47 protein-coding genes and 2 tRNA genes (1 of these 49 cut by a window edge) are annotated in these 57671 nt (G+C 66.8%); 32 read left to right on the top strand and 17 right to left on the bottom strand.

Features of this window, described 5'->3' with window-relative positions; all coding sequences use genetic code 11:
• Nucleotides 1-39: 39 nt before the first annotated feature.
• From hemQ to hemL, 7 genes are read left to right on the top strand one after another with little or no spacing between them, the layout of a single operon-like run.
• The gene (gene hemQ, locus ACFVVC_RS06570) at nucleotides 40-741 is read left to right on the top strand and encodes a hydrogen peroxide-dependent heme synthase (protein WP_387450372.1); all 702 of its coding nucleotides are present in this window, start codon (nucleotides 40-42) and stop codon (nucleotides 739-741) included.
• The gene (locus ACFVVC_RS06565) at nucleotides 738-1979 is read left to right on the top strand and encodes a ferrochelatase (protein ID WP_387450370.1); all 1242 of its coding nucleotides are present in this window, start codon (nucleotides 738-740) and stop codon (nucleotides 1977-1979) included. The genes hemQ and ACFVVC_RS06565 overlap by 4 nt, the downstream gene beginning before the upstream one ends.
• A complete protein-coding gene (gene hemC, locus ACFVVC_RS06560; protein ID WP_387450368.1) occupies nucleotides 1976-2974 on the top strand; it encodes a hydroxymethylbilane synthase in 999 nt (332 codons plus the stop codon). The genes ACFVVC_RS06565 and hemC overlap by 4 nt, the downstream gene beginning before the upstream one ends.
• A gap of 40 nt (nucleotides 2975-3014) precedes the next feature.
• Nucleotides 3015-3878 carry a uroporphyrinogen-III synthase gene (locus tag ACFVVC_RS06555; RefSeq protein WP_387450366.1) on the top strand — a complete coding sequence of 288 codons (864 nt, stop codon included), beginning with the start codon at nucleotides 3015-3017 and terminating at the stop codon, nucleotides 3876-3878.
• A gap of 60 nt (nucleotides 3879-3938) precedes the next feature.
• Nucleotides 3939-4922, top strand: a complete 984-nt coding sequence (gene hemB, locus ACFVVC_RS06550; protein WP_387450364.1) for a porphobilinogen synthase — start codon at nucleotides 3939-3941, stop codon at nucleotides 4920-4922.
• Nucleotides 4919-5995, top strand: coding sequence for an LLM class flavin-dependent oxidoreductase (locus tag ACFVVC_RS06545; RefSeq protein WP_387450362.1), 1077 nt, complete (start codon nucleotides 4919-4921; stop codon nucleotides 5993-5995). The genes hemB and ACFVVC_RS06545 overlap by 4 nt, the downstream gene beginning before the upstream one ends.
• Nucleotides 5996-6028: 33 nt before the next feature.
• Entirely contained in the window at nucleotides 6029-7360 is a 1332-nt protein-coding gene (hemL, locus tag ACFVVC_RS06540; protein WP_387450360.1) for a glutamate-1-semialdehyde 2,1-aminomutase, read from the top strand.
• Between the two features lie 113 nt (nucleotides 7361-7473).
• Here the strand turns inward: hemL and ACFVVC_RS06535 are convergent, their stop codons facing one another.
• The 4 genes from ACFVVC_RS06535 to ACFVVC_RS06520 form a co-directional block, all read right to left on the bottom strand.
• On the bottom strand, nucleotides 7474-8211 hold the full coding sequence (locus ACFVVC_RS06535) for an amino acid ABC transporter ATP-binding protein (RefSeq protein WP_018760271.1): 738 nt from the start codon (nucleotides 8209-8211) through the stop codon (nucleotides 7474-7476).
• Nucleotides 8208-8972: an amino acid ABC transporter permease gene (locus ACFVVC_RS06530; RefSeq protein WP_018760270.1), complete on the bottom strand. Its 765-nt coding sequence runs from the start codon at nucleotides 8970-8972 to the stop codon at nucleotides 8208-8210. Before ACFVVC_RS06530 ends, ACFVVC_RS06535 begins: the two co-directional genes overlap by 4 nt.
• Nucleotides 8973-8984: 12 nt before the next feature.
• Nucleotides 8985-9932, bottom strand: coding sequence for an ABC transporter substrate-binding protein (locus ACFVVC_RS06525; RefSeq protein ID WP_387450357.1), 948 nt, complete (start codon nucleotides 9930-9932; stop codon nucleotides 8985-8987).
• 329 nt (nucleotides 9933-10261) lie between these two features.
• Nucleotides 10262-10972: a 3'-5' exonuclease gene (locus ACFVVC_RS06520; protein ID WP_387450355.1), complete on the bottom strand. Its 711-nt coding sequence runs from the start codon at nucleotides 10970-10972 to the stop codon at nucleotides 10262-10264.
• 63 nt (nucleotides 10973-11035) lie between these two features.
• Between ACFVVC_RS06520 and ACFVVC_RS06515 the strand changes: the two genes are divergently transcribed.
• Genes ACFVVC_RS06515 through ACFVVC_RS06505 form a run of 3 tightly spaced genes read left to right on the top strand, consistent with a single transcriptional unit; the run spans nucleotide 11036 to nucleotide 18287 of the window.
• Nucleotides 11036-11452 (top strand): MGMT family protein, encoded by a 417-nt coding sequence (locus ACFVVC_RS06515; protein WP_387450353.1) that lies wholly within the window; start codon nucleotides 11036-11038, stop codon nucleotides 11450-11452.
• Complete coding sequence (locus ACFVVC_RS06510; RefSeq protein WP_387450351.1) at nucleotides 11449-14778, top strand: ATP-dependent helicase; 3330 nt, start codon at nucleotides 11449-11451, stop codon at nucleotides 14776-14778. Before ACFVVC_RS06515 ends, ACFVVC_RS06510 begins: the two co-directional genes overlap by 4 nt.
• Nucleotides 14775-18287: a UvrD-helicase domain-containing protein gene (locus tag ACFVVC_RS06505; protein ID WP_387450349.1), complete on the top strand. Its 3513-nt coding sequence runs from the start codon at nucleotides 14775-14777 to the stop codon at nucleotides 18285-18287. Before ACFVVC_RS06510 ends, ACFVVC_RS06505 begins: the two co-directional genes overlap by 4 nt.
• Before the next feature lie 46 nt (nucleotides 18288-18333).
• Here ACFVVC_RS06505 and ACFVVC_RS06500 read toward each other — a convergent pair whose 3' ends face one another.
• Nucleotides 18334-19557 (bottom strand): macrolide 2'-phosphotransferase, encoded by a 1224-nt coding sequence (locus ACFVVC_RS06500; RefSeq protein ID WP_387450347.1) that lies wholly within the window; start codon nucleotides 19555-19557, stop codon nucleotides 18334-18336.
• Between the two features lie 143 nt (nucleotides 19558-19700).
• Here ACFVVC_RS06500 and nudC point away from each other — a divergent pair, with 143 nt between their 5' ends.
• Genes nudC through ACFVVC_RS06485 form a run of 3 tightly spaced genes read left to right on the top strand, consistent with a single transcriptional unit; the run spans nucleotide 19701 to nucleotide 23561 of the window.
• Nucleotides 19701-20723, top strand: coding sequence for an NAD(+) diphosphatase (nudC, locus tag ACFVVC_RS06495; protein WP_387450345.1), 1023 nt, complete (start codon nucleotides 19701-19703; stop codon nucleotides 20721-20723).
• Between the two features lie 55 nt (nucleotides 20724-20778).
• Nucleotides 20779-22914, top strand: coding sequence for a UvrD-helicase domain-containing protein (locus ACFVVC_RS06490; RefSeq protein WP_387450343.1), 2136 nt, complete (start codon nucleotides 20779-20781; stop codon nucleotides 22912-22914).
• Nucleotides 22911-23561, top strand: coding sequence for a YgjP-like metallopeptidase domain-containing protein (locus ACFVVC_RS06485; RefSeq protein WP_387450341.1), 651 nt, complete (start codon nucleotides 22911-22913; stop codon nucleotides 23559-23561). The genes ACFVVC_RS06490 and ACFVVC_RS06485 overlap by 4 nt, the downstream gene beginning before the upstream one ends.
• A 120-nt stretch (nucleotides 23562-23681) precedes the next feature.
• Here ACFVVC_RS06485 and ACFVVC_RS06480 read toward each other — a convergent pair whose 3' ends face one another.
• The gene (locus tag ACFVVC_RS06480; RefSeq protein WP_387450339.1) at nucleotides 23682-25136 is read right to left on the bottom strand and encodes a zinc-dependent metalloprotease; all 1455 of its coding nucleotides are present in this window, start codon (nucleotides 25134-25136) and stop codon (nucleotides 23682-23684) included.
• 137 nt (nucleotides 25137-25273) lie between these two features.
• Here ACFVVC_RS06480 and ACFVVC_RS06475 point away from each other — a divergent pair, with 137 nt between their 5' ends.
• The 5 genes from ACFVVC_RS06475 (at nucleotide 25274) to ACFVVC_RS06455 (ending at nucleotide 31089) form a co-directional block, all read left to right on the top strand.
• The gene (locus tag ACFVVC_RS06475) at nucleotides 25274-26476 is read left to right on the top strand and encodes a PDZ domain-containing protein (protein WP_387450338.1); all 1203 of its coding nucleotides are present in this window, start codon (nucleotides 25274-25276) and stop codon (nucleotides 26474-26476) included.
• Between the two features lie 165 nt (nucleotides 26477-26641).
• Nucleotides 26642-29620 (top strand): UPF0182 family protein, encoded by a 2979-nt coding sequence (locus tag ACFVVC_RS06470; protein WP_387450433.1) that lies wholly within the window; start codon nucleotides 26642-26644, stop codon nucleotides 29618-29620.
• 119 nt (nucleotides 29621-29739) lie between these two features.
• Nucleotides 29740-29813: transfer RNA gene (locus tag ACFVVC_RS06465), tRNA-Met, on the top strand.
• 132 nt (nucleotides 29814-29945) lie between these two features.
• Nucleotides 29946-30019 (top strand) — tRNA-Met (locus tag ACFVVC_RS06460).
• Nucleotides 30020-30156: 137 nt separating this feature from the next.
• The gene (locus ACFVVC_RS06455; RefSeq protein ID WP_387450337.1) at nucleotides 30157-31089 is read left to right on the top strand and encodes a cytochrome b/b6 domain-containing protein; all 933 of its coding nucleotides are present in this window, start codon (nucleotides 30157-30159) and stop codon (nucleotides 31087-31089) included.
• Here ACFVVC_RS06455 and ACFVVC_RS06450 read toward each other — a convergent pair.
• The 3 genes from ACFVVC_RS06450 to ACFVVC_RS06440 all read right to left on the bottom strand — a co-directional run bounded on the left by ACFVVC_RS06450 (nucleotide 31079) and on the right by ACFVVC_RS06440 (nucleotide 35576).
• The gene (locus tag ACFVVC_RS06450; RefSeq protein WP_387450335.1) at nucleotides 31079-32518 is read right to left on the bottom strand and encodes a cryptochrome/photolyase family protein; all 1440 of its coding nucleotides are present in this window, start codon (nucleotides 32516-32518) and stop codon (nucleotides 31079-31081) included. The two genes, ACFVVC_RS06455 and ACFVVC_RS06450, sit on opposite strands and share 11 nt — an antisense overlap.
• Before the next feature lie 88 nt (nucleotides 32519-32606).
• Nucleotides 32607-33395: a PspA/IM30 family protein gene (locus ACFVVC_RS06445; RefSeq protein ID WP_387450333.1), complete on the bottom strand. Its 789-nt coding sequence runs from the start codon at nucleotides 33393-33395 to the stop codon at nucleotides 32607-32609.
• 114 nt (nucleotides 33396-33509) lie between these two features.
• Nucleotides 33510-35576 carry a TPM domain-containing protein gene (locus tag ACFVVC_RS06440; protein ID WP_387450331.1) on the bottom strand — a complete coding sequence of 689 codons (2067 nt, stop codon included), beginning with the start codon at nucleotides 35574-35576 and terminating at the stop codon, nucleotides 33510-33512.
• A 282-nt stretch (nucleotides 35577-35858) separates the two neighbouring features.
• Here ACFVVC_RS06440 and ACFVVC_RS06435 point away from each other — a divergent pair, with 282 nt between their 5' ends.
• From ACFVVC_RS06435 to ACFVVC_RS06420, 4 genes are all read left to right on the top strand, one after another.
• Nucleotides 35859-37457 carry a S1C family serine protease gene (locus tag ACFVVC_RS06435; RefSeq protein WP_387450329.1) on the top strand — a complete coding sequence of 533 codons (1599 nt, stop codon included), beginning with the start codon at nucleotides 35859-35861 and terminating at the stop codon, nucleotides 37455-37457.
• 225 nt (nucleotides 37458-37682) lie between these two features.
• Nucleotides 37683-38474 (top strand): electron transfer flavoprotein subunit beta/FixA family protein, encoded by a 792-nt coding sequence (locus tag ACFVVC_RS06430; protein ID WP_387450327.1) that lies wholly within the window; start codon nucleotides 37683-37685, stop codon nucleotides 38472-38474.
• A gap of 12 nt (nucleotides 38475-38486) precedes the next feature.
• Nucleotides 38487-39434: an electron transfer flavoprotein subunit alpha/FixB family protein gene (locus tag ACFVVC_RS06425; RefSeq protein ID WP_387450325.1), complete on the top strand. Its 948-nt coding sequence runs from the start codon at nucleotides 38487-38489 to the stop codon at nucleotides 39432-39434.
• A gap of 4 nt (nucleotides 39435-39438) precedes the next feature.
• Nucleotides 39439-40218 carry a PIG-L deacetylase family protein gene (locus ACFVVC_RS06420; RefSeq protein WP_387450323.1) on the top strand — a complete coding sequence of 260 codons (780 nt, stop codon included), beginning with the start codon at nucleotides 39439-39441 and terminating at the stop codon, nucleotides 40216-40218.
• An 80-nt stretch (nucleotides 40219-40298) separates the two neighbouring features.
• On the opposite strand, the gene ACFVVC_RS06415 is transcribed toward ACFVVC_RS06420, so the two are convergent.
• From ACFVVC_RS06415 to ACFVVC_RS06400, 4 genes are all read right to left on the bottom strand, one after another.
• Nucleotides 40299-41138: an anti-sigma factor domain-containing protein gene (locus tag ACFVVC_RS06415; RefSeq protein WP_387450321.1), complete on the bottom strand. Its 840-nt coding sequence runs from the start codon at nucleotides 41136-41138 to the stop codon at nucleotides 40299-40301.
• A gap of 10 nt (nucleotides 41139-41148) precedes the next feature.
• On the bottom strand, nucleotides 41149-41757 hold the full coding sequence (locus tag ACFVVC_RS06410) for a sigma-70 family RNA polymerase sigma factor (protein WP_109863770.1): 609 nt from the start codon (nucleotides 41755-41757) through the stop codon (nucleotides 41149-41151).
• 208 nt (nucleotides 41758-41965) lie between these two features.
• Nucleotides 41966-42433: a tRNA (cytidine(34)-2'-O)-methyltransferase gene (locus tag ACFVVC_RS06405; RefSeq protein ID WP_387450319.1), complete on the bottom strand. Its 468-nt coding sequence runs from the start codon at nucleotides 42431-42433 to the stop codon at nucleotides 41966-41968.
• A 23-nt stretch (nucleotides 42434-42456) separates the two neighbouring features.
• Nucleotides 42457-43392 (bottom strand): J domain-containing protein, encoded by a 936-nt coding sequence (locus ACFVVC_RS06400; protein WP_387450317.1) that lies wholly within the window; start codon nucleotides 43390-43392, stop codon nucleotides 42457-42459.
• Nucleotides 43393-43571: 179 nt separating this feature from the next.
• Here ACFVVC_RS06400 and ACFVVC_RS06395 point away from each other — a divergent pair, with 179 nt between their 5' ends.
• On the top strand, nucleotides 43572-44267 hold the full coding sequence (locus ACFVVC_RS06395; protein WP_387450432.1) for a hypothetical protein: 696 nt from the start codon (nucleotides 43572-43574) through the stop codon (nucleotides 44265-44267).
• Here ACFVVC_RS06395 and ACFVVC_RS06390 read toward each other — a convergent pair.
• On the bottom strand, nucleotides 44237-44680 hold the full coding sequence (locus tag ACFVVC_RS06390; RefSeq protein WP_387450315.1) for a hypothetical protein: 444 nt from the start codon (nucleotides 44678-44680) through the stop codon (nucleotides 44237-44239). The genes ACFVVC_RS06395 and ACFVVC_RS06390 overlap by 31 nt on opposite strands.
• Before the next feature lie 87 nt (nucleotides 44681-44767).
• Here ACFVVC_RS06390 and ACFVVC_RS06385 point away from each other — a divergent pair, with 87 nt between their 5' ends.
• From ACFVVC_RS06385 to ACFVVC_RS06345, 9 genes are all read left to right on the top strand, one after another.
• Nucleotides 44768-45433: a helix-turn-helix transcriptional regulator gene (locus tag ACFVVC_RS06385; RefSeq protein ID WP_387450313.1), complete on the top strand. Its 666-nt coding sequence runs from the start codon at nucleotides 44768-44770 to the stop codon at nucleotides 45431-45433.
• A gap of 63 nt (nucleotides 45434-45496) precedes the next feature.
• Nucleotides 45497-46726: a cysteine desulfurase family protein gene (locus tag ACFVVC_RS06380; protein WP_387450311.1), complete on the top strand. Its 1230-nt coding sequence runs from the start codon at nucleotides 45497-45499 to the stop codon at nucleotides 46724-46726.
• A 158-nt stretch (nucleotides 46727-46884) separates the two neighbouring features.
• Nucleotides 46885-48018 carry a tRNA 2-thiouridine(34) synthase MnmA gene (gene mnmA / locus ACFVVC_RS06375; RefSeq protein WP_387450309.1) on the top strand — a complete coding sequence of 378 codons (1134 nt, stop codon included), beginning with the start codon at nucleotides 46885-46887 and terminating at the stop codon, nucleotides 48016-48018.
• 252 nt (nucleotides 48019-48270) lie between these two features.
• Nucleotides 48271-49905, top strand: a complete 1635-nt coding sequence (locus ACFVVC_RS06370) for an ABC transporter substrate-binding protein (RefSeq protein ID WP_387450307.1) — start codon at nucleotides 48271-48273, stop codon at nucleotides 49903-49905.
• 127 nt (nucleotides 49906-50032) lie between these two features.
• Nucleotides 50033-51124 carry an ABC transporter permease gene (locus tag ACFVVC_RS06365; RefSeq protein WP_387450305.1) on the top strand — a complete coding sequence of 364 codons (1092 nt, stop codon included), beginning with the start codon at nucleotides 50033-50035 and terminating at the stop codon, nucleotides 51122-51124.
• 1 nt (nucleotide 51125) lies between these two features.
• Nucleotides 51126-52154, top strand: coding sequence for an ABC transporter permease (locus ACFVVC_RS06360; RefSeq protein WP_387450303.1), 1029 nt, complete (start codon nucleotides 51126-51128; stop codon nucleotides 52152-52154).
• Nucleotides 52151-53866, top strand: coding sequence for an ABC transporter ATP-binding protein (locus tag ACFVVC_RS06355; protein WP_387450301.1), 1716 nt, complete (start codon nucleotides 52151-52153; stop codon nucleotides 53864-53866). The genes ACFVVC_RS06360 and ACFVVC_RS06355 overlap by 4 nt, the downstream gene beginning before the upstream one ends.
• A 110-nt stretch (nucleotides 53867-53976) precedes the next feature.
• A complete protein-coding gene (locus tag ACFVVC_RS06350; protein ID WP_387450299.1) occupies nucleotides 53977-54375 on the top strand; it encodes a chorismate mutase in 399 nt (132 codons plus the stop codon).
• Nucleotides 54372-55439, top strand: coding sequence for a hypothetical protein (locus ACFVVC_RS06345; protein ID WP_387450297.1), 1068 nt, complete (start codon nucleotides 54372-54374; stop codon nucleotides 55437-55439). The genes ACFVVC_RS06350 and ACFVVC_RS06345 overlap by 4 nt, the downstream gene beginning before the upstream one ends.
• A gap of 3 nt (nucleotides 55440-55442) precedes the next feature.
• Here the strand turns inward: ACFVVC_RS06345 and ACFVVC_RS06340 are convergent, their stop codons facing one another.
• The 3 genes in view from ACFVVC_RS06340 to ACFVVC_RS06330 are tightly spaced (at most 41 nt apart) and all read right to left on the bottom strand, a layout consistent with a single transcriptional unit that may run on beyond the window.
• Nucleotides 55443-56156, bottom strand: coding sequence for a DUF4166 domain-containing protein (locus ACFVVC_RS06340; protein ID WP_387450295.1), 714 nt, complete (start codon nucleotides 56154-56156; stop codon nucleotides 55443-55445).
• 41 nt (nucleotides 56157-56197) lie between these two features.
• Nucleotides 56198-57490 carry a DUF58 domain-containing protein gene (locus ACFVVC_RS06335; protein ID WP_387450293.1) on the bottom strand — a complete coding sequence of 431 codons (1293 nt, stop codon included), beginning with the start codon at nucleotides 57488-57490 and terminating at the stop codon, nucleotides 56198-56200.
• Nucleotides 57490-57671: the 3' portion of an AAA family ATPase gene (locus tag ACFVVC_RS06330; protein ID WP_387450291.1), read on the bottom strand. The gene runs 832 nt beyond the window's last position; the window shows 182 of its 1014 coding nt (coding positions 833-1014); the start codon falls outside the window, past its right edge; it ends in the stop codon at nucleotides 57490-57492. Before ACFVVC_RS06330 ends, ACFVVC_RS06335 begins: the two co-directional genes overlap by 1 nt.

Raw genomic sequence — 57671 nt, 5'->3', positions numbered from 1 at the left:
GTTTCCACTTGGTGGCGGTGAAGGGGCAAACTGGTAACCATGAGCCACACTTCTGCCGAATCTGTCACTAAAACCGAAGAATCAGCCGAGCAGTTCTTTACCCTCTGGACGGTCTTCAAGCGGTCGGAGTCCGTGGTCCGCAGCGCAGATGCTGCCGCCGACTTCGAAGCCCTGCTGGAGCGGCTCGCCGAGGCGGGTGTGACGCACCGGGGCAGCTACGACGTCTCCGCCATGCGTGCCGACGCCGACGTGATGGTGTGGCTCCACGGGCCCAAGCCCGAGGCGCTGCAGCAGGCCATCCGCGACATCCGCCGCAGCACCCTCTTTGCCGGGACCGAAATTGTCTGGTCCGCCATGGGTGTCCACCGCGAGGCCGAGTTCGCCAAGAACCACACGCCCGCCTACTCCCGGGGCGTGGCTCCGGCCGAGTGGCTCTGCGTTTACCCGTTCGTCCGCTCCTACGAGTGGTACATCCTCCCGGAGGAAGAACGTGGCGCGATGCTCCGGGACCACGGCCTGCTGGGACGCGACTTCCCGCAGGTCATCTCCAACACTGTTTCCTCATTCGCGCTGGGCGACTGGGAATGGATCCTTGGACTGGAAGCGCCGGAGCTCGTGGACCTGGTGGACCTGATGCGCCACCTGCGCGCCACCGAGGCACGCAACCACGTCCGTGAAGAAGTGCCCTTCTACACCGGCCGCCGGATCACCGCCGACGAGGTTGCCGAGGTCCTCGCATGAGCCCGCTGGATCCGCAGGCAGCGCTCAACCCCGTCACGGAAGCCGGACGCATGGAGCCGAAGAATTACGACGCCGTCCTGCTCGCCTCGTTCGGCGGACCGGAAGGCCAGGACGACGTCATTCCGTTCCTCCGCAACGTCACCCGAGGCCGCGGAATTCCGGACGAGCGGCTTGAAGAGGTCTCCCACCACTACCGCGCCAACGGCGGCATCAGCCCCATCAACCAGCAAAACCGCGAGCTCAAGGCAGCCCTGGAGGCCGAGCTGGCGTCCCGGGGGATCGACCTTCCCGTCCTGTGGGGCAACCGCAACTGGGCGCCCTACATCCCGCAGACACTCCAGGAAGCGTACGACGCCGGCCACCGCCGGGTGCTGATGCTCACCACGAGTGCCTACTCCTGCTACTCCAGCTGCCGCCAGTACCGCGAGGATATCGGCATGGCCCTGACCGAAACCGGCCTGGACGGCCGGCTGGAAGTGGACAAAGTACGCCAGTACTTCGACCACCCCGGTTTCGTGGAGCCGTTCGTGGAGGGTACCTCCGCAGGCCTGGCGGACGTCTCGGACAAACTGGCGGCTGCGGGTACCCCGGAAGCTCCCGTCCACGTCCTGTTCGCCACCCATTCCATTCCCACCCGCGACGCCGAGGCCGCCGGCCGTTCCGCGGGCGAGCCGCGCGAGTTCGAGGAAGGCTCAGCTTACGTGGCCCAGCACCTGGCCAACGCCGCCGCGGTCATGGACCGGGTCAAGGCGGAGTCCGGCCTGGCAGCTCCGTGGTCCCTGGTGTACCAGTCCCGCTCCGGCGCCCCGCACGTTCCGTGGCTGGAACCGGACATCAATGACGCCATCGAGGAACTGGCAGGCCAAGGGGTCAAGGGAATCGTCATAGTTCCGCTGGGCTTCGTCAGCGACCACATGGAAGTCGTCTGGGACCTGGACACCGAAGCCATGGAAACCTGCGCCAACCTCGGACTGGCCGCCACCCGCGTCCCCACTCCCGGCACGCACCGCGCGTTCGTCGACGGCCTGGTGGACCTCATCTGCGAGCGGACCGTGGCAAACAACATCAGCGACCGCCCGGCCGTGACGGATCTTGGCCCCTGGTACGACGTGTGCCGGCCCGGCTGCTGCGCCAACTTCCGTGGCGAAAAGCCCACCATTTCCGGTGCCGACACCACTGTGGGAACCGGGCACGACCCCTATCCCACCGGCACGGCCGGGGAAACGGCACAGCAGTGACTGTCCGGATCGGAACCCGCGCCAGCAAACTCGCCTTGACCCAGACCCGGCAGACCGCGGACCAGCTGGCCGCCGTCGGGGGCTTTCCGGTGGAACTGGTGCATATCAGGACCGACGGCGACGTCCTCACCGGATCGTTGTCGCAGATGGGCGGCACCGGCGTCTTCGTCGCAGCATTGCGCGATGCCTTGCTGCGCGATGAGTGCGACGTCGCCGTCCACTCGCTCAAGGACCTGCCCACCGGTGCGGCCGTGGGGCTGAGCCTGGCAGCGACGCCGCGGCGGGTGGACGTGCGGGACGTCCTGTGCGCCCGCGACGGACTCAAGCTGGCCGACCTGCCGGCCGCAGCCCGGGTGGGCACAGGTTCACCCCGGCGCGCGGCGCAGTTGCGTGCTGCCCGGCCCGACCTGGACATCATCGATATCCGCGGCAACGTGGACACCCGCCTGGGCCGCGTGCCCGGACTGCCCGGCAACTCCACTGACCAGGTGGTGCCCGGAAAATCCTGCGACCTCGACGCGGTGGTCCTCGCCGCCGCCGGACTGGAACGCATCGGCAGGCTGGACAGCGTCAGCGAATACCTCGAAACGGACGTGATGCTGCCCGCCGCAGGGCAGGGATCATTGGCGATCGAGTGCCGCACGGCCGATGCCCCGCCGAAACCAGGTTCCACCGAAGGATCCCGCGAGGTACTGGCCCAGGCGCTTGCGGCCCTGGATGACCCGGACACCCGCCTGGCGGTCACCGCCGAACGGGCCCTGCTGGCCCGGCTCGAAGCGGGCTGCGCCGCACCGGTAGGGGCCTACGCCTACCGGAAAGGCAGCATGCTCCACCTGGAAGCGGTGGTGTGCGCCGTGGACGGCACCGCCACCGTGCGGGACAAGCGCGCCACGGACGGACTGACGGAAGTCGGCGCCACGTTGCTGGGCATCGAACTGGCCGAAGTCCTGCTCGCCGCCGGAGCCGCCGATATCGCAGACCTGCAGGCGTCCTGACCTGGCGATGACGCAGCCTTCGCCGAGCCCCGGACCGGACATGCCGCGCAGCGGTCAACCATCCGGCGGCGGACCCCTGGCTGGTGCCAGGGTGCTGGTCACCCGGAGCCCGGAACGCGCTGCCGCCCTGGTGGACGCCCTGGCACGGGCAGGCGCCGCGACGGTGCTGCTGCCGCTGATCGACTTCGAACGGGCTCCGGACCAGCACGCGCTGGACGTCGCCTGCGATGCCCTGGCCGCCGGCGCCTTTGACTGGCTGGTGCTCAGCAGCGCGACCACCGTGCACGTCCTGCTGGAAAAGGCCGCAGACCGGGGCTTCGGCCTGGATGGACTGATCCCCGCCGGGACGCGCATCGCGGCCATCGGGCCGGCGACGCGCAGGCTCCTGGAATCCGGTGGCCTCACGGTTTCCCTTGTTCCGGTGGGGGAGCAGTCGGCAGCGGGCTTGCTGGGCGTCTGGCCGGGAGGCGGCAGGATCCTGTTGCCGCAGGCCGACATCGCTGCTGCCACACTGGCCGATGGCCTCCGGGGGGCAGGAGGCGATGTCACGACGGTCACTGCCTACCGCACCGTGGACTTCCCGGCGGCAGCGGAGCGCCGGCTCGCCGTCCATGCGGACGACGGCGGCGCACGCCGGCAGCCGCCGTCGTACTCCCTCCTCACACCGGAAGCCGCAGCGGCGGAGATCGTCGAGGGGCGCATCGACGCGGCCATTGCCGCCTCGCCCAGCGCAGTGCGCCGGCTCTCGGCCCTCGCGGGCCGCCCGGGCTGCCGGCTGGTCGTGATCGGCCGGACGACGGCGGACCAGGCCGCGGCGCTCGGCCTGGAGGTTGCTGCGGTGGCGGACGAGCCCACCCCTGACGGGCTGGTTGCCGCGGTCGCGAAGGCCCTCAACCCGCCCTGACCGGCCCGCCCGCCTCCCCGCTCCCCAAAAGCCTGACGAACTACGCGAAGGACAGGACCCATGACATTCCCCAACCAACGCCCCCGCCGCCTGCGCACCACCCCCGCCATGCGCCGGTTGACCGCAGAAACCCGGCTCGCGCCCGCCGAACTCATCCTCCCGGCCTTCATCCGGGAAGGCCTCACCGAACCCAACCCCATCACGTCCATGCCGGGCGTGGTCCAGCACACCACCGACACGCTCAAGCGGGCCGCGGCGGAAGCGGTGGAACTCGGCCTGGGCGGCATCATGCTCTTCGGCATCCCGGAAACCCGCGACGCCGAAGGTTCGGCTTCCCTTGACCCGGACGGCGTGCTGAACAAGGCCATCCGGGACGTCCGCGCCGAAGTGGGCGACGACCTGGTGATCATGAGCGACGTCTGCCTGGACGAGTTCACCGACCACGGACACTGCGGAGTGCTCGACGCCGACGGTTACGTGGACAACGACCGCACCGTGGAAATCTACGCCCGGATGGCCGTGGCGCAAGCTGAGGCCGGCGCCCACATGCTGGGCCCCTCCGGCATGATGGATGGCCAGATTGCCGCCATCCGCTCAGCCCTCGATGAAGCCGGCCACCTCAACACGTCGGTGATCGCCTACTCCGCCAAGTACGCGTCGGCGTTCTACGGACCGTTCCGGGAAGCCGTGGACTCCCAGCTCAAGGGAGACCGGCGGACCTACCAGATGGATGCGGGCAACCGCACCGAAGCCCTCCGCGAAGTGGAGCTGGACCTGGCTGAAGGCGCGGACATCATCATGGTCAAACCGGCCATGAGCTACCTCGATATCGTGGCCGACGTCGCCGCGATGAGCCCCGTGCCCGTGTCCGCCTACCAGATCTCCGGCGAGTACGCGATGATCGAGGCCGCTGCAGCCAACGGCTGGATCGACCGCCGCGCCGCCATCACCGAGTCCGTCCTCGGCATCCGCCGGGCCGGCGCCCACATGGTCCTCACGTATTGGGCCGCCGAACTGGCCGGCTGGCTCAAGGAATCCCGGTGACGGCCGCCCAGGCCGCGGGCCCCACGGCGCCGGTGGGGGATGACCGCATCCTCCTGGGACTGAACACCTTCGGTGACGTTGGTGAGGCTCCCGACGGCAGCCCGCAGCCGCACGCCGAGGTCCTGCGCCAACTGTTGGAACAGGCTGAACTGGCGGACGCCGTCGGGCTCCACGCCTTCGGTGTGGGGGAGCACCACCGCAAGGACTACGCGGTGTCCGCGCCGGAAGTCTTCCTCGCGGCGGCGGCGGCACGCACCACCCGCATCCGCCTGGGCTCCGCCGTGACCGTCCTCAGCTCGGACGACCCCATCAGGGTGTTCCAGCGCTTTTCCACCGTGGACGCTGTCTCCAACGGCCGGGCGGAAGTCATGCTCGGGCGCGGATCCTTCATTGAATCCTTCCCGTTGTTCGGCCTGGACCTGGCCGACTACGAGGTCCTGTTCGAAGAGAAACTCGAGCTGTTCGACAAGGTCCGTTCACAGAAGCCTGTGCACTGGGAAGGCCGCACCCGCCCGGCCCTCGCCGGACTGAGCGTCTACCCGCCGCTGGAACACCACCTCCTGCCCACCTGGATCGGGGTGGGCGGCACCCCCGAATCCGTCCTGCGGTGCGCCCAGTACGGCTATCCCATCATCTTCGCCATCATCGGCGGCCAGCCGCGCGGTTTCCGGCCCCTCGCAGACCTCTACCGGGAGGCGATGGCCAAGTACGGACACCCGATGCAGCAGATGGCCACGCACTCGCCCGGCCATGTGGCCGATACCGACGAGCAGGCCCGCGAAGAGCTGTTCCCGCACTGGTTGAAGCTGCGCAACAAGCTCGGTGCCGAGCGCGGGTGGGGACCGGCCGGCCGCGGCGAGTTCGATGCCCTCTGCTCGGCCGAGGGCGCCCTCTACGTCGGCTCGCCGGAGACGGTGGCCCAAAAGATCGTGCGGCTCAAGCGCAACCTGGGCGTTGACCGCTTCGACCTGAAATACAGCAACGGACCTTTGCCGCATGCGGCCATGATGCGCTCCATCGAACTGATGGGCACGGCGGTGGCGCCCCGGGTGGCCGAGCTGCTCGCCGGCTAACTGAGCTTACGGCTAACTGAGAGAATAGGAACCATGACTTCCAGCAATCCTCGCAACGAGGCACTCTTTGACCGTGCCCGCCAGCTGATGCCGGGCGGCGTCAACTCGCCGGTCCGCGCCTTCGGCTCGGTCGGCGGCACGCCGCGGTTCATGGTCTCCGCCAAGGGCCCCTACCTGACCGATGCCGACGGCAAGGAATACGTGGACCTGGTCTGCTCCTGGGGACCGGCCCTGCTGGGCCACGCCCACCCGGCTGTGCTGGATGCCGTCCACGCCGCCGTCGACCGTGGCCTTTCCTTCGGCGCGTCCACCCCTGACGAGGCAAACCTGGCGGCCATCGTCCAGGAGCGCGTGCCCGCCGTCGAACGCCTGCGGATGGTGTCCACCGGCACCGAGGCCACCATGACGGCGGTCCGGCTGGCCCGCGGCTTCACCGGCCGCAACCTGATCATCAAGTTTGCCGGATGCTACCACGGCCACCTCGACGGGCTGCTGGCTGCCGCGGGCTCCGGCGTGGCAACCCTCGCCCTGCCGGGGTCCGCCGGCGTCACGGAAGCGACCGCCGCCGAAACCCTGGTGCTGCCCTACAACGACCTCCAGGCCGTCGAGGAAGCATTCGCCGCGCACGGACAGCACATCGCGGCCGTCATCACCGAGGCGGCGCCGGCCAACATGGGCGTCGTCACCCCCGGCGAGGGCTTCAACCTGGGCCTCTCGCGGATCACCCGCGAGCACGGCGCGCTCCTCATCGTCGATGAGGTCCTGACCGGCTTCCGCACCGGATACTCCGGCTACTGGGGCCTCACCGGCGGCGCCCCCGACGCCGAACAACCCTGGACCCCGGACCTGCTCACCTTCGGCAAGGTCATCGGCGGCGGAATGCCGACGGCGGCCCTGGGCGGCCGTGCCGACGTCATGGACTACCTCGCGCCCACCGGACCCGTGTACCAGGCCGGGACGCTGTCCGGAAACCCGGTGGCGATGGCCGCCGGCGTAGCCACCCTGACCCACGCCACGCGGGATGTCTACTCCTTCATTGACGTCCGCTCGCTGGAACTGTCGTCCGCCGTCTCCACCGCCCTGGATGCCGCCGGGGTGGACCACTCCATCCAGTTCGCCGGGAACCTCTTCTCGGTGGCCTTCGGAACCTCCGCCCACGGCGTCCACAACTATGCCGATGCCCAGGCGCAGGAAACGTTCCGCTACGCGCCGTTCTTCCATTCCATGCTGGAATCCGGGGTCTACCTGCCGCCCTCGGTGTTCGAGGCCTGGTTCCTCTCGGCCGCGCACGACGACGACGCCATGAACCGGATCTACGACGCCCTCCCGGCCGCAGCCAGGGCCGCCGCAGCCGCCCAGGCCTAGGACCGCCGTCGGCAGTTAAACAGACAATCCCCGTCTCCCGGACAAATCCCCCCTGCGTGCAAGGGGGGAAAGTCCGGGAGGCGGGGATTTTCGGTTCGCGCCTGCCTGGCTGCCTACAAGACGTCGGCGAGGAAGCCCTTCAGCCGGTCCGTCCGTGGCTCGGTGAAGACCTGCTCAGGAGGGCCGGACTCCACCACCACGCCGGCGTCCATGAACGTCACCGCGTCCGAGACATTGCGGGAGAAACCCATCTCGTGGGTGACAACCACCATCGTCATGCCGCCCTTGGCGAGGTCCGCCATGAGTGCCAGCACGCCCTTGACCAGCTCAGGGTCCAGCGCGGACGTCGCCTCGTCAAAGAACATCACCTCCGGCTTCATGGCCAGCGCGCGGGCAATGGCGACGCGCTGCTGCTGCCCGCCGGACAGGTTGGCCGGCCGGGAATCAGCCTTGTGCTTCAACCCGACAAGGTCCAACTGCTCCAGGGCCTCGGCCCGCGCTTCCTCCTTGGAGAGCTTGCGCAGTTTCCGCAAGGCAAGGGAGACGTTCTCCACCACCGTCTTGTGCGGGAACAGGTTGAACTGCTGGAACACCATCCCGATTCGGCGCCGGAGTTCATCCGGGTTGTCCTTCAGGACCGAACGGCCATCCAGCAGGATGTCCCCCTGATCCGGCTCGATCAGCCGGTTCATGACCCGCAACAGGGTGGACTTGCCCGACCCCGACGGGCCAATGACCGAAGCCGTAGTGCCCTGCGGCACATGCAGGTCGATGCCCCGCAGCACGTGGTTGCTGCCGAAGGAAAGGTGGATATTCTTTGCGCTCAGTGTTCCGGACGTGAACTCGCTCATGCCTGGGCACCCTTCCCGACGACCGCTGCAGCTTCGTCCGGCTCTTTCTTTTCCGGCCGTCCGGTGCGGAGGCGCCTGTCGATCCAGTTCACGAAGTGCGTCAACGGAACGGTGAGCACCAGGTAGAAAACAGCCGCAGCGACGTACGGCGACAGGTTGCCGCTGGTGGACGCCGCGTCCTTGCCGATCTGGAAAATCTCCCGCTCGCTGGCCAGCAGCCCGAGCATGAAGACCAGGGATGACTCCTTGATCAAGGCGATGAACTGGTTCACCAGGGCCGGAAGCACGCGCCGGACACCCTGGGGCACGACCACCAGGCGCATGGCCGGGCCGTAGCCGAACCCCAGGGCCCGGGTGGCTTCGAGCTGTCCCTTGTCCACGCTCTGGATGCCGGAACGGAAGATCTCGCCGATGTAGGCGGCCGACATCAGGGACAGCGCGGCGATTGCCATCGGGTAGGGGCTGGTGGATCCGGTCCACTGCCGGACGATCGGCCCGAAGCCCAGCCCGATCACCAGGATGGTGAGGATGGGCGGCAGCCCGCGGAGCACGTCCGTGTAGATGCGCGCGACCCAGCGGGCCCCGGCGTTCCGGGAGATCCCCATCAGCGCAAGGAGCATGCCGAGCACTGTTCCGATGACGCCGGAGGAGACGGCCAAAACGAGCGTATTCGGAAGCCCGACGGCGAACATTTTGGGCAGGACGGCGCCGATGGCATTCCAGTCAAGGAAGGTATCGGAGAGTAGTTTGAGGATGTCCATGGAACGCCCGGGTTACTTCGCGGGAACCTGGACGGCTTTGCTGCCCGGCTTCCAGCCTTGCGGGGTCTGCTCGGCAGCCGTGGGACGGTCCGTGTACCACTGCGCCGTGAGCTTGGTCCACGTGCCGTCAGCGATAACGGCGTCGAGGCCCGCGTTCAGGGCGTCAATCAGTGGCTTGTTGTCCTTGTTCACTGCGTACGCTGTGAAGTTCTGGGTGTTGACCACCTTCTCGGCAATCTTGGTGTTGTCGCCGTCCTTGACCTGCCCGGTGGCCTGCTGCGAGGGTGCCACCCAGGCGTCAACCTGGCCGGACTTCACATTGGCGTAGACAGTGTTGTAGTCCGGGAACCGGACCGGCTCGAGACCCAGGGTGTTCGTGACGTAGTCGTCCTGCACCGTGCCCTGGACCACGCCGATGCGCACGCCGTCCTTGAGGTCGGCGAAGCCCTTGACCTTGGAATCGTTCTTGGTAACGACGGCCATGTAGCCGAAGTCGTAGCCGTTGGTGAAACCGACCGTCTCACGGCGCTTGTCCGTGGTGGAGATCGAGGACGATCCGACGTCGAACTGCTTGTTCGCCACCTGGGACAACAGGGCCGAGAAATCGGTGGAGGCGAACTCGACCTTCAGGCCCAGCTTGTCACCGATGGCGCGCAGGAGTTCGTTGTCGTAGCCGGTGAACTTGCCGGAAGGGTCAATGAAGATGTTCGGCGGGGCATCGGAGAGGGTGCCAACGCGCAGGGTGCCCGCGGTGATGAGGCCGAGCTTGGTCTTGTCGATCTTGTCGATCGGCGTGACGTCCGCGGTGGTGTACTTGTCCAGCGTCTGCTGGTCGCTGCCCTTCAGGGCGTCGGTGGGGGTGCCGCTCGGCTGGGAGGAGCCGCCGCAGGCCGCGAGCGAAACCGCAAGGGCGAGGGCAACGGGAGCGGTTGTGAGCCACTTCATCGCTTTGATTTTCATCAGGTTGTCACTTTCATTGAGTCCTAAGTCGACCGGGCCGCGGGGCTGCGCTGTGGCGCCTGGCACCTGCTCCCGGCGCTGGTCCAGCCGGGCTGGGCAGGCGGTGACCGCAAAACTTTATTGTCTCACCAGCGCAATTAGGGGCTGTGAGCTGAAGAAAGTGCCGTTTTTGAGTAATTCAGCCGAATACTGATTAGTTATCTGGCCCAGTCCGAGACGATCCGAAGCGCTTTTCGGCCGCTGCATCGAATGATCCGCCGACCTGAGGGGGGACTTTCATTAAGTAACGTGACTGTGACATGCCTCCCAATCCGGCACGCCGCAGGCGCTTAGAAGCCGACGGCAGTGGCGTCCTGTGGCGGCAGTACCGGCCAGTCGCCCTCGATCACGGCCGCGTGCTTGGTCTTACGGAGGTAGCTCTGGAAGTCGGCGGCCTGGGTCGTGGCCCATTCGATCTGCAGCTGGTGCAGGTTGCCTGCCGGCATCTGCAGTTTGGGGAACTTCCCGGCCATCGCATCGAGGACGCGGAGGGTGGCTAGAGCATCGGCGGCGGAGGTGTGCGCATTGTCCAGGTTCACGCCGTATTCCTCGCAGAGAGCTGTAAGCGTGCGTTTGCCCTTGCGGTACCGGTCCACCTGTTTGTTCATGATGTACGGGTCCAGGACCGGGAACCGGTGGAGTTGCGGCACCCCGTACCGCGCCGACTCTGCGGCGAGGACGGTGAAGTCGTAGCTGGCGTTGAAGGCGATGACCGGGATTTCCGAGTCGAACAGCTCCTGCAGGACGGCGGCGACCTCCCGCGTCACCTCGTGGGCCGGCCGTCCGTCCCGCCTTGCCTGCTCCGTGGTGATGCCGTGGACATCACTGGCCTCCGTGGGGATTTCCACACCCGGGTCCGCGAGCCACTCGTGCTCCTTGATGACCCCGCCTTCATGGTCTACCACGGTGATCGAGGCCGTGACAATCCTGGCCGCCCGCGAATTGCGGCCAGTGGTTTCAAGGTCAAATGCTGCGCGGGGGAGGGTATGCCAGGAGCTCATGGTTCAACGCTAAGGGGACCCGCCGACAATTTCGTGGAACGCCACTGCGGCTACATTGGATCAATGCGGAATGAGTATGTCCAGGCGGTCCTTGCCGTTGTCAGGCTGGTTTCGCCAGGATCCGCAGTATCGTACGGTGATGTCGCCGAGCTCCTGGGCTCCGGTGGGCCCCGGCAGGTGGGCTCGGTGATGAGCCACTACGGAAGCGGTGTGCCCTGGTGGCGTGTCCTGAAAGCGAGCGGGCATGCCCCCGAAGGCCACGAAGCCCAGGCCCTGTACCGCTACCTCGAGGAGGGAACCCCGCTGAAGGGAGACCATGCCGCGTACCTCCGGACAGGGGAGGGACGTTGGCGCGTGGATTTGGCTGCGGCCCGCTGGGCCCCAACCGACGAAGATTTTGAGCGGATCGACGCCGCCGCCGGGGAGTTGGAGAGTCGGCTCCGGAGTTTGTCAGTGGCTGATGATGGAATGAGTTTGTGACAGTAACAATCCCCTTGAACGGCCCGTTGGCCCCGCGGCAGGAGCCGAAGGAAGACCCGGAGGCCGCATTCCCCGGTGCCTCTGCCCTTCGGCTGCTCCCGCCCCGCCGGGTACATGCGGAAGCAATCCAGCTGACGCAGGACCAGCAGGCAGCGGTGGATGTTCCGCAGGGCTCAGGGCCAGTCCTGGTGCCGGGTGCGCCGGGGACAGGAAAGACCACCGTCCTGGTCGAGGCCGCCGTCCAGCGCGTCTTCCGTGACGGGGTGGACCCGGAGCGCATGCTGATCCTGGCACCCACCCGCCTTGCCGCAGACTTCCTGAGGGACCGCTTCACAGCCCGGCTGGACCGGAGCCTCAGCACCACTCCCGCCAGGACGTGGGCGTCCTATGCATTCGACCTCATCCGGCGGGCCAAGGCCGAGGGCGTCATCCAGCTCTCGAGGCCACCCCGCCTGCTGTCCGGTCCGGAGCAGGACCTCATCATCAAAGAACTCCTGGAGGGACACAGGATCCCCGGCCTGGAGCTGCCGTGGCCGGCCGATCTCGACGGTGCACTGGAGACCCGCGGTTTCCGCCAGGAGGTGCGGCAGCTCTTTGACCGCGTCATTGAATCCGGCCGCACGGCCGAGGACCTGTTTCAGTTGGCGGACCAGTGCGGACGCCCGGACTGGAAAGCGGCGGCAGCGCTCTACGCCGAGTACCGGGACGTCCTGGACCTGCGGATGCCCGAAGCCTTCGACCCCGCCGGAATCATCACAGCCGCCCGCCAGATCTTCCAGGATGCCCCCGATTTCCTTGCCGCCGAGCGCGAGCGCCTGCAGGTGGTCCTGGTGGACGATATCCAGGAGGCCAACCCCGCCATCTTCGAACTGCTGGCCGATATTGCGGCCGGCAGCGACTCCTATGTGACGTCGTCTCCGGACACCGTTGTCCAGGGATTCCGTGGAGCCAGGCCGGACCTCGTGGCTGAACTGCCCCTGCTTCTGGCAGCGCAGGAGCCCGTCCTTGAACGTCCGCTCCGCTACGCGCACGGCATGGCCCCCGCGGTAGCCGAGTCGTGGCTGAGTGTTGCCGGCCGCATTTCCCAGCGCGCCGGCGGCCGGTTGGCGCGTCGACTGGAACCAATCGGCCGGCCGGCCAGGGAGGATGGCCCGGCGCCGGACGGGAACGAGGCCCGGCCCGGCCGCGTTGAGGCCCACCTGGTCCCCACGCCTGTCCATGAACTGCGTTATGTTGCACAGCGGATCCTGGACCAGCACATCAACCACAACCGCGGACTTGGCGACATGGCGGTGATCGTCCGCAATGGCGGCCAGGTCAGCGAGCTGCAGCGGTATCTGTCCGGGCAGGGCATCCCGGTCCGGGTGCCCGTGGCGGAATCCGCGGTCCGGGACGAGGTAGCGGTCCGGCCGCTCCTGGATGCCTTCGCCGTTGCCTTGGATCCGTCCCTGCTGACGCCGGAAGCCGCCGTGGCCCTCCTGACGTCCCGCATCGGGGGAGCCACGTCCATCGAGCTCCGCCGGCTCCGGCAATCGCTGCGCCGGGAGGAGCTCCTGGGCGGAGGCGGGCGAGCCAGCGACGTGCTCTTGGTCGAGGCGCTGCTCGAGCCCGGAGCGCTCGGTGCCCTGGGCATTGAAGGCCGGGCAGCGCGGCGGACCGCCCGGATGGTCCAGGCCGGCAGGGCGGCAGCCGCATTGCCCGGTTCCAACGCCGAATCAGTGTTGTGGGCTCTGTGGAACTCCACCGGCCTTGCCTCGGCATGGACTGCAACTGCGTTGTCGGGCGGTCCGCACGGGGCCCGGGCCGACCGCGACCTTGACGCGATGATGGCCCTCTTCCACACCGCTGAACGCTATGTGGACCAGATGCCCGGTGCGGGTCCTGAGCAGTTCCTGGAATACCTGCTGAACCAGGAGCTTCCGATGGACACCCTCGCTGCCCGCGCCCAGCTGGATGACGCCGTTGAATTGATGACGCCGGCCAGCGCCGCTGGCCGCGAATGGCCGGTTGTCATCATCGCTGGCCTGCAGGAGGGTGTGTGGCCCAACACCAGGCTCCGCGGCGAGCTGCTCGGCAGCACCCTGTACGCGGACGCCGTGGAACACGGGCCGGAGTATGCGCTCCAGCGCGATCCGTTGAGCCGGTTGAGGGACATCCGCTATGACGAATTGCGCAGTTTCTCCACGGCAGTATCGCGCGCACGCGAACTCCTGGTGTGCACCGCCGTCTCATCGGAAGACGACCAACCGTCATCCTTCCTGGATTTCGTCGCACCCCTGGAACCGGGGCAGGAGGGTCGGGTTTTCACCCAGGTCGAGCGGCCCATGACCCTGCGCGCCTTGGTGGCCGAACTCCGGCAACATGCCCAGTCCGATGCTGCGGATCCCGCGCACAGGGAGGAGGCTGCCAAGGTGCTGGCACACCTTGCCGCTGTGGAACCTGCGGTCGCGGGTGCCCACCCGGACAGCTGGTGGGGGCTGGCCCCGCTGACGTCCTCCGAGGCCGTGGTCCCTCCGGGGTCAACCGTGTTCGTGTCCCCGTCCAAGGTGGAGACCGTTCAGAAGTCGCCCTTGGACTGGTTTGTCCAAGCGGCGGGCGGGGAGGCAGCCACCGACTTCGCCCGCAGCCTTGGCACCCTTGTGCACGCCATTGCCCAGGACATGCCGGAAGCGTCCGGCTCCGAGTACGTTGCAGAGCTGGTGCGGCGTTGGCCGGCGCTGGGGATGAAGGATAACTGGGAAGGCCGGCTGGATTTCCAGCGCGCCGAGTCCATGGTGCGGAAGTTGGCGCAGTATGTGGTGGCCATGAGGGCTGAAGGCCGCAGCCTGCTGGGCGTGGAAATGGACTTCGACGTCGCCCTTGGGGACGTGGTGGTGGATGCCGCCGCGCCGCGCGAATCAGTGCTCCGCGGGCAGGTTGACCGGCTGGAGGTCGACGGCGAGGGCCGCCTGGTGGTGGTGGACCTTAAGACCGGCAAACGGCAGCCCGGCAAGGGGGAACTCTCCCGCCATCCACAACTTGGGGCCTACCAGGCGGCAGTGGTCGCCGGTGGTTTCGAGGCCGGCCCGAACCAGAGCGGCCTGTCCGGAGGCGCCGTGTTGGCGCAGCTCGGCACAGGGGCCAAGAACCCGTCCATCCAGCAGCAGGAACCCCTGGACCCGCAGGAGAACTGGGCGTTGGACATGGTTAGGGAAGCGGCCGCCGTGATGGGGGGCAGCGAATTTATCGCACGGCATGATCCGGCCAAGGGCAGCCACGGCGGCCATGGCTGCCGGCTTCCAGAGATATGTCCGCTGTGTGCGCGTGGAAGGCAGGTAACTGAATGAGCCAGCTGATGAAGGTCCTGCCTGCGGGGGAGGAAACGGCCACACCCAGGTTCAGTCCGGAAGAACTGTCCGTGCTGCTCGGCGAAAAGAACATCCCGACGCCGGAACAGTCCGCCATCATCTCTTCCCCCCTGGCGCCAAGGCTGGTGATCGCGGGGGCGGGCTCGGGAAAGACCGCAACGATGGCGGACCGGGTGGTATGGCTCGTGGCTAACGGCTGGGTCACGCCGGAGGAAGTCCTTGGGGTGACGTTCACCCGGAAGGCCGCCGGCGAGCTCGCCAGCCGGATCCGGTCGAAGCTGCTGGCACTGCAGCGCCTTGTCGCGAAGGACACCGGCGGTGGGACGTTTCCGGAGGGCCTGCGGAGCAGCGACGCACTGGAACCCAAGGTGTCCACGTACCATTCCTTCGCCAGCGGCATCGTCTCCGATTACGGCCTCCGGCTGGGCGTGGAACGCGATGTGGTGCTGCTGGGCGGGGCGCAGGCATGGCAGCTTGCCAGTGAGGTTGTTGAGGCCTACGACGGCGACTACGCCCACTTCCGTGCCGCGAAATCCACCCTGGTGAAGGCCGTCATCCAACTGGCGGGGGAGTGCGCCGAGCACCTCCAGGAACCCGAAGACGTCGAAGCCTGGTTGATGGCGCGCCTCTCGGAGTTCGAGTCCCTGCCGTATCTGGCGGATAAGAAGAAGAACCCGCCGCAGGCGGCCGCGGAGCTTGCCGGAATGCTGCGGACCAGGGCAAGCGTCGCTGACATGGTGGGCCGCTACTCTGCGGCGAAACGAGCCCGCGGCGCCCTCGATTTCGGTGACCTCGTGGCCCTCGCCGCGAAAGTGGCACAGGAGGTTCCCCTGGCGGCCACGATGGAGAGTCAGCGGTACAAGGTTGTCCTGCTCGACGAGTTCCAGGACACGTCGTACGCGCAACTGGTACTTTTTTCCCGCCTTTTCGGCGGCGGCCATGCGGTCACGGCAGTCGGCGACCCCAACCAGTCGATTTATGGGTTCCGCGGCGCTTCCGCCGGGCAGTTGTTCCACTTCGTCCGTGAATTTCCCGTCCGGACCGGCAAAACGGAGGAGGATCCGGGTTGGGCGCCCGCCCCGACCTCCTACTTGACCACAGCCTGGCGGAACGGCCGCTCCATCCTTGCTGCCGCCAATGTCATGTCCCAGGCCCTCGGCCTAGCGGCGGCCAGGCGCGGCCCTGCCGGAGGCAAGGCGGCCGCTGCCGAAGTGCCCCCGCTGCAACCCAGCCCTCATGCCGTGGATGGAGCAGTGGTCCTGGGACGTTTCGCCAGTGACGTCGACGAAGCCTCAGCGCTCGCCGAGGACGTCCTGCGGTATAAGGTGACGGACTTCGAAGCCAATGCAGACGGAACTTCTGTTCCCCCTGCCCTGGCCGTCCTGTGCCGCAGGCGCGCCCAGATGGAGACCGTCCGCCGGCAATTCGAGGCCCGGGGCATCGCCTACGAAATCGTGGGCCTCGGCGGCCTGCTGGATACCCCCGAGATCGTCGACCTCGTCGCCACCCTGCGCGTCCTTGCGGACCCGGGCCGATCCGATGCCCTCATGCGGCTCCTGGCCGGTGCGCGGTGGCGCATAGGTCCCGCGGACCTGATGGCCTTGCGGGACTGGTCCAGCCACCTTGCGCGAAGCCGCGGCAAAGCCTCGGCCGGGCTTGACGCCGACGGCCCCGAGGCCGAACTCGACGCCGGTGACGGGCCCGTCCTGGAAAGTGACCTGACGGACGCGGCCAGCCTCGTGGAAGCCCTGGACTTCCTGCCGCGCGACGGGTGGACGTCGTCAAACGGACGTACCCTTGGTGCGCCGGCCCGTGCCCGTCTTGCCCGGTTGTCCGCGGAACTGCGGCAACTGCGCGGTTACCTTGGAGATGACCTCACCACGCTCCTGGGTGAAGTGGAACGGGCGATGCTCCTGGATATCGAGGTGGCGGCACGGCCGGGGATCAGCATCCACCAGGCGCGGCGCAACCTCGACGCCTTCCAGGACGCGGCCGCAGGATTCCTCCGAACCTCCCAGCGGGTGGATATCCTCGCCTTTCTGTCATGGCTTGAAGCTGCCTCCGCCGAGGAGAACGGCCTGGAAGCGCCTGCGAGCGACGTGAACCGGGAAGCAGTCCAGTTGTTGACCGTCCATGCGTCCAAGGGCCTCGAATGGGACGTGGTCTTCGTGCCCGGTCTGAACGCGGGTGCCTTCCCGAGCGATAGGGATTCCCGCTGGAGCAGCGGGACGGCAGCCCTTCCCTGGCCCCTGCGCGGGGACCGGGCCGACCTTCCCCAGTGGGATATGGAACAACCGGACCAGAAGGGATGGCTGGACGCCGAGAAGGATTTCAAGGCGGCGGCGCAGGCACACGGGGAAGAAGAGGAACGGCGGCTCGCCTACGTTGCCTACACCAGGGCCAAACATGTGCTGTGGGTATCCAGCGCCGGCTGGGTGGGTTCACGCGCCGGACGGGCAGAGATGTCCCCCTTCCTGGCGGAGCTTGAAACGCTGGCCCAACCGGCCGGCGACGAACATCAGGCTGCTGCCCTCGTCCATCCGTTGTCCCTGGAAGAGGCTGCCCTTCCGGACGAAAGTCCTTTGACGCTGGAGACGGAAGAAGCGGTGTGGCCCTATGACCCGCTGGAGGGTCCGACGGATGCGAGGACCGGGGAGCGGCTCCGCATGTCCCGTGGGCGCAGGGCAGCTATGGAGGGCGCGGCTGAGCGCGTGGTTGGCATGCTGAAGGCCGGCGTGGTCCTGCCGGATGCGTCCGGGCAAGCCGGCGGAGCAGGCATGTCCCGGCACGACGGGAAGCCTCAGCTCACGGGAGCGGCCGCCGGCTGGGCGAGGGAAGCTGCACTGCTGCTGGAACGCAGGGCCAGAAGGTCAGGTGGCCAGGAGGTGCACCTGCCTACCCATATCTCCGCCTCCACCCTCGTGGACCTCGGGGAGGACCCTGAAGCGGTGGTGGGTCGGCTGCGCAGGCCAGTTCCCCGCGAACCGGGCATGTCCGCGCGAAAGGGCACGGCCTTCCACGCCTGGGTGGAAGAGTACTTCGGAACCGCCGGGATGCTTGACCTCGGCGAAGCGCCGGGGTCGGACGACCACATCGACGCTGCCTACGACCTCGACGACATGGTGGCCACGTTCAAGGCATCCCCATGGGCCGACAGGTCCCCGGCCTTCGTTGAGGTGCCGGTTGAGACGCGGGTGGGTGACGTTGTTGTCCGGGGACGGGTCGACGCCGTCTTCCAGGACGCCGACGGCCGCTGGGACCTGGTGGATTGGAAGACCGGCCGGCGCCCGTCAGCCGGCCAGCTGAAGACCCGTTCGATCCAGCTGGCGGTGTACCGGCTTGCCTGGGCACGCCTGAAAGGCGTTCCGCTGGAGGACGTGCGGGCTGCGTTCTTCTATGTGGCGGACAACGCCGTGGTTCGGCCGCACGACCTCGGGACGGCCGCCGAGCTGGAAGGAATCGTGGCGCGCGCCCTCGCACGGACGTGAGGCTCCGGTTCACCGCGCCCGGCGCAGCGGGGTGGCCCGGTGCGGATCAGCCCTGTTTGACGTTTATGACCGAGATGGCGGCGGTGGAGGTGTCATCCGGGCCTTTGATCGTCGGCGTACCATCCTCGGTGTCGGGTGCCTCCTCCACCGGGATGGGCGTCACATGCACTGCGGGCTGTGCGGGCGCTGCCGGTTCTGCCGGGACCGGGACAACCGTGACGGCGGGGGAGGACCCCGAATGTGCGGGGGTGGGCGAGGCTGCCGACGCTGAGCTTTCCGCCGGCACCGGTGCCGCCGCTTCGGCGTTGTCCGGCCTTGAGGGGTCCGGGAGGGGCTCGACGCTGATGGGCTGGCCACCGAACTCGGCGATGTCGCTGGCCAGGCTTTCAAGCATGCCCTCTGCCTCGCTGACCATGGCCTCATCATCCGCTGCGAGTCCCTTGACCAGGTATTGCGCCAGAGCGAACTCCGCTGACAGTGCAGCCCGGCGCAGGAGGTGCTGGTCTGGGGCGTCACGGCGGCCGGCGGTGTAGGCCTTCAGCACGGCATCAACGAAGTCCTGCTCATTCGAGGCGACCAGCCAGGCGAAGTCGTCGGCGGGGTCACCGATCCTCAGGTCCGTCCAGCCGGTTACAGCCGTGACCCGCCCTGCCTCGATGAGCAGGTTGTCTTCGTGCAGGTCGCCGTGGACCACGCAAGGGTTGAAACGCCACAGGGACACGTCCTCCATGGCATGTTCCCAGCGGCGCAGCAACGCGGCCGGAATCTTCCCCGTGGTCGCGGCCTGGTCCAGCTCATTCAGCCTCCGTTGGCGGAACTCGTTAGGGGTGTAGCTGGGGAGATCGGCGTTGCTCACCAGCGACCGGGGCAGGTCGTGAATGGCAGCCAGGGCGGTACCGATCTCGCGGGCGACGCTGCCCGGACCGGAGGTCAATTCCTCGACGCTGCGCGTGGTGCCCGACAGGTGCGAGTAAACAAAGGTGCTCAGGGTTCCCAGCCGTACGCTGCCGGCTACCGTGGGCATAAGGAAGGGCAGTTCGGCCCGCACGGCTGGAGCGAAGGCCCGCAATACCAGAAACTCCGTCTCCAGCCGGGCGCTGGCCTCCGCATGCCGCGGCGACCTGACCCGCCAGCGCTTGCCTTCTGAGTCCAGGAGCAGGGCAGAGTCGAAGTCCGCGGGATCATCCGGTGCAGAGCTAACGGCCGTCGGCGTCAGTCCGGGGACTGCCGCGGTTGCAATGGCCGCCAGCTCAATCGGTTTTCTTCTCACCGTTCCACGGTAGATTGCCAGCTGTCCCAGACTGAGGTGTGCCGGCGGCGAGTCTTGAGATTGCTTGAATTCCGGGGGCATTCCGCACAGGCAAACCGCACCGTGAAATGTGAAATGTCCGGGGCAGTCAGTACGGTGGACTCATGAGCCACACGGAGTCTGTCCTACCCGTTCACCAGGCTGCGCCGGCAGAGTTGCCCGCGAACCACCTGGCGGACACCCTGCTCCCGGTGCGGCCGGCCCTGGTGGACCGGGGATCTGCCGCCCGCGTCAGGCCCGGCATGATCGATGACCTGCTGGCAGGTCCGGATGCCTTGGCCGTCGTCCTGTCGGGCCGGAGGGGCCTGGTGCAGGAAAGCACCATGGTCCTCGCCTCCGCCAGGGAACTCCTGGCGGAGCTGGAGAGGGCCGGGTCAACCCCGGACCTCGTGGTGTACCTCGGCTCCGCCCTGCCCGGTTCGGACCTTCCCGAGGGCACGGAAATGTTGCTGTTCGTCCTGCCCCAGCCGCCCGAACCCGGTACGGCCGGGATCCCTGCGGATGCGTCCTGGGCCGGGTTCAGGGACGTCGCGGCAGGCCTGACTGCCACCTCTGCGGCGTTGTTCGTGGAGTCCAGCGCCATCGCCAACTGGCATGCCGGCCACACGCACTGCCCGCGCTGCGGCACACCCACGGAGGTGGAAGCCGGCGGGTGGGTCCGCCGTTGCCCTGCGGACAACTCGGAACACTATCCCCGGACCGATCCCGCGATCATCGTCACTGTCGTGGGCGCGGATGGGCGGCTGCTGCTGGGTGGCGGGGGTCCCTTGGATGCCATTAATTACTCCACCCTTGCCGGCTTTGTTGAGCCGGGCGAATCGCTGGAGCAGGCCGTCGTACGCGAGATCCAGGAGGAAGTGGGGGTCCGGGTTTCGGCCTGCCAGTATCTGGGCTCCCAGTCGTGGCCATTCCCCGCCTCCCTTATGCTTGGATTTACCGCCGTCACCGAAGACACCCAGGCAACGCCCGACGGCGTGGAGGTCACCAGGGCTCGCTGGTTCAGCCGCGAGGAACTCCAGGAAGCCGTGCTCAGTGGCGAAATCACCATTTCCAGCAGGCTTTCCATTGCCCGTTCGCTGATTGAGCACTGGTACGGCGGCCGGATCCGGGACCTGACCGGAGCCTAAGTTATTCCATCCACCAGACTCCAGCACGCGGTAGTCGAGAAACAAAGCAGCAGAAGTGACTACAGAGAATTTTGACGGCGCAGCCTCCCTTGAGGACCGGATCCTCGGTGGGCTGGACGCAGAACAGCGTGAAGTGGCCAGCACCCTCAACGGTCCTTTGTGCGTCCTGGCCGGAGCGGGTACGGGCAAGACCCGCGCCATCACGCACCGCATCGCCTACGGCGTCCATTCGGGGGTCTACACGCCGCAGCGACTGCTTGCGGTGACCTTCACCGCCCGGGCCGCGGCCGAGATGCGCAGCCGCCTGCGGGACCTGGGTGCCGGCAATGTCCAGGCAAGGACCTTCCATGCGGCCGCTCTGCGCCAACTTCAGTTCTTTTGGCCGCAGGCGGTGGGCGGCACCCTGCCGAACCTGCTGGACCACAAAGCCCAGATCCTCGCCGAGGCCGCCCGGCGGCTGAGGCTGAGCACCGACCGTGCGTCCATCCGCGACCTCGCCTCGGAGATTGAATGGGCCAAGGTGTCCATGTTGACGCCTGCCAATTACCTGGAGAACGCGCAGGGGCGCGGCGCGCCCGGGGGATTCGACCTCACGGCGGTGGCCCGCGTCTTCCAGTCCTACGAGGATGTCAAGACGGACCGCAACGTGATCGACTTCGAGGATGTCTTGCTGATTACGGTGGGCATCCTGCAGGAGGACGAGAAGGTGGCTGCCACCGTCCGGGAGCAGTACCGGCACTTCGTGGTGGACGAATACCAGGACGTTTCGCCGCTGCAGCAGCGTCTCCTCGAACTCTGGCTTGGTGGCCGCGACGAACTCTGCGTGGTGGGCGACGCCAGCCAGACCATCTATTCCTTCACCGGAGCATCGCCCCGCCACCTGCTGGACTTCAAGACCCGCTACCCTCAGGCCAACGTGGTCAAGCTCATCCGGGACTACCGTTCCACGCCCCAGGTGGTGAAGCTGGCCAACGACCTGCTGGCCGGCCGCCGCAGCGGCGGCCCCGCTGCCGACGCCGCCTGGGCCACACCCCTGCAACTCGTGGCCCAGCGTCCCGCCGGCCCCGTGCCCCAGTTCACCGAATGCACGGACGACGAAGCCGAAGCCGCCACCGTGGCGCAAAAAATCAAGGCACTGCTCGACGCCGGGACACCGGCCAGCGAAGTCGCTGTCCTATTCCGCACCAACGGCCAGTCCGAGGCATACGAACAGGCGCTGGCAGCGGCGGGAATCGGCTACCAGCTGCGGGGCGGCGAACGCTTCTTCGCGCGCAAAGAGGTCCGGGACGCCATCCTCCAGCTCCGCGCCGCCACCAGGGCCGTGAGTGAAACGGACTCCCCGGAACCGCTCGGCCAGTTGGTCCGGGACATCGTTTCCTCGCTCGGCTACACGGACTCCGCACCCCACAGCGGCGGAGCCCTCCGCGAACGGTGGGAGTCATTGGCGGCGCTGGTGGCACTGGCCGACGAACTGGCGCAGAACCGCGGTCCGGAATTCGGGCTCGGCGACTTCGTCAACGAGCTCCAGGAGCGTTCCCTCGCCCAGCACGCCCCCACCGTCCAAGGCGTGACGCTCGCCTCCCTGCACGCAGCCAAGGGATTGGAATGGGATGCCGTTTTCCTGGTGGGGCTCAGCGAAGGCCTGATGCCCATTTCCTTCGCGGATTCGCCCGAATCGGTCGACGAGGAGCGCCGGTTGCTCTATGTCGGGATCACCCGCGCCCGTGAACACCTCTCGCTGTCGTGGAGCACGGCTCGGACTCCCGGCGGCCGGGCCAACCGCAAGCCGTCCCGTTTCCTCGACGGGCTGCGGCCCGACTCCGTCGCCAGCTCCAGCGCCCGCGGCAAGGGACCGGTTCCGCGCCGCAAGGCGGCCGCTCCGGCAGTCTGCCGGGTTTGTGGCAGCATGCTGTCCACCGGGGCGGAGCGCAAGGTGGGCCGCTGCAACGCGTGTCCCCCGAGCTACGAGGAACAGACCTTTGACGCCCTCCGGAACTGGCGGCGCGACGTCGCCCAGTCCGCCGACGTCCCCGCTTTCGTCGTCTTCACCGACGCCACCCTCACGGCGATAGCCGAGGCGCGGCCGGCCTCCCTGGAAGAACTTGCCGGGCTGGCCGGCATCGGTCCTTCCAAGCTTGAACGCTATGGGGAGGACGTCCTGAAGGTCCTTGCCGAAAGCAGCGTCCTGTGAGGCGCGGAAGCCCGCCCGTCAGTCACCAGCAGCCCGCTGCCGTCCTGACCACCAACGGTGGATCCCCCGTGGAGGTGCGGCGGTCCGCTCGCCGCACCCGGACCGTCGCAGCATTCTGGGAAGACGGCACCGCGGTGGTCGCCATTCCGGCCCGGTTCACCGCGGCCCAAGAACGTGAGTGGGTTCACCGGATGCTGGCAAAGCTGCACAAACAGGGGGAGCGGCCCGCGGCTTCCGGTCGGCGGCGTCCCGCCACCGACGAAGCCCTGGCGGCCCATGCCGCCCGGTTGTCCGCGAAGTACCTTGGCGGCCGGGCAACGCCCACATCGGTCCGCTGGGTCGGCAACCAAAACTCGCGGTGGGGTTCCGCGACCCCCGCCGAGGGGACCATCCGCCTGTCCGACAAGCTGCGCCCGATGCCCCAATGGGTGATCGACTACGTCCTGCTGCACGAACTGGCGCACCTGCTGGTGGCGTCGCACAATGCGGCGTTCTGGCAGTTGCTTGACGCCTACCCCGAAACCGGGCGCGCGAAGGCGTTCCTGGAAGGTGTCTCGTATGCCACCTCGCGGGGCCTGGACAAAGACGCCGCCTCGCACCGCGTGCCCAACGATGCCGGGGACCCCTGGCCGGGCGACGCCGACTAGGACAACCCAACGCGCAGCGACCGGCGCCAACGGCGCAGGCCGGGCTCAAAGCATGGCACGACGCAGAGCGCTGGTTAAAGCACCGGCGCGGCCGGGAAACCCCGGCCGCGCCGCCCAGTCTCAGCTCTTCGGCTGGTCCGGACCGCCGTCGTTATCCTTGTGGTCCGTGTCCTGGCCGGCGTTGTCCGCGTCCGCGCCGGCGGCGGTGCCACCGTCAGCGCCAGGCGCCTCGTCAAAACCGCCGCTGAGCAACTTCTGCAGGGCGTCATCGACCTCGCTGTCGCTGGCTTCGGCGAGTTTCCGGCGGGAGCTGAAACCCTTCGGGTCATCGAGGTCTTCGGCGGTGGGCAGCAGGTCGGGGTGGTGCCAGATTGCGTCGCGGCCTTCAATGCCGCGCTCATCCTTCAGCGTTGCCCACAGGGTGGCGGCGTCGCGCAGGCGGCGCGGCCGCAGCTCCAGCCCCACCAGGGAGGCAAAGGCGTGTTCGGCGGGACCGCCGGTGGCCCTGCGTCGCCGCACCGTTTCACGCAGTGCGCCGGCGGACGGCAGCACCTTCTCCGTGGCGGCCGCTGTAAGTTCGTCCACCCAGCCCTCCACCAGAGCCAGTGCCGTCTCAAGCTTCTCCAGTGCCTGCTCCTGGGCGGGGGTCCGCTGGGGCATGAACACGCCCTGGGAGAGCGCCTCCTGGATGCCTTCCGGGTTGCTCGGGTCGAGGTCGCGGGCGAGCTCCTCGATACGGGAGGTGTCGATATGGATGCCACGGGCGTAGGCCTCGATAGCGCCAAGCAGGTGGCCACGGAGCCACGGCACCTGCACGAACAGGCGCGCGTGCGCCGCCTCCCGCACGGCCAGGAACAACCGGATCTCATTCTCGGGCAGCGACAGGCCTTCACCGAACGCCGCAACGTTGGCCGGGAGGAGCGCCATTTCAAGGTCGGCGAGCGGGACGCCGATATCTGTGGAGCTGACAACATCCTTGGACAGGGCCCCGATGGCTTGCCCCAGTTGCATGCCAAAGATAGCCCCACCCATGTTCTGCAGCATCGAGGAGGCGCCGCCCATCATGGACTTCATCTCCTCGGGCATCTGCTCCGTCATGGCGGAGGACAGGGCATTGGCGATGCTGTTGGCCACCGGTTCGGTCAGCCGCTTCCAGGTGCCAAGGGTTGCTTCCACCCACTCGGCACGGGACCAGGCTTTGCCGATCAGCCCGGTGGCGGGCAGGTCCGTTACCGGGTCCAGCCACAGTTCGGCCAGGCGGAGTGCTTCGTCGACGTCCCGCGACTGCTGCCCGGTGACCGACGGGTCCGAACTGCCGGCAGCCACGCGCCGAGCGTTGTCGTGCGCCAGAGTCCAGTTGACGGGGCCTTCGGACGGCGCACTCATCATCGCCTGCACCTGCGAGAACATCTGGGCCAGCAGGTTGGGGTCGTCGGGCAGGCCGGCAGCCTTGGCGAGCTCGGCGGGATCGAAGTTTTCCATCCCCTTGCCGCCCATCAGGTTCTGCAGCATCTCGGTCAACGGATCCTTGGGATTGTCGTCGCCGTTGGACGGATTGAGTGGGTTGGAGGTCATGGTCCCGCCGATCGATGGTGTGACTGTTGATCAGTCTTCACGGTACCCCGGTGGGGCGCGGCTGTCTGCCGCCCGCCGCCGTCGTTCGCTCTAGGCAAAGCGCCCCCGGGACACGTTCACCGCGTAGTGTTGGTGGGGTGACTACAACCCGTGGCGGCCATCCCTCCGAGGACCACGTTCCCGAGCTTCGCCCCTTCTCCGATCCGGAACCAACGGGAGGCATCGGCCCCCTTGATGGCGAGGACGGCAGCGGCTCAGCAGGTGGCACGGTTGCGGACGACGGCGGACGGCCGGGCAGGCGGCTGTCCACCATGATGGTTGCCGGGCTGGCGGCGCTGGGGCTGGGCATCGCTGTTGGCACCCTTCCGGTGCCGTACGTCATCGAGTCACCAGGGCCCACGTACAACACGCTGGGGGAGAGCCAGGGGCATCCGGTCATTAATGTCAGCGGCCATGAAACCTACCCTGCGGCCGGAAGCCTGGACCTGACCACGGTGTACGTTGACGGCGGCCCTACCGGCTCCGTCAGCGTCCTCACCGCCTTCTCCGCGTGGCTGGACAGTTCAAAAGCCGTTTATCCGGAAGAGCTGATCTATCCCACGGGCACCACCAAGGAAGCGGCCCAGGAGCAAAGCGCGGTGGCCATGACCACGTCACAGGAGAATGCCGTTGCCTCGGCACTGAATGAACTCAAGATTCCTTTCAGCCAGCAACTCCAGGCCGCGGACCTGTCAAAGGATTCGGCGTCGGCCGGAAAGATCCAGCAAGGCGACGTTTTGAAGACCATCGACGGCAAGGACATTACGTCCCTGTCCGTCATCCAGGATGAACTGGCGGCCGGCAGAGGTGCGCCGGCAACAGTGACGGTGGAGCGCGCGGGCCAGCCGGTGACAGTGGACATCACGCCAAAGGACAACGGCCAGGGCCGCTACATTCTTGGCGTCATGCTGAAGTACCTGTTCAATTTCCCCTTCCAGGTGCAGATATCCCTGGACAAGGTGGGCGGACCGAGCGCAGGGCTCATGTTCTCGCTGGGCATCATCGACACCGTTACGCCGGGTGACCTCACCGGGGGCAAACACATCGCGGGTACGGGGACCATCGCCCCGGACGGCACGGTTGGCCCCATCGGCGGCATCGCGCAGAAGATGCGTGGTGCCCGTGCAGCCGGCGCCACCGTCTTCCTCGCGCCCGCCGGCAACTGCGACGAGGTTGCCGGCCACGTTCCGGCCGGCCTCCGGGTGGTCCGGGTGGAAAACCTGTCCCAGGCCCGGCGCGCGGTGGAGGCAGCAGGCAGCGGCAAGGAGACTTCCGGCCTGCCGACCTGCGCAAACAACTAGACTGGGCGCAATTAGAACCGACAGGAACTAAGCTCCACCGCCACTCGTGGCACAGATGACGGACCAAACCAGCCGTTTTTGGCCGGTAGGGTACGTCGCTCGCACGCTTCGAATATTCTGACGACCAGCTATGAGGTACCCAGTTTGTCCCGTCCCGCCAGCACCATGCCCACAGGCAGACCCCCTTCACGACGCGGCGCCCTGACGCCCACCCTGATCGTTGTCGCCCTGGTGGTAGTGGGCTTCATCTTCTTCGCCAACGTCTGGACCGACGTCCTCTGGTACCGGCAGCTGGGCTTCATCGAGGTCTTCATCACGGAGAACCTGGCCAAGATCGCCACGTTCGTGGCCGGCTTCGCCCTCATGTTCGCGGCCGTCTTCTTCGCTATCCGGATCGCCTACAACGCCCGGCCGGTGTACGCGCCGGACTCCGAAGTGCGGGACAACCTCAACAGGTATCAGGCCCAGCTGGAGCCGGTCCGCCGGATCGTCATGGTGGGGCTTCCGGTCCTGTTTGGCCTCTTTGCGGGCAGCGCCGCCGCGAGCCAGTGGCAGAAGGTGCTGCTCTTCTTCAACCAGGTGGGCTTCGGACAAACCGACCCGCAGTTCAACATGGACATCAGCTTCTACCTGATGACCCTGCCCTTCCTGGGGTTCGTGACCGGTTTCCTCATCAGCGTGGTGGTCATTGCCGGCATCGCGGGGATCCTCACCCACCACCTGTACGGCAGCATCCGGCTCATGGAGCGCGGCGTGTTCACCAGCCGGGCTGCACAGATCCACATTGCCGTCACGGGCGCGGCCTTCCTGGTGCTCCTGGGCGTCAACTTTTGGCTGGACCGCTTCTCGTCGGTGCAGAACAACGGCGGCCGCTGGGCCGGTGCCCTGTACACCGATGTCAACGCCGTCATCCCCACCAAGGCCATCCTCGCTGTCGCGGCCGCCCTGGTGGCAGTCCTGTTCATCGTCGCCGCCGTAATCGGCCGCTGGCGCCTGCCGGTGATCGGCACGGCCATGCTTATCATTACCTCCATCCTGGCCGGCGGCGTCTACCCGTGGGTGATCCAGCAGTTCCAGGTGCGTCCTTCCGAGCAGACGCTGGAAAGCCAGTACATCCAGCGCAATATCAACAACACCCGCAAGGCGTACGGATTGGACGGCATCCAGGAAACCCGCTACGACGCCACGAATACGGCAAGCTCCGGTGCGCTGGCGCCGGACGCCCAGACCACGGCGAATATCCGGCTGCTGGATCCGAACCTGATCTCGGACGCGTTTGCGCAGCTGGAACAGTACCGCCCCTACTACCAGTTCCCCAAGGCCCTGAATGTGGACCGCTACGAGGTTGACGGCAAGGTCCAGGACACCGTGATTGCGGTGCGCGAGCTGAACCCCACCAACGTTGCGACCAACCAGCAGGGCTGGCTGAACCAGCACGTGGTGTACACCCACGGTTACGGTGTTGTGGCCGCAAAGGGCAACAAGTTCACGGTCGACGGCAAACCTGAGTTCCTTCAGTCCGGCATCCCGTCCACCGGCGTCCTCGGCAGTGATTCCACTTACGAGCCGCGAATCTACTTCGGTGAGTCCTCGCCGGAATACTCGATCGTGGGCGCACCTGACGGTGCCCAACCGCGCGAACAGGACCGCCCCTCCGGCAAGGAAGGGGAGGGTGAAACCCAGTACAGCTTCAAGGGCAACGGCGGCCCCAATGTCGGCTCGTTCTTCAACAAGATCCTGTACGCGATCAAGTTCCAGTCCTCGGACCTGCTGCTTTCGGACGGTGTGAACTCCGAGTCGCAAATCCTGTACGACCGGAACCCCCGCGAACGTGTCCAGAAGGTGGCCCCGTACCTGACGGTGGATGGCGGCTCCTACCCGGCGCTGGTGGACGGCCGGGTCAAGTGGATCGTGGATGCCTACACCACCAGCCAGTACTACCCCTACTCGCAGCAAAAGCAGCTCTCCGATGCGACGGCTGATTCCCAGACCAGTTCCGGCCGTGCCGTGGCGCTGCCCAACAGCACGGTGAACTACATCCGGAACTCGGTCAAGGCCACGGTGGACGCCTATGACGGTTCGGTCACCCTGTATGCCTGGGACGATACCGACCCCGTCCTCAAGGCCTGGCAGAAGGTCTTCCCGTCGTCGCTAAAGCCGTACTCGGAGATGTCCGGTGCGCTCATGAGCCATGTCCGCTACCCGGAGGACCTCTTCAAGGTCCAGCGTGAGCTCCTGGGGCAATACCACGTGACGGAGCCCACCAGCTTCTACAAGAACAACGATGTGTGGAGCACGCCGGCCGATCCCACGGTGAGTACTGACGTCAAGCAGCCGCCGTTCTATATGTCCCTGCAGATGCCCGACCAGCAGAAGCCGGCGTTCCAGCTGACCTCGTCGTTCATCCCGCAGATTGTCAATGGAAACGCGCGGAACGTCCTGTATGGCTTCCTGGCCGCCGACTCGGACGCCGGCAACCAGGCGGGCGTGAAGGCTGACGGCTATGGCAAGCTGCGGTTGCTGCAGATACCGCCGGAAACCCAGGTGCCCGGACCCGGGCAGGCGCAGAACAAGTTCAACTCGGACCCCACCGTGTCGCAGGCCCTGAACCTGTTGCGGCAAGGCGCATCGGATGTGCTGAACGGCAACTTGCTCACCCTGCCCGTGGGCGGCGGCATCCTCTATGTCCAGCCGGTCTACCTCAAGTCGACAGGCGAGACTTCCTACCCGACCCTGCAGCGCGTGCTGGTGGCCTTCGGTGACAAGGTGGGCTTCGCGCCCACCCTGGACGCAGCCCTGAAACAGCTCTTCGGAGGCGATTCGGGGGCAGCGGCCGGTGATTCGGCCAATAACGGGCAAACGCCCGCCGGGCCGGCAGCGCCTTCGACGCCGGCGGAAGCCGACGCCAAGGCCCAGCTGAAGGCGGCCCTGGATGACGCCAACTCGGCCATCCAGGCGGGCCAGGCGGCTCTGGCGGCCGGTGACTTCGCGGCCTACGGCGACGCGCAGAAGAAAGTCTCGGCCGCGCTGAAGAAGGCGATGGATGCGGAAGCCAAGATTCCGGTTACTGCTCCGGAGGCCAGCCCGGCACCGGCAGCCTCCGGCTCACCTTCGGCGGCGCCGTCTCCGTCAGCGAGCCGCTAGCCCGACGACGGCTGCCCGGCATCCACCCCTCCATGGGCTCGGGTGCCGGGCAGCGTAACGGACGTCACGCCTCCTCGATTTGGCCTCCGGTTCACCTCCCGGTAAAGTAGTTCTTGCGACGCGGGGTGGAGCAGTTCGGTAGCTCGCTGGGCTCATAACCCAGAGGTCACAGGTTCAAATCCTGTCCCCGCAACTGGAAGAAGGCCCGAACATTGGGAACAATGTTCGGGCCTTCTGCTTTGTCCGCGAAGTGTTGCCGGCCCCTTCGGGCGGTGCTCAAGGTGGTCGGGCCGGCTGCAAAAGTAGGGTAGTGTTGATCAAGCGACGCGGGGTGGAGCAGTTCGGTAGCTCGCTGGGCTCATAACCCAGAGGTCACAGGTTCAAATCCTGTCCCCGCAACTATGGAAAGCCCCGCCGGCAGTTACGCCGGCGGGGCCTTCTTTTTGCCTGGATGCGCGCAGTTCCTAGTATTCTCTTTCGCAGGGCCCCACGATCCGTGGGCAGCCACACGCCATTCTTGAGAGGTATGTTGTTCGATGGCCACACCCACGAAGAAGCCCGGCACCGCGACGGGTAAGCGGTCCCGGCTCTACTGGGCGGTTCCCGCCGTCCTCGTGGCGCTGGTCCTGGCAGTGCTGGTCGCCAGGCTGCTGATGGGGCTGCCCGCAGTTGCTTCGTTCGTGGCCGATTACCCGGGCCGCTCCGAACTGCCTGCCGGCGCCCCCGTGGGGTTCCCGGCATGGCTCGCCTGGCAGCACTTCCTGAACGGTTTCTTCCTGCTCCTGATCATCCGCACAGGATGGCAGGTGCGGACCACCACCCGTCCCAGCGGGCATTGGACCCGCAACAACAAGGGCCTGATCCGCACCAGGAACGCGCCCACCAAGATCAGCCTGGAGCTCTGGTTCCACTTGACCCTCGATGCCCTGTGGATCCTGAACGGGCTGGTCTTCGCCGTCGTGCTGTTCGCCACCGGCCAGTGGATGCGCATCGTCCCCACGAACTGGGATGTGGTTCCCAACGCCCTCTCGGCCGCGCTGCAGTATGCCTCGCTGGACTGGCCCACGGAGGACGGCTGGATCAACTACAACGCGCTGCAGCTCCTGGCCTACTTCGCGACCGTCTTCATCGCCGCGCCGCTGGCATTCATCACCGGGTTGCGGATGTCCTCCGCGTGGCCGAAGAGGGCAGCCGGGCTCAACAAGGCCTACCCGATCGAATGGGCGCGTGCCGTCCACTTCCCGGTGATGATCTATTTCGTGGCCTTCATCGTGGTCCACGTCTTCCTGGTGCTCACCACCGGCGCCCTGCGTAACCTGAACCACATGTATGGTGTCCAGGACGGGGATGGCTGGTTCGGTTTCTGGGTTTTCCTTGCGTCCGTGGCGGTCATGGTGGCAGCCTGGTTCCTGGCCCGCCCGATCTTCCTGAGGCCCATTGCGTCCCTGATGGGCAAGGTCAGCCGCTAGGCTCAGCGTCCTTGAGCTGCTGGTAGGCGTTCAGCGCCCGTTCCCGTGATTCCGGCAGGTCCACGAGCGGTTCCGGGTACCCTTGGACCCCTGACTTCCAGGGTTCGTGGATGGCCTTGCCGTCCAGTTCGGAAAGTTCCGGGATGAACTCGCGCAGGTACCTCCCGGCGGCGTCGAATTTCTTGCTCTGCGTGACGGGATTGAAGATCCGGTAGTACGGTGAGGCATCGGCGCCGGAACCCGCCACCCACTGCCAGTTGGCCGGGTTGTTGGCGGCGTCCGCGTCCACCAGGGTGTCCCAGAACCATTCCTCCCCGATCCGCCAATCGGTCAGGAGGTTCTTGACCAGGAAGGATGCGGCCGCCATCCGGACCCGGTTGTGCATCCATCCCGTCTGCCACAGCTGCCGCATTCCGGCGTCAACGAGGGGATAGCCTGTGTGTCCGTGCTGCCACGCTGCCAGTTCCCGTTTGCCCGGCGACCCCCACTGGAACCTGTCGAACGCCGGCCGGAAGTTTTGGGTGGCCAAGTCCGGATTGTGGTAGAGCAAATGCCAGTTGAACTCGCGCCAGCCCAGTTCGGAACGGAATATTCCGACGTCGGCAGGGACTTTGCGGGGGTGGCGGCGGCGAATCTCCCGCCACACGCGGAACGGGCTGATCTCGCCGAAGCGCAGGTAGGGTGACAGCCTGCTGGTGCCATCGGTGCCGGGGAGGTTCCTCCCCGTGCCGTATTCTTCGATGGGGCCGTCCAGGAAGTCCTCCAGGCGGTGTGCGGCGCCCTTTTCGCCGGGCTCCCAGGCCTTGGCGAGGCCGCCGCTCCAGTCGGGGGAGGTGGGCAGGAGCGCCCAGCTGCCCAGCGTGTCGGAGGCGGGCAGCCCGCGACCGGACGGAGCGGGTCCGGGCAACGTCCCCGGTGCCTCCAGGGGGTCGCGGATGTCCGCCGCGGCCAGGCAAGCCCGCCAGAAGGGTGAATAGACCTTGTACGGGCCACCCGCGCCAGTGGTAATGGTCCAGGGCTCGAAGAGGAGGTTCGCCTGGAAGCTGGCGGCTTCGATGCCGTTGCTGCCGGCCCAGTCCTTGATTCCGGCATCAACACTTCGCTCGGACAGACCGTACCGCCGGTTCCAAAAGATGTGGGACGCATTGGTCCGGGTGGCCAGTTCCTGGATGATGCCCGCCGCGGGACCGCGGCGCAGGACCAACCTGGAACCTTTTCCTTCCAGGTCCGCGGCCAGCGCCGATAAGGAATGGTGCAGCCACCACCGGGCAGCACCACCGAGCGGGCGTATTCCTTCGGACTCCTCGTCGAGGATATAGACCACCGTCATGGAACCGCCCAGGCGGGCCGCGGCGTCCAGCGCCGGGTTGTCGTCCAGGCGCAGGTCGTCGCGCAGCCATACCAGGGACGTTTCTTCAGTGGATGCCATACCACCACGCTACACACTGGAGGCAAGGCAATGGCCGGGACACCGGTCCCGGCCATTGCCTTGTTGCAAGCTGCGGATATGCAGCGGGTCAGAGCTTGTCGAAGTCGGCTTCGTCAACGGTGGATCCGGACGTTGCTGCCTGGCTCCCGGCGCCGAGGGCAGGCTTGCCGCCGGCCTTCAGGGCTGCCAGCCGGGCGTCGATCTCTGTCTGCTCTCCCAGGTCTTCCAGCTGGTTGAACTGCGCATCAAGGCTGGACGCCGCAAGTTCCTCCTGCCCGCGGACCTTGGCCTCCTCACGGCGGATCTTCTCTTCGAAGCGGCCCACTTCGCTGGTGGGGTCCATGATGTCGATGCTCTTGATGGCGTCGTGCACCTGCGACTGTGCGGCGGCGGTCTTGGACCTGGCGACGAGTTCGTTGCGCTTGCTGGTCAGCTGGTTGAGCTTGTTCTTCATCTGGTCCAGGCCCACCTTGAGCTTGTCCACGATTTCGCGCTGGGAGGCGATGCTCGGCTCAGCGCCCTTGGCTTCACTCTCGGCCGCCATCTGGCGCTGCAGGGCAACCTTGGCCAGGTTGTCGAACTTCTCGGCGTCGGCCACATCGCCGGCGGCACGGAATTCGTCAGCCTTGCGGGAGGCGGCAAGGGCCTTGTTGCCCCAGTCCTGGGCGTTTTTGATGTCCTCGTTGTAGTCGTCCTCGAGCATCCGGAGGTTGCCGATGGTCTGGGCCACGGCGGATTCGGCCTCTGCGATGTTGTTGGTGTAGTCGCGGACCATCTGGTCCAGCATCTTCTGCGGATCTTCGGCGTTGTCCAGCAAAGAGTTGATATTCGCCTTTGCCAACTGCGCGATCCGGCCGAAAATGGACTGCTTAACCATGGTGTTTGCCTTTCGTCCTGCTCTGTGATGTTGATGACCCACTGGAACCGGTGCACAGTGGTGTACTGCTGCTGTCCGCCGGCCGGATTACTCCTGGGTGGTCCGGCGGAGTGTCTAGAAACTGCCGGAGTCGCCGCCGCCAAAATCGCCGCCGCCAAAGTCTCCGCCGCCGAAGCCGCCGGAATCTCCGCCCCAGCCGCCCCCGCCGCCGGAGTCTCCGCCCCAGCCGCCTCCGCCGCCCCAGCCGCCGTGGCCGCCGTTCAGGATGGAGTTGATCAGGATGCCGCCCAGGATGGCGCCGCCCAGGCCGCCGCCCCCGCCGCCGCCGAACATGCCCCCCCGGCCGAAGCCCTGGTTGGCGTAGCCGTCGAAGTGTTCGACGTCGGCCTGGGCCAGTTGTGCCGCCTGCGCCGCCAGGGCGTGGGCCTGCTGTGCATAGGTCAGTGCCGTGACCGGATCGGTGCGGGCTATGGAGAGGGCGTAGTCGAGGTTCCGCTGGGATTCGGCCAGCCGGGTACGCGCCTCGGTGCCGACGCCGCCGCGCCGTGCGGTGATGTAGTCGGAGGTTGCGCTGATTTGGGCCTGCGCGGACATGATGGTTTGCTGCAGGGAGGCCTGGGCGCGCCGGGCCTGGTCCTGCTGGTCCCGGATGCCGGTCAGGGCCTGGTCCAGGGTCTGGTGCGCGCTTTCGACGCGTTGCAGGGTGGCGACAGGATCGATCTTTCCGCCCTGGATTTCGGTCTTCACCTGGGCAAGGGCCGCCTCCACCGCAGCCACGGGCCCCGCCAGTTCGGCGTGGGTTCCGGACTGGATCATGGCCTTGGCCTGCGCCAGGTCCTGGGCTGTGTCCACCACGGCCGTTTCTACGCTGGCGTGAGCTTCATCGAGGCTGGAAGAAAGTTTGGAAATGGCGTCCAGGAGGACGTTGGTCTGGTGCAGGCTCTCTTCGGCTGCGCGGACGGCCACGGCAGCCAGGCTTTGCTCGCCGCCGTCCAGCTTCTGCTGTGCTGTCCCGGAGGCGTTCTGCACAAAGGCCAGCCGTTCTTTAGCCTGGACGATGTTGTCCGAAACCTGCGTCAGCGCGCTGTCCGCGTACTTGGACCGCATGGTGGCCAGCGACTGCTCGGCACTTGCAATCTTTGCGTCCGCTTCCCCGGCTCCGGTGTTGACAGCTGCCAAGGCCTGGGGAGCGTTCTTTTCAAGCTCACGCAGGGAATCGAAGTCCGCCTTTTGCTCCTGCAGGGAGGCGAGGGCGGCCTCGGACCGGCGAATGATTTCGCCCAGCCAGGTCCGTTGCTGTTCCTCCGTGTCCGGGATGTGGTCATCAAGCTGCTGCTGCAATTTAAAGGATTCGCCCATGTGGGCTTTGGCTTCCTCCAGCGCTTTGGTGAAGTTGCCTACCGCGGAGTCGCCGTACTGAGCCTGCGCGAAGCCGAGTTCCTGTTCGCTGGACTTGATGGCGTCATCTGCCTCGATCAGGAGGGAACCACTCTTGCGGCGGAGTTCCTCCACGCTCAGCGAGGCCAGCGGGTCCAGTTCAGCGCCCTGGGGGCCGTAGCTGCCTGTGGAGGCCTGGCCTGCTGCCTTCTTCCGGCGGTTCCGGTAATACAGGTAGGCGCCGCCGCCTGCCACCACGACGCCGGCCCCAACCAGGACCGCGGCGCCCGCACCGTCACCGGAGGACACATTGCCGCTGCCGCCATTGGCGGCGTCGCCGATTGCCGATGCGGTGTCGATGGCAGCCTGCGCGTAATCCTTCTTGCCCCCGGCCAGGTTGGCGGTGACTGCGTTTTGGCTGATGTTGGCCTGCTTGGACCGAATGGGGCTGCTCGAATTCGTGACGAAGTCGAACTTGCCGTCATCAACAGCAATTGCCAGGACGGCGTCGGCCCTGCCCATGGTCCTCAGCTCAGCTACCTTCTGCGTCCACTGAGCCGGATCGGTCGGGTTGGTGAAGGTCTTCACCGTGACCACGTACAGGTTGTACTTGTGGTCTTTCAGCAGCTTCTGGATGGCGTCCTGGACTTCGCCCTTCCGGCTGCCCAGGACGTTGGCATTGTCAACAATGTTGGTCCCGGATGGAATGGTCACCGGGTCTTCGGCCCAGGCCGCGCCGGCGGGAACCGCGAGCAGCCCGGCAAGGCCGATCATGGCGAGGAAACGTTTGAACTTTGACCGCATGTGCAACCCTTCAGCACGCCTGACACCGACTCGGGACGAATCAGTCGTCGAATCCAGCAGCGCCCCCACGCTTGGTGTGAAGCCGCAGGTCGCTGTGGCAATTCATCTTGATTCTATGGTGCACCCCACAGCCAGTCCATGCGGCCGAATATGCCGCCAGCGAAACGCACGGCGGGGGTTTCCGGGAAGGCCCGGACGTTCAGGAAGCTTTCAGCAAACATCCGAGCTTGTTCCAGCGGGACGGGTCATAGTTAATGGCAGACAAGGATGAAAGGAAGTCCCATGACTGAGAATCACACGCCAGGACCGGTCCCGGAGGGCGACGCGGGCAGCCGGAACCCCTGGCAGCAGCAGAACCCGCAGCAGCCCGGAGACCGCCCGGCGGCCAGTCAGTCCGGGAACGGCGGAAATGCCGGCCAGGAACAGGGCCACTACGGCGCCCCTGACCAGCAGCACAACCCCACGGAACGGCTGGACCAGCCGCAGGCCCGCCAGGACCATACCCAGGAGCTCCCCGGCGCTCCCCGCCCCGTGTACCCGCAGCGCCAGCCCTTCTACGGCCAGTCCGGATACTACGGCCAGCAGCAGAACGGCCAGCCCGGCCAAGGTGCCGGGCCCGGTATGCAGCAAGGAGGTGTCGGCCTGGCGCACAATCCCAAGGATGCTCCCCGCCGGAAGGCGACCTTCGGCATCGGCACCCTCATCGCCAGCATCCTCGCCGCAGGCCTTGTGGGCGGCGGCGTGGCTACGGTGGGCGCAGGTGAGCTGTTTGGAAATGCCGCCTCCAGCACCTCGTCGGTGGGCGGCAGCAACCAGCCGGGAACCGTCATCGTTAACAACAAAGACGACGTCAACGCCATTACTGCCGCGGCGGTGAAGGCTTCACCCAGTGTGGTTACCATCAGTGCCACCAGCGGCAGCTCCGGCGGCACCGGTTCGGGCATCGTCCTCGACGACCAGGGACACATCCTGACCAACACCCACGTGGTCACGCTGGACGGCCAGAGCGCCAACGCCACCCTTGAAATCCGCACCAGCGACGGCAAGGTCCTTCCCGCGAAGCTGGTGGGCACGGACCCCCTGTCCGACCTCGCGGTCATCAAGGTGGACGACACCTCAAGCCTCTCGCCCGCCACCCTGGGGGATTCATCCAAGCTCAACGTGGGTGACACCGCGATCGCCATCGGTTCACCGCTTGGCCTGACCGGGACGGTGACGGACGGCATTGTGTCCACACTGAACCGGACCATCAGCGTGGCATCGTCGGCAGCCCCGCAGGGCGGTGACAACAGCCAGGGCGGCGACCAGGGATTCCAGTTTGCGCCTCCGGGCGGCGGACAAAGCCAGCAAAGTTCGGGCCAGGGATCCATCGCCATCAACGTGATCCAGACCGATGCCGCGATCAACCCCGGCAACTCCGGCGGCGCGCTGGTCAACAGCAAGGGTGAGATCATCGGCGTGAACGTGGCCATCGCCTCCGCAGGCTCCGGCACGTCGACGTCCCAGAGCGGCAACATCGGCGTCGGGTTCAGCATTCCGATCAACAACGCCAAGCGCGTGGCCCAGGAGATCATCGACAACGGCAAGGCCTCCCATGGCCAGTTGGGTGTCAGCGTCAAGGCGAAGACCACCTCCGGTGCGTCCTCGGAATTCTCCGTTGGAGCCGACGTAGCCACGGTTGACGGCAGTTCACCGGCAGGAAAGGCCGGGATCAAGGTTGGCGATGTCATCACCAAGTTCAATGACCTCAGCATCGGTGAACCGAACCAGCTGACCGCGGCGGTCCGCGAGCAGCCGGCAGGTTCCACGGTCAAGATCACGGTCCAGCGCGGCGGCAAGGAGCAGACGTTCGACGTCACGCTCGGCGCGGCAGCCAGCTGACACGCCCAAGCCATCACGACGGCGGCGTCCCCACCCCGGGGGCGCCGCCGTCGCCATGTCCGGCGCAACGGAAAACCTGACACAGGCGTTAACGGAAGAGGGCGCCCGGACGCGCCGATATGGTTAGCTAGGAGCTACCCGCCTGCCGGGCATTCCGCGGCCATGACCCACCCGGCTGGCTGTCCACAAGCATGGAAGGCTGCTGTAACCACAGTGGAAGAGACATTGAAGATCGTAGTCCTGGTCAAACATGTACCGGACGCCCAATTCGACCGCCACCTGGGCGGCGAAGGCAACACCGCGGACCGCGACGAAAGCATCCTGTCCGAGCTAGACGAATACGCCCTGGAAGCTGCCTTGCAGCTTGCCGAGGCCAGGGGCGGAAGCAAGGCCGGCAACCAGGTCATTGCCCTGAGCATGGGTCCGGCCGGAGCCGTCAACGCCGTGAAGAAGTCGCTGCAGATGGGCGCCACCGAAGGCGTCCACCTCACGGACGACGCACTTGCAGGCTCCGACGCTGCTGCCACGTCGCTGGCACTTGCGGCGGCCGTCCGGCACCTGGGCGGCGTGGACCTGGTCCTCACCGGGATGGCCTCCACCGACGGTGAGACCTCGCTGGTCCCGGCGCAGCTGGCAGAGCGGCTCGGGCTGCCGCAGGTGACGTTCGCCTCCTCGCTGGAGGTCGACGGCGGCCGGCTCACCGCCCGCCGTGATGCTGACACGTCATCGGAAACCGTGGAAGCCCCCCTGCCCGCGGTCGTGTCCGTTACGGACCAGATCAACGAGCCCCGGTACCCCAACTTCAAGGGCATCATCGCCGCCAAGCGCAAGAGCATCACCACGCTCTCCCTCGCCGACATCGGCGTGGACCCTGCCCAGGTTGGCTTTGCCGGGTCCTGGACCACCGTCACCAGCGCCGAAGAGCGGCCGCCGAGGACTGCCGGCACCATCATCACCGACGAGGGCGACGCCGGCATCAAGCTGGTTGACTTCCTGGCCGCCCAGAAGCTGCTCTAAGAGGACACCGACATGGCAAAAGTACTCGTATTCATCGACAACCCCGGAGCTTCGCTCAAGAAGAGCAGCCTGGAGCTGCTGACCCTTGCACGTTCCTTGGGGGAGAGCTCCGTCGCGGTCAACGGAGACCTTTCCGACCACGTCGCGGCCACCTTCTCGGAATACGGTGTGGGCACCGTCCTGCACCCGTCGGCCCAGGACCTGGGCGACTTCCTCGTGGCACCCAAGGCAGCCTACCTGGCTGCGGCGGCAGAGGCGGCCGGCGCGGGGATCGTGCTGCTGGACAACTCACCGGAAGGCAAGGAGATCGCTGCGCGGCTGGGCATCAGGCTCAACGCCGGCGTCATCACCGACGTCGTTGCCGTAGACCCGGACGGTACTGCGCACAAGTCTGTCCTGGCCGGCTCGTACAACACCTCCTGCAAGGCCACGACGGCCGTTTCCGTGCTCACGCTCAAGGCCAACAACGTGGTACCGGAACCCGCGCCCGCACCCACCACGCCTGAAACGGCAACGGTGGAGGTGCCCGCCGTCGCCAACGCTGCCCGCATTACTGCCCGCGAGCAGAAGGTGGCCAGCGGCCGCCCGGACCTCACGGACGCCCGGATCGTCGTTGCCGGCGGCCGCGGCATGGACGGTGACTTCGGTCCCGTCGAGGAGCTGGCCGATGCCCTTGGTGCCGCGGTAGGAGCTTCCCGTGCAGCCACCGACGCCGGATGGATCAGCCACGACGCACAGGTGGGGCAGACCGGCAAGACGGTTTCCCCGCAGCTGTACATCTCGGCAGGCATCTCGGGCGCCATCCAGCAGAAAGCCGGCATGCAGACGTCCAAGGTGATCGTCGCCGTGAACAAGGATGCCGAATCACCTGTCTTCGAGATCGCGGACTTCGGCATCATCGGGGACGTCTTCGACGTCCTGCCGCAGGCCGCGGCCGAGATCAAGAAGCGAAAAGGCTGATCCGTTGACTGCTTCCAGCGAGCAGGCAGGCAGCCCGTTCAACCCGGACATCCACCGGGTTGGGCGGGTGCTCTGTTTTGCGGCGCACCCTGACGACATCGACTTCGGCGCAGCGGGCACCATCGCCGCGTGGACGGCTGCAGGGGTGGAGGTGAGCTACTGCATCATGACCGACGGCGATGCCGGCGGTTTCGATCCTGCCCACCGCGCGGACATCATCGCCATGCGGGACACCGAACAGCGCCGGGCAGCGGAGCTGGTGGGGGTCACTGACATCCACTACCTCCACCAGCGTGACGGCTACCTTGAGGCCTCGCACGAGGTGATGAAAGGGGTGGTGCGGCTGATCCGCGAAGTCCGCCCCGACGTCGTCCTCGCCATGCATCCCGAACGGAACTGGCAGCGGATCCAAAAGAGCCACCCGGACCACCTGGCTGTGGGGGAGGCGGTGACCCGGGCCGTGTATCCGGCACTGGAGAACCCGTTCGCCTACCCCGACCTGGCGGAAGCGGGCCTGGAGGCCTACAAGCTGCCGTGGCTCTGGCTATATGCGGGCCCGGAGGAGCGGGAAAACCACTTCGTCGATGTCACCGACCAGGTGGATGCGAAACTCGCGGCCATCCATGTCCACGTCAGCCAGCACCCGGATGTGGAGGCCATGGAAGCCACTGTGCGCCAGGGCATGCGCACCAACGCCGCACGGGCAGGGATGCCGCACGGGCGCAGTTCCGAGGCCTTCCACGTGGTGGCGGTCAACGGGCCGGGCACCATCGCAGGCTTCTAGGACGAAAGAAGCGCCCCGTTCCCACCACGGGATCGGGGCGCTTCTTTCGTTGGTCGCCGTTGCCGGTTCCGGATTCCGGGTCAGGCGCCGAGCGGGGCCGCCGCAACCGTCGGCAGGGTGGGCGCCTTCGAACCGCCGGCCGGTTCAACGGTGATGCCCAGCGATGCTGCCGAATGGATGCCCTGGACCACGGCAGGCTTCGAGAGTGCCTGTTCGTCCATCAGGCCCTGCGACACAGGGGCTGAACCGTCCTTGGGAATGAGCCACATTTGGTAGACCTTGCCGGCCGGCGGGGCGGGCACGCCGCTCATTTTCACTACGGCGGCATCCTCGGATGCGGAGATCAGCACCGTCGCCTTCCCGCCGCCTTGAACGTTGACGGATGCCTCACGCAGGTCCCCGGCACGCACAACCTGGTTTACGGGATCATTCTGGTCGGCCAGGTAGGCGCCGACTCCGACTCCGCCCAGGGCAATGGCTGCCGCGGCTGCCACGCCCACCAGCCAGCGCCTGGTGCCGGAGGGGCGGCGCTCTGCGCGGCGTTGGCGGGCCTGGGCGAGCTCGTCCGTTGGTCCGGCCGGTTGTACCGCGCCTGCGGTCGGGGGTACGACTTCTGCGCCGGTACGGCCGCTGCCCGCGGGAAGCTGGGCCACAATCCTTTCGAAAAGGTCCGACGGCGGCTCCTCCTCCACGCGGAAGGTACGCGCCAGCGTCTCCCGGGACTGGCGGACACGCTCCAGGAAGACCAGGCGCTCCGTCTCCGGTGCGGTGGACATGTAGTGGTCGATGGCATCGCGTTCCTGTTCCGTGACCGCGTCCAGGGCGTAGAGTTCGGCGAGGTCGACGGCCCGGCCCGCCGCAAGGTCCATGGCGACGGTGTCGCCAAAGGCACGGGAACGGTCGTCGCGGCTGTTGTCCATGTCGTTCAATTCAACTCACCCCCAGACAGGTCTTCAAACGGATCAGTCCATCGCGGATGCGGGACTTGATGGTGGGAACAGCGGCGTTCAGCCGTTCTGCGACTTCCCGGTAGGTCAGGCCGCCGTAGTAGGCCAGGCGCACGGACTCCTGCTGTGTTTCGGTCAGCGTCTCCAAACAACGGACCACAGCCTCGGCCTCGAGCCGGCTTCCGACCTCATCGGAGACGCTGTCGTGGTCGATGTCCTGGGTGCTGGCCCCGTATTTCGCTTCCCTGTCCGTGGAGGACTGCGAGGAACGGACCTTGTCCACCGCGCGCCGGTGCGAGATGGTCATGAGCCAGGACAGCGGGCTGCCGGCCTGGGGATCGAACTTGGCCGCGTTCTGCCAGACCTGCAGGAAGACTTCCTGCGTGGTGTCTTCGCTGAGTTCGGGATCGATCAGGACCCGGCGTGCCATGCCGAAAACCCGGCGGGACGTGAGCTGGTAGAACTCGGCAAACGCGGCCTGGTCCCCGCGGGCAACAGCGGCCAACAGGGTTGAAAGACGCTGGCTGATGTCGGCTGGGGGATCAGTCACCGCGGCGGAGCCCTCGGGATTCGGCGCGTTGGGAGTTTCCATCACATCCAAGCATAAGTCTCCGGCGGGAGATTCCCGGGCAGTGCCGCTCCTGCTGCGGTGTTCGCGCCTGGAATGCGCCTCGAGTAACGTCACCTGCCGCTCCTTGCTCCGCTTGAATGTGTTCAAGAGCCATTCGGAGCCGTGCGGCAAGCGGATGGGATGGGCGCAAAAAATATTGGCGCCGCGGGCGGTCCCGGTGGGCGGGGAGCTAGATCTTGGCGCCGGCGAAGCCGTGCTGCCGCCAGGCTTCGTAGACGGCAATGGACGCGGCGTTGGCGAGGTTGAGGGAGCGCAGCGCCGGGAGCATGGGCAGGCGCACCGTGGCGCTCACATGGGGGTCGGTCTTCAGCTCTTCCGGCAGGCCGACAGATTCCCGGCCGAACATCAGGACGTCGCCTGGCCGGTACGGGATGTCGGTGTAACTGGTTGTACCGTCCGAAGTGAAGGCGTAGACCCGCTCCGGCTTGAGGTGCTCCCAGGCGTCTTCGATGCTCCGGTGAACTGTCACGACGGCGAGGTCATGGTAGTCCAGGCCAGCGCGGCGCAGTTTGGCATCGGAGAAGTCGAAGCCCAGGGGTTCCACGAGGTGCAGTTCAGCCCCGGTGATGGCGGCAAGGCGGATGGCGTTGCCGGTATTGCCGGGAATTTCTGGGGCATGGAAGAGGATGCGGAACACCTTCCCATCCTAGCCAACCGCGGTCAGTGCATGCCGCGCAGCAGCCTGGCCAGGACCGGCACGTTCACGGTGTTGGGTGCCGGTCCGGCGGCCAGGAACTCCTTCAGGCCGCGCACCAGGCCGGCAGCATTGACGATCTGGACTGTATCCATGGGACCTGCCGGGCGGCGGTGGTGGTCGATCACGGGCTCATGGAGGTTTCCGTCCGGGCTGAACACCACGGTCCACCCGGTGACGTTCAGTTCCGGGAAGATGTCCTGCATGGCCCACACCACCTGGGCAAGCTGCGGCGGCGCCACTGCGCGACCCCCGTGGTTGAGGGTGCGGCCGTCCCAGGCATAGGCGCCCTTTGGCAGGAGCATCGAGTTGACCAAGGCAAGGCGGTAGCCCGATAGTACGGCGTGGTCGATGTGGCTGTTGTCCGCCGGCGATTGCAGGCCGTTGATGAGCCGGGCCGCGGGGATGGCCGGCAGCACCTGGCGGGAGAGCAGTTGCACCGTGCGCATTTCACGCTGGATCCGTGCCTCGGCGCCGAAGATTCCCCTCTTCCGGGGCATCCCATGAACCTGCTGGCGGCCCTGTTCGAAAGGAATCAGCGGGACGTCGCCGCTCCCTTCGTATGGCGGAACGTAAACGGGAGGGTCCCCGGCGGTGTTCCGGCCGGTGCCTGGCCTGCGGACTGCGGCGGAGGCCGGGCTCCCGGCCGCCGGTGCATCAAAGTGGGCGCCGGCGCTTGACGGAGCGTCACCCGCCGCGTAGGAGCGGTCGTAGGCCCTGCGGCGCTGCGGATCGATCAGCGTCTCGTAGGCAGCGGTCACCCGGCGGAACGTTGCGGCGTCACCCCCGTGGTCCGGGTGGGCGGTCCTGGCAGCACGCCGGTAGGCCACTTTGATCTCTTTCTCGGTGGCTGTGACGGCCACACGGAGGACCTGGTAGTGGGAGCTGCTGCTCTCGGTCAAGCAATCTTCCTCTTCTTCAAGCGCCACGGGAAAGCGGAGTGCCCGCCCAGTCTAGCCAGCGCGGATGGCTGGCCTGCACTGACAACGAGCGTCCGGGGTGCGCAGGTTCCCTGCCGCCGGAGTCTAGACTCGTGGATGCACAGCCGAACACTGGCTGAAGGGGATGCAGCGGGGTGGAAATGGATTTGCCGACGACGGCCCGGCCGGCAGGCCGGGGATGGCGCCTGGGGGTGCTGCTGGCCGTAGCCGGGCTGGGGGCTGTGCTGCTGGCCGGCTGCAGCGTGGATGTCCGTGACCCTGCCGCCCCGGAAGCGCCGCCAAGCACGCCCGTCCTGTCGACCCCGACGATCACCCCGGGCCACGACGCCGCAGCAGTGGCAGCCCGGGACCTGCCTTTTGCGGCCGGGGGCACCCTGGCCCCGGGCGTCCCGGTAGGTATCTCTGATGAGCTGAAGCGTGCGCCGGGGTGGAAGCCGGTCACGGAGGACGTGTCCGGCGCAAGCCAATTCGCCAAGGCTGACGGCTGCGTCGTTGCGGCCCGGGTCAGTACCGGACAGGGCCCGCTGGTCCGCGGGGACGACCGTGAGTCCACGGTGGCCCTGTTCCAGTACCTGGATGCCACCATCCAGCCCTCGTATTTGACGACGGGAACGATGCAGTGGGGCGGCAGCGTCGAAGAACCCGGTAAGAGCGTCGAGGTCCTCGTGCTGGAACCGGCCGCCCACGGCGGAAGATCGACTGCGGTCCTTGCCAGGGTCTTCGGCACCGCGGGTTCGTCGGCCTATGTCTCGGTGTCCTGCCCGGATCCGGGGTCGCTCGCCGCCGCCCGCAAGGATGTGGCGCGCTACATGCCTTTAGTGCCGCCGTCGGCCTGAGCCTGGTGGTTGCCAGCCGAGAGCCGGTTGAGGGCCAGCGCGCCCACCAGGAGGCCGAAGTCACGCAGGGCCACGTCGTAGAAGCCTCCAAGGAGGAGCAGGTTGACGATGATCCCTGCGAGCCAGGCGGCCACCAGGAGTGAGCCGAAGCGGGGGCGGATTGCCACCGCGATGCCCGCGATGATCTCCACGACACCCACCACGTCCATGAAGGTTCGTGGGGAGAGGGGCACCAGGGCAGTCGCCTGGGGTGCCAGGTAGACGGTCCAGTCGGTGAGGATGTTCGTGAACTTGTCCAGGCCGAACAGGATCGGGGCGATGGTAAAGACAGTGCGCAGCAGCAGGAAGGCCTGCCGCGTCGCCGACTCGGTGGCCGGTGCATGGTATGCGCGCACTGCCGATGCTGGTTTCATGATGTGCTCCTTCTAAAAGTAGGTAAGCCAATTTTAGAAAGCCGATGTTCTATAATCAAGAGATCCTGACTATGGATTGGTGGACCCGTGTATCGACTTCCCTGGGCGGACAGGATTGCAGCCGTCGCCTCCTTGGCGGACGCCAAACGGCTGCAGCTTTTCGAACTGGTCGCAGCCTCCCCACGGCCGGTGGGCCGGGACGAGGTGGCCGAATCCGTAGGCATGGCACGGAGCACGGTCTCGTTCCACCTGGACAGGCTGGTCCAGGACGGGCTGCTGGCTGTCGAGTTCCGCAAGGCATCCGGAAAGGCTGGGCCGGGGTCAGGCCGGCCGGCCAAGATATACCGGCGGGCGGCAGGGGAAGTGGGGGCGACGGTACCGGACCGCAACTATGACCTGGCCGGGGAGCTGATGGCGGCCGCCATCGAGGCGTCCGAGGCCGGGAGTGGTCCGGCGGGTGAGGCGCTGCGCGCAGCCGCCTTCCGGAAGGGCCGCGAACTGGCCGAAGCCGCCGGAAGCATAGGGGATTTCCTGGCCCAGGCCGGCTACCGGCCCCAGGACGACGGCGAGGGCGGCTACCTGCTGCCCAACTGCCCCTTCCACCGCCTTTCCAGCCGGCACGCGTCAGTAGTATGCGACATGAACGGCGCATTCCTGCGGGGAGCAGCAGCCGGATGCGGCGACCCCGGGGACCGGGTGGCATCGGTCGACCTTCCCGGCCACTGCTGTGCGAGGATCACCGGCGCATCATGAGCCGTGCCCGGGGCTGCTTCCCGGGGCCGGGGCCGCCGTGGCAGTCGGCGCTAGAATTGGACGGTGCCCGCCTACCTCGACCACGCCGCCACCACGCCGCTGACCGGTGCGGCCCTCACCGCCCTGACGCGTGAACTGGCGCGCACCGGAAACCCGTCGTCACTGCACGGTTCCGGCCGCCGCGCCCGCCGTGCCGTCGAAGACGCGCGCGAGACCATTGCTGCGGCCGTGGGGGCACACCCGTCAGAAGTGATCTTCACCTCCGGCGGCACCGAATCGGACAATCTTGCCGTGAAGGGCCTGTACTGGTCCCGCGTGGCCGAGGACCCCAGGCGGCGCCGCATCCTCTGCTCCGCCGTCGAGCACCACGCGGTGCTGGACACTGTCGAATGGCTCGAACGCCACGAGGGCGCGGACGTAACCTGGCTGCCCGTGGACAGCGAGGGTGTGGTGGATCCCGTCATCCTGGAGGCGGAGCTGGCGCGCGACCCCGGCAGCGTGGCACTGGTGACCGTGATGTGGGCCAACAACGAAGTAGGCACCGTCCAGCCCATCCGCCGCATCGTGGAGCTGGCCCATGAGGCCGGCGTGCCGGTCCACTCCGACGCTGTCCAGGCATTCGGCTCCCTGCCCGTGGACTTCAAGGAATCCGGCCTCGACGCAATGTCCATTTCCGGCCATAAGATTGGCGGCCCAGTCGGTGTGGGCGCGCTGTTGCTGGGCCGCTCGGTCAAGCTGACGCCCGTGCAGCATGGCGGTGGGCAGGAACGCGACGTCCGCTCCGGGACGCTGGACACGGCGTCAATCGCGGCTTTCGCCGCCGCCGCGGAAGCCGCTACTGCAGCGCGCGCCGGGGAATCGGCGCGGATTGCTGCACTGCGTGACCGCCTTGTGGACGGCGTCCGCGAACGGGTTCCCGAAGCCGTCCTCCGTGGCGCGCAGGGCGACGGCCGGCTGCCGGGCAACGCGCATTTCACCTTTCCTGGCTGCGAAGGGGATTCGCTGCTGTTCCTCCTGGACCTGGCGGGGATCGAATCGTCCACCGGCTCGGCCTGCACCGCCGGCGTGCCACGGCCCTCCCACGTGCTGCTGGCCATGGGCCTGGACGAGGAAACCGCGCGGGGTGCCCAGCGGTTCAGCCTGGGACACACCTCCACCGAGGCCGACGTCGATGCCTTGCTTGCCGCACTGCCCAAGGCTTATTCGCGTGCACGCCAAGCCGGAATGGCAGGGCACGAGTCCAGCATTCAAACCGCCGGTACCGTGGCACGGCAGGCGATGCACGGCAGTTGATCCGGTGGGGCCCTGGTGCCCTGGACGGGTTTGCGCTGGAAATCCCCGCCGAGGGGCGATTTGCGCAGGTCCGTAGAATGGATAGGCGAAGATCGTTTCCGCCGCCCGGCACTGCCGCCGGGCCCCGGTAAGACAGCATCCCCCAACAGAAAGCCAGCATGCGAGTACTAGCAGCCATGAGCGGCGGAGTTGATTCCGCCGTTGCCGCCGCCCGCGCGGTCGAGGCAGGGCACGACGTCGTCGGCGTCCACCTTGCCCTGTCCCGCATGCCCGGAACCCTGCGCACCGGCAGCCGAGGCTGCTGCACCATCGAAGACTCCCGGGATGCATGGCGTGCCTGCGACGTCCTCGGCATTCCCTACTACGTCTGGGATTTCTCCGAGCGCTTCAAGGAAGACGTGGTCCAGGACTTCATCGACGAATACGCCGCCGGCCGCACTCCCAACCCCTGCATGCGCTGCAACGAACGGATCAAGTTCGCAGCCCTGCTGGAGAAAGCCATTGCCTTGGGCTTTGATGCCGTCTGCACCGGCCACTACGCCAAGGTGATCGAGGACGCTGACGGCAACCGGGAACTCCACCGCGCAGCCGACTGGGCGAAGGATCAGAGCTACGTCCTGGGTGTCCTGACGCACGAACAACTCAAGCACTCCATGTTCCCCCTGGCCGACACCCCGTCCAAGGCCGAGGTCCGCGCCGAAGCGGAACGGCGGGGCCTCTCAGTCGCCAACAAGCCGGACAGCCACGACATCTGCTTCATTCCCGACGGCGACACAGCCGGCTGGCTCGCCGAGAAAATCGAGATGACCACCGGTGACATCGTGGACGAGTCCGGCGCCAAGGTGGGGGAGCACCCGGGAGCCAACGCCTTCACGGTGGGCCAGCGGCGCGGACTCAAGCTTGGCACCCCGGCGGCGGACGGCAAGCCCCGCTTCGTCCTGGAAATCCGGCCCAAGGAAAACAAGGTGGTTGTGGGTCCCGAAGCCCTGCTCGCCATCGACGAGATCCGCGGCATCAAGGTCTCCTGGGCGGGGCTTCCCATTTCCGAGGTGGACTCAGGGGCGGAGTTCAATTGCCACGCCCAGGTCCGCGCGCACGGGGATCCCGTACCTGCCAAAGCATGGATGGAGCCGGCGCGGGACGGCGCTGCCGGCAGCCAACTGGTGGTCCGGCTTGAGGCACCGCTGCGCGGTGTGGCCCCGGGCCAGACCGTGGTGCTGTACCAAGGCAGCCGCGTACTGGGCCAGGCCACCATCGACGCCGCACGGTCCCTGCAGCGGGCCGCGCTGTAACCCTGCCGTTTCCGGTACCGCCACGGTTCCACCGTGGCGGTGCTTTGCTGTGCCCAAGGTCGGTGCCATGCGCATTTCCGCTGCGGACCGCCGGGTAACTATTGAGAAAATATTGTGTTTCAACTCACAGAAATGGCCGTCTCGAGGGCTGACTCTCTGATTGAATCTAGGGATCAGCACTGCACGCCGGCGTCTGGGGCCATCAACCTGTGACCGCGGGCGTGCGCGTACTCATCGGAAAGAAGTTCACAGATGATCAAGAGCACAACGGCCCTGCACCGCGCCATCGCGCTGGCAGGCATCTCCGCCCTGGCCCTGACAGCCTGCACAGGGCCCTCCGGCGGCGGGGGAACGTCCACCGGCAGTGCCGGCGGCGGAGCCATTACTTTCGGAACGACGGACAAGGTCGTCACCCTCGACCCCGCCGGTTCCTATGACGCAGGCTCCTTCCTGGTGATGAACCAGGTCTACCCCTTCCTGATGAACTCCAAGCCCGGTTCGGCCGAGGTCAGCCCGGACATCGCTGAGTCCGCGTCCTTCACGTCACCGACCGAGTTCACCGTGAAGCTCAAGCCCAACCTGAAGTTCGCCAACGGCCACGCGCTGACTGCCTCGGACGTGAAATTCTCCTACGACCGCGTCCTCAAGATCAACGATCCCAACGGACCGGCGTCCCTCCTCTCGAACCTCAAATCTGTCGACGTCAAAGACGACACCACGGTGGTCTTCAACCTCAAGGCAGGTAATGACCAGGTCTTCCCCAGCGTCCTTGGCACCAACACCGGCCCGATCGTGGATGAGGAAGTCTTCCCCGCCGACAAGGTGATGAGCGACGAAGACATCGTTGCTGCCAAGCCGTTCGCCGGCCAGTACACCATCGATTCCTATAAGAAGAACGAACTCGTCAGCCTCAAGAGCAACCCGGACTATAACGGGTTGCTCGGCAAGCCGGCCAACGACAGCGCCGTGATCAAGTACTACGCCGACTCCAACAACCTGAAGCTGGACGTCCAGGGCGGCAACATCGACGTTGCCGGCCGAAGCATCACCGCCACGGACGCCGCCGACCTTGGCAAGGACTCCAAGGTCAAGGTCTACAAGGGCCCGGGTGGCGAGCTGCGCTACATCGTCTTCAACTTCGACACCATGCCGTTCGGCGCCAAGACGCCCGAAGCCAACCCGGCCAAGGCCCTGGCCGTACGCCAGGCCATGGCGGACATTGTCGACCGGCAGGCCATCTCGGACCAGGTGTACAAGGGAACCTACGTTCCCGCCTACTCCGTGGTGGCCGATGGGCTGCCCGGCGCCATCCAGCCCATGAAGGACCTGTACGGGGACGGCAGCGGCAAGCCGAGCCTGGACAAGGCAAAGAAGGTCCTCAGCGACGCAGGTGTCACCGGTCCGGTCACCGTGAAGCTGCAATACAACCCGGACCACTACGGCAAGTCCTCGGGTGACGAATACGCCATGGTCAAGGAACAGCTGGAGAAGTCCGGCCTGTTCACCGTGGACCTGCAGTCCACCGAATGGGTGACGTACTCCAAGGCACGTACCTCCGACGCGTACCCCGTTTACCAGCTCGGCTGGTTCCCGGACTACTCGGATGCGGACAACTACCTCACGCCGTTCTTCATCCCGGGCAACTTCCTCAAGAACCACTACGCGAACCCGACTGTCGCGGACCTGATCCAGAAGCAGCTGACCACGCCGGACAAGACCGAACGCCAGAAGCTGATCGGCGATGCCCAGACGGCAGTGGCGAAGGACCTCTCCACCCTGCCGCTCCTGCAGGGCTCTCAGCTCCTGGTGGCGGGAGCTGACGTCAAGGGTGTCGAGAAGACCCTTGACCCCTCCTTCAAGACACGCCTTGGCGTGCTGTCCAAGTAAGCAGTCAACCCCCATCGGGCTCTGACGGGCCGGAGGCGGGACGCCACAATGGTGTCCCGCCTTTTGCCGGTCATCAGTCAGCAACGAGGGGAATGCTGGCTCCCGGTCACCACGAATCCAGGTACCGATGACAACTTTGATTGACGCGCCGCCCAGTGATGCGGACGCGCTCCTTCCGTCCAAGAAAAAAGCGGCAGGGGGAGGGCTGGGCCAGTACATCCTGGTCCGCTTCCTGCTGATCTTCCCTACCATCCTCATCCTCGTCACATTGGTGTTCTTCCTCATGCGGATCACCGGCGACCCCATTACCGCCGCCATGGGTGGCCGGCTGCCGCCGGAGCAGTTGCAGGAACGCATCCACGCCGCCGGCTACGACCGGCCGCTGCTTCTGCAGTACTTCGAATACCTGGGGCAACTGGTCACGGGCAACTTCGGCACTACGCTCTCGGACAACCGCAAGGTCACCGAGATGCTGACCACCTACGGCTCCGCCACCCTGGAGCTGGCCATCAACGCCATCATCGTCGCCCTGGTGGTCGGTATTCCGCTGGGGATGATCGCCGCCCACCGTCGTGACCACCTGCCGGACGCGGTGCTCCGAGTCCTGGCCATCCTGTTCTACGCCACCCCGGTCTTCTTCGCCGGCATGCTGCTCAAGTTGGTGTTCTCTGTTTGGCTGGGCTGGCTTCCGGTGGCCGGGCGCGCCGGCACCAGGACCGAGCTGTCCCTCACTGCCCTGGAAGCCCCCACCGGGATCTACTGGCTGGACGCCCTGCGCAGCGGAAACATGGCTGCCCTCAGCGACGTGATGTCCCATGCCGTCCTTCCGGCGCTGGCCCTTGGCCTCCTGACGGCAGGGGTCTTCCTGCGCCTGGTTCGGACCAACGTCATCGGCACACTCGGCAAGGACTACATCGAGGCGGGCCGCTCACGCGGCGTCAGCGAATATCGACTGGTTACCAAACACGCCTACAAGCCGGCGCTGATCCCGATCATCACGGTCATGGGCCTGCAGATCGCCGTGCTGCTCGGCGGGGCCGTGCTCACCGAAACAACCTTTGAGTGGAAAGGCCTCGGATTCCAGCTGGCCAACTACCTCACGGCGCGCGACTTCGTCGCCGTCCAGGGCATCGTGGTGCTGCTGGCCGTCATCGTCGCCGTCACCAACTTCATCGTGGACATCATCGCCGCGCTGATCGACCCCCGCGTGAGGTACTGACATGACTGCCGAGACCACCCTGGAACCCGTGGCCAACCCGCGGGCATCCTTCTTCCGGCGGCTGCCGGTTGTTTCCCACTTCAACAAGAGCGTCGGACTGCAACGCTTCATGCTGGTGGTGGGGCTCGTCCTCACGGGCATCTTCCTGCTCACAGCATTGACTGCTCCGCTGCTGGCGCCGTTCGGCTTCGCGCAGCTCTCGGATGCTGACGGCAACTTCCCCACCCAGCAAGCCCCCGGCGGCAAGCACCTTCTGGGCACCACCGTTGGCGGTTATGACGTCCTCTCGCGGGTGGTCTGGGGCACCCAGACCGGACTGCTGGTCATTATCGTCGCCGTAATCCTCTCCATCTTCGCCGGCGTCATCCTCGGCTTGGTGAGCGGTTACATCGGCGGCTGGCTGGACCGCATCCTGGTGGTTGTCGCCGATGCGATCTACGCCTTTCCGTCCCTGCTGGTAGCGATCGTCATGGCCATCGTCATCAGCGGCGGCCAATCCAGCCTCCTGGGCGGAGTCCTGGCTGCCGCGATCTCCATCACCGTCGTGTTCATCCCGCAGTACTTCCGGGTGATTCGGGCCGAAACCATCAGGCTGAAGGCAGAGCCCTTTGTCGAATCGGCCAAGGTGGTGGGCGCCTCGAACATCCGGATCATGACCCGGCACATCTACCGCAACGCCACCCGCACCCTGCCGCTGATCTTCACCCTCAACGCCTCCGAATCCATCCTCACTCTGGCCGGGCTGGGCTTCCTGGGCTTCGGCATCGAACCCAGCTCGGCTGCGGAATGGGGCTTCGACCTGAACAAGGCGCTCGCCGACACCACGTCCGGGATCTGGTGGACCGGGCTGTTCCCGGGCCTTGCCATCGTCTGGACAGTCCTCGGGCTGACACTCGTGGGCGAAAGCATCAACGACCTCAACGATCCGCGCCTGCGCGGGCGGAAGCGGATCAGCCGCAAAGCACCTGCCGCGGCTGCACCTGCCGTATCAGCTGGACCCGGCACTGAAACAGAATTGAGCAACCCGTGACCGAAAACTTAGGGTCCGTTTCGGACCACAAGGAACAAGACCGCAAAACGGTGCTGGAGATCGACCACCTGCAGGTCACGTTCGCTACGGACGGCGGCGAGGTGTACGCCGTCAAGGATGTCAGCCTCGACGTCAAAGCGGGCGAGGTCCTTGCCATCGTGGGCGAGTCCGGTTCCGGAAAGACGGTCACCGCCAAGACCATCCTGGGGCTGCTGCCGGAAACAGCGATGAGTTCCGGCGCGGTGCTGATCAACGGCACCAATGTCATCAGCCTCAGCCCCGGGCGGCTCCGCCAGATCCGTGGACGCGATGTGGCCATGGTGTTCCAGGAACCCTCCACCGCCCTCAATCCCGTCTTCACGGTGGGATGGCAGATTGCCGAGGGTATCCGGGCCCATGCCGGAGCAGACGGCAGCGGGCGGGTATCCGCGAAGGAAGCCAAGGAACGGGCCATCGAAGCCCTGCGCAAGGTGGGGATCCCGGACCCCGAACACCGCGTCAACTATTACCCGCACCAATTTTCCGGCGGCCAGAAACAGCGTGTGGTGATCGCGGCCGCCCTGGCGCTGAATCCTGGCCTCATCGTCGCCGACGAACCCACCACGGCCCTGGATGTCACGGTACAGGCGGAGATCCTCGCACTCCTCCGGGACCTGAGGGACAAGTACGGCACCTCGATCGTCCTGATCACCCACAACATGGGCGTGGTGGCCGACCTCGCGGACCGGGTGGTGGTGATGTATCGGGGCGACATTGTCGAGGAAGCCCCGTCGAAGACGTTGTTCGCCGAACCCCGCCAGGACTACACCCGCAACCTCCTCGCCGCCGTGCCGCACCTGGGCCGCAACTCGGCGTCGGCCGGCCTCACCGAACGCCCGCACCAGGACGGGGAAGTGCTGGTGTCCGCCGAGAACCTGGTGATCGAATACCCGGGACGGCTGGGGACACCTGCCTTCAAGGCAGTGGACGGCGTCAGCTTCACTCTGTCCAGGGGCGAGGTGTTCGGCCTCGTAGGGGAATCGGGATCCGGCAAGACGACTATCGGACGGGCCATCGCCGGGCTGAACCGTACCACCGGAGGCAGCCTGAAGGTCCTGGGCTACGAAATGCTGAACCTGCGCGAACGCACGTTCAAACCGCTCCGCAAGGACATCGGCTTCGTCTTCCAGGACCCCGCCGCCTCGTTCAACCCGCAACTCACTATCGGGGATTGCATCGCGGAGCCCATGCTGATCCACACCCGGCCAAGCGAGGCGCAGGCGCGCAAGCGCGTCGGCGAGCTGCTGGAATCGGTGCAGCTGCCGGCGTCGTACGCCGGCAGGTACCCGCACGAACTCTCCGGCGGCCAGCGGCAGCGGGCATCGCTGGCCCGGGCACTGAGCCTGAATCCGCGGCTGCTGATTGCGGATGAGCCGACGTCGGCCCTGGACGTTTCGGTCCAGGCGAAGGTCCTGGAGCTGTTCAAGGACATCCAGGAGGAGTTCGGCTTCGGCTGCCTGTTCATCAGCCACGACCTTGCCGTGGTGGACATCCTGTCCTCCTGGGTGGGCGTGCTGTACAAGGGCAAACTGGTGGAACAGGGGATCGGCAGCCAGGTCATGGGCAACCCGCGCGATGACTACACACGCCGCCTGATCGCCTCGCTGCCGGTGCCGGACCCGGACGAACAGGCCAAACGCCGGGAGGAACACCGGGCACTCCTCGGCATCTGAGCCTGTCCGGGGCTCCCACAGGCAGGAGCTGAGGGCGCCGGTGCCGGCTGTCAGCCGGCACCGGCGCTTCACACCCGCGTCGATTCAGGCGGCTCCCATAGACTGGAACCATGACGCAGCACAACCCCGGCTCAGACGATTTTGATCCATCCGCCAGTTCCCTGGCAGGCCACGTGGATAATTCGGTGATGGCTGAACTGCTGTCCATCCGTTCCAGCATCGACAACATCGATGCCACACTGGTGTACCTGCTGGCCGAGCGGTTCAAGGCCACGCAGAAGGTGGGCTTCCTGAAGGCCGCCCACCGGTTGCCCGCCGGTGACCCCGGCCGCGAAGCAGCCCAGATCGCACGGCTGCGGCGACTCGCCGAGGACGCCCACCTCGATCCAGCCTTCGCGGAAAAGTTCCTCAACTTCATCATCGGCGAGGTTATCCGCCACCACGAGGCCATCGCCGAAGACCACCAGGCTTCAGCGCGAGCCAACCCCCACAGCTCAGCACTGGCGTGAGCCGGGAACAGCACCAACCCGGACGGCGCCCGCAGCCGGACGTTGCTGCGCCGCAGGAAGTCACAGCGACCGGCCTGGGCCCGTGGCCCGGCGATGACCCGCTCGAAGCCGCCTGGATCATCCGCGGTGAACTTGGCAGCCCGCACCTGCCTTTCCTGGCCGAATTGCCGGACCGCGGCGTTGGATCCGACGCCCTGGGCCGTACCGCATCGTTCCTGGAGGACCTGGCAGTGGATGTCCAGCCCCACGGGTGGCGGATTGTTGACCGTCCCGGCAAAGACATGCGGCGGGCGGCCTCGGCATTGTCCACCGACCTGAACGTGCTGGCCGACGTCGCCGGCGCCGAAGACGTTTCGGCCCGGGAACTGAAGATCCAACTCGTGGGACCGCTCACCCTTGCTGCGGGCCTGCACCTGCACAACGGCGAACGCGCCTTGCTGGACCACGGCGCCCGCCGGGACCTCGCAGCCTCCCTGGCCGCCGGGGTGGGCGGCTACCTTCGCCGGGTCGCCGCAGCGGTACCGGGCACCCGACTGGTGGTCCAGATGGACGAGCCTGCGATCACGGCAGTGCTGGCCGGGACCATTCCCACGGCCAGCGGATACCGCACCCTCCGGGCCATCGCGGCTTCCGAAGCACGAGAGGCCTGGCGCCTGGTCCTGGACGCCCTCCGTGCAGCCGGAGCCGCCGACGTCGTCGTGTCCGTACCGGACATCGAAGCGCCCATAGAGCTGGCTCTTTCCGCTGGGGCCGACGGCATTGCGTTGCCGTTGAAGGCCCTGACCAACAAGCAATGGGAACAGCTCGCCGGGGCGGTGGAGGCAGGCAAGCATTTCTGGGCCGGTGCTGTGGAGGCCTCCGGCGGCACGCTCCCTCGGGTGGCCGATTGCGTGGAATCGCTATGGCGTCCCTGGCGCCAGCTGGGCCTTCCCGCCCAGCAGCTCAGCGCCGTGCGGGTGACGCCCTCCGCTGGACTGGCAGGACTCACCCCGGCACAGGCAACGGCGGTCCTGGGCAGGCTCACCCAGGTGGCGGACGGGCTCAACCAGCGGGTGCTGGGTTAAGGCTCAGACCCTGTTCTCCCAACGGTCCGGCTGGGCGTAGCGGGGGAGGAAGCTCTGCGCGGAGCTGCCGCCCGAGTAGGGGCGCAGCCCGTAGTCGAAGGCCCCCGCATACACCAGGACCAGGCCGATCTGCGGCTGGATCACTTTCACCTGGATACGGTGCCGCCCATGGGGGCCTTCAGCCGGGTCCCACCACTGCTCCGCGTACGCTTTCGCGTCCAAGGCCCGGGGAAGGGGAACCCGGAGCGGGCCGAGGAAGAGCCGCGAAGCCTCGGATACGCCGCGCAGCCTTCCTTCCGGGGTGACGGCCAGGTTAAGGTCCGTCACGAGGCGCCGGTACCGGCCGACGTAATCCACCAGCTGGGTGCCGCCACCGCGCGTGGTGGCGCTGGTGGTGTCCTGGAAGAGCCTGGTGCGCCCGGGGAAACGGATTTCCCGGCGTGCGGTCAGGCTGGAACGGCCAAACGGATCCTGGTGCGCATGGTTCTCGATCCGGAACGGGACGTTTTCACCGTACTCGGGGAAGAAAGCTTCTTCGCCGCTGGTCAGCCGCAGCAAAAGGCGCAGCCACCGCTGGCGGCAGCCCACGACGTCGAAGGTTCCTTCGCCCACGCCGTACTGCCCGGATCCCGGGGCCAGGGAGAAGTACTCCTGCAGTTCGGGCTGCAGGCGGGAAAACCCTGCGCCCAGGGCCTGCTGGTAGATGGGGACGTTCATGGTGGCCTCCTGTTGCTTGTGATGGACGGCTGGCGCCGGTTTCACAATCTACCGGCAGCCTTGAGCCGGATGTACATGTCCGCGAGCCGCGGCGGCAGCTCATGGGGTTCAGCGTCCACTACTTCCACACCATGACGCCGCAACTCGGCGGTCAGGGCTGCGCGCTGCAGGAGGGCGCGCTCCGCCGCGGCCGCCCGGAACACGCCGGTGGCATCGCTTCGATCGTGGAGCATCGTGCCCAGCTGGGGGTCGCGGACGGCGGCCACCACCACAACGTGCTGGCTGGCCAGCCGTTCGGCGGCCGGAAGCAGGCCTTCCTCCGGTGCTCCGCCGTCCAGTGACGTCAGCAGGACCACCAGGGACCGATGCGCCGAGAGGGCCCTGACCTGCGCCGGGACCGCCGGCCAGTCGATCTCGATCAGCTCCGCTTCGAGCGGGGCCATGGCTTGCACCAGCCTGCCCAGGATGTTTCCCTGACCCGCGGACGCGGCACGTGCCCTGGTCCGCCGGTCAAACGCGACGAAGTCCACCCGGTCGCCGCCCCGTTCTGCCAACACGCCCAACAGGAGCGCAGCTTCCATCCCGGTGTCCAGGCGGGTCTCGTCGCCGATCCTTGCGGCGGACGTCCGGGAGGTGTCAAGGACCATCACCACCCGCCGGTCCCGCTCCGGGCGCCAGGTGCGGACCACCACCGCGGAGCGGCGGGCGGTGGCGCGCCAGTCAATCGAGCGGACGTCGTCGCCCCGGACGTAATCGCGCAGGGAGTCGAACTCGGTGCCGGCACCGCGGATCTGGACGGCAGCCTTGCCGTCGAGTTCGCGCAGCTTCCTCAACTTTGAGGGCAAATGCCGGCGGGAATGGAAGGGCGGCAGGACCCGCAGCGAGCCTGGGCAATCGATGGTGCGCTGGCGGGCGGCAAGGCGAAGCGGGCCGAAAGAACGTAAGGTCACGTGCGGCGTTGTGAGGTCCCCGCGCCGGACGGGTTGAAGCCGGACAGTGTACCGGCGGCTTTCGCCCGCCGGTACGTCGATGTCCTGCACCGGGTTCCGGGCGCCGGCGGAAGGCTGCCAACCGTCCCTGGCCGAGCCCCGCAACGCCCGGCTGCCGTCGTTGCGGACCGTGAACACCGCGTTCGCCTGGTTATTCAGTGTCACGTTTTCCGGCGCCGGGCGCACCAGGCTGATCCGTCGAAGCGACCCGGCGAACACCAGGTCCGTGCACGCCAAGGCCGCCAGCAGGGCCACGGTGGCCAGGACGGTCAGCCAGCCAGGGACGAGGAGCACCGGGACAAGGCCAAGCAGCACCAGTGCGACGAAGCGACCCGAGATGGCCATCAGCGGGGAACGGGAACGGACGCCAGGATGCTGCCCAGGACATCGTCCACCCGAACCCCGTCCATCTGTGCCTCAGGTTGCAGCGCCACGCGGTGGCGCAGGCAGGGCAGTGCCAGCGCCTTGACGTCATCAGGGGTGACGAAGGGGCGACCGGAGAGCCACGCCCAGGACCGTGAGGTGT

Source organism: Pseudarthrobacter sp. NPDC058196 (genome assembly GCF_042882685.1).
Taxonomy (GTDB): Bacteria; Actinomycetota; Actinomycetes; order Actinomycetales; family Micrococcaceae; genus Arthrobacter.
The sequence above is the reverse complement of the archived record's forward strand: the minus strand, read 5'-3'. Positions and strand labels throughout refer to the sequence as shown.

Bases quoted from the DNA above. Each gene is read 5' to 3' on its own strand.
- hemQ (WP_387450372.1), top strand. From the start codon at position 40: ATGAGCCACACTTCTGCCGAATCTGTCACTAAAACCGAAGAATCAGCC.
- ACFVVC_RS06565 (WP_387450370.1), top strand. From the start codon at position 738: ATGAGCCCGCTGGATCCGCAGGCAGCGCTCAACCCCGTCACGGAAGCC.
- ACFVVC_RS06555 (WP_387450366.1), top strand. From the start codon at position 3,015: ATGCCGCGCAGCGGTCAACCATCCGGCGGCGGACCCCTGGCTGGTGCC.
- hemB (WP_387450364.1), top strand. From the start codon at position 3,939: ATGACATTCCCCAACCAACGCCCCCGCCGCCTGCGCACCACCCCCGCC.
- hemL (WP_387450360.1), top strand. From the start codon at position 6,029: ATGACTTCCAGCAATCCTCGCAACGAGGCACTCTTTGACCGTGCCCGC.
- ACFVVC_RS06535 (WP_018760271.1), bottom strand. From the start codon at position 8,211: ATGAGCGAGTTCACGTCCGGAACACTGAGCGCAAAGAATATCCACCTT.
- ACFVVC_RS06530 (WP_018760270.1), bottom strand. From the start codon at position 8,972: ATGGACATCCTCAAACTACTCTCCGATACCTTCCTTGACTGGAATGCC.
- ACFVVC_RS06525 (WP_387450357.1), bottom strand. From the start codon at position 9,932: ATGAAAATCAAAGCGATGAAGTGGCTCACAACCGCTCCCGTTGCCCTC.
- ACFVVC_RS06520 (WP_387450355.1), bottom strand. From the start codon at position 10,972: ATGAGCTCCTGGCATACCCTCCCCCGCGCAGCATTTGACCTTGAAACC.
- ACFVVC_RS06515 (WP_387450353.1), top strand. From the start codon at position 11,036: ATGCGGAATGAGTATGTCCAGGCGGTCCTTGCCGTTGTCAGGCTGGTT.
- ACFVVC_RS06505 (WP_387450349.1), top strand. From the start codon at position 14,775: ATGAGCCAGCTGATGAAGGTCCTGCCTGCGGGGGAGGAAACGGCCACA.
- nudC (WP_387450345.1), top strand. From the start codon at position 19,701: ATGAGCCACACGGAGTCTGTCCTACCCGTTCACCAGGCTGCGCCGGCA.
- ACFVVC_RS06480 (WP_387450339.1), bottom strand. From the start codon at position 25,136: ATGACCTCCAACCCACTCAATCCGTCCAACGGCGACGACAATCCCAAG.
- ACFVVC_RS06470 (WP_387450433.1), top strand. From the start codon at position 26,642: ATGCCCACAGGCAGACCCCCTTCACGACGCGGCGCCCTGACGCCCACC.
- ACFVVC_RS06455 (WP_387450337.1), top strand. From the start codon at position 30,157: ATGGCCACACCCACGAAGAAGCCCGGCACCGCGACGGGTAAGCGGTCC.
- ACFVVC_RS06450 (WP_387450335.1), bottom strand. From the start codon at position 32,518: ATGGCATCCACTGAAGAAACGTCCCTGGTATGGCTGCGCGACGACCTG.
- ACFVVC_RS06445 (WP_387450333.1), bottom strand. From the start codon at position 33,395: ATGGTTAAGCAGTCCATTTTCGGCCGGATCGCGCAGTTGGCAAAGGCG.
- ACFVVC_RS06440 (WP_387450331.1), bottom strand. From the start codon at position 35,576: ATGCGGTCAAAGTTCAAACGTTTCCTCGCCATGATCGGCCTTGCCGGG.
- ACFVVC_RS06435 (WP_387450329.1), top strand. From the start codon at position 35,859: ATGACTGAGAATCACACGCCAGGACCGGTCCCGGAGGGCGACGCGGGC.
- ACFVVC_RS06425 (WP_387450325.1), top strand. From the start codon at position 38,487: ATGGCAAAAGTACTCGTATTCATCGACAACCCCGGAGCTTCGCTCAAG.
- ACFVVC_RS06415 (WP_387450321.1), bottom strand. From the start codon at position 41,138: ATGGACAACAGCCGCGACGACCGTTCCCGTGCCTTTGGCGACACCGTC.
- ACFVVC_RS06410 (WP_109863770.1), bottom strand. From the start codon at position 41,757: ATGGAAACTCCCAACGCGCCGAATCCCGAGGGCTCCGCCGCGGTGACT.
- ACFVVC_RS06395 (WP_387450432.1), top strand. From the start codon at position 43,572: ATGGATTTGCCGACGACGGCCCGGCCGGCAGGCCGGGGATGGCGCCTG.
- ACFVVC_RS06390 (WP_387450315.1), bottom strand. From the start codon at position 44,680: ATGAAACCAGCATCGGCAGTGCGCGCATACCATGCACCGGCCACCGAG.
- mnmA (WP_387450309.1), top strand. From the start codon at position 46,885: ATGCGAGTACTAGCAGCCATGAGCGGCGGAGTTGATTCCGCCGTTGCC.
- ACFVVC_RS06370 (WP_387450307.1), top strand. From the start codon at position 48,271: ATGATCAAGAGCACAACGGCCCTGCACCGCGCCATCGCGCTGGCAGGC.
- ACFVVC_RS06365 (WP_387450305.1), top strand. From the start codon at position 50,033: ATGACAACTTTGATTGACGCGCCGCCCAGTGATGCGGACGCGCTCCTT.
- ACFVVC_RS06360 (WP_387450303.1), top strand. From the start codon at position 51,126: ATGACTGCCGAGACCACCCTGGAACCCGTGGCCAACCCGCGGGCATCC.
- ACFVVC_RS06350 (WP_387450299.1), top strand. From the start codon at position 53,977: ATGACGCAGCACAACCCCGGCTCAGACGATTTTGATCCATCCGCCAGT.
- ACFVVC_RS06340 (WP_387450295.1), bottom strand. From the start codon at position 56,156: ATGAACGTCCCCATCTACCAGCAGGCCCTGGGCGCAGGGTTTTCCCGC.
- ACFVVC_RS06335 (WP_387450293.1), bottom strand. From the start codon at position 57,490: ATGGCCATCTCGGGTCGCTTCGTCGCACTGGTGCTGCTTGGCCTTGTC.